Source organism: Streptomyces lydicamycinicus (assembly GCF_000829715.2).
Lineage (GTDB): Bacteria > Actinomycetota > Actinomycetes > Streptomycetales > Streptomycetaceae > Streptomyces > Streptomyces lydicamycinicus.
The window spans coordinates 666,415-721,498 of the sequence record NZ_BBNO01000002.1; the positions used below are offsets into that span (position 1 = coordinate 666,415).

Below are 55,084 nucleotides of genomic sequence, written 5' to 3' on the forward strand. Positions count from 1 at the left end.
GTAGAAGGCAACCGCTCCGTGAAGCCGCCGCTCATGCCGGATCCGTATCCGCGGGGACCCCCGCCCGGTCCGCTGCCCCGCTCACCGGCTGGCCCCTCGCCGGAGGTGCCACCGCCGGAAGGGGGCTCGACAGATCCGCACCGGCGCGGCCGGCGCCCGGTCCTGCTCATCGTCGGGCTGGCGCTGTTCGCCATCGCGACCGGCCTGTTCTTCCTGGGCAGACAGGCCGATCAGGCCCAGCAGCAGGAGGCGGTCCGCCTCCAGCCGGCCGCCGCGATCGCCCCCGATCCGTTCACCCCGTCCGTGGCCGGGCCGGTTCCCGCGCTCCGGGCCGTACCCCCGCCCCCGGCCCCCTCCCCGGAATCCGGAAAAGTGCGGGTGGCCGGCCACTACGGCAGCGAACCGGGGCTGTTCGGCGGCACCGTAAAGGCCTCCACCTGTGACGCCCGCCGCCTGGCGAACCTCCTGCTCCGGGACCCGCACAAGAGCCAGGCGTGGGCCGGGACGCTGGGCCTGACGACCGCGGACCTCCGCCCGTACCTCACCGGGCTCACCCCCGCCGTGGTGATCGTGGACACCCGGGTCACCGGCCACCACTACCGCGAGGGCCGGGCAAGGCCCCACCAGGCGGTGCTTCAGGCGGGTACGGCCGTCCTGCTGGACCGGTACGGCGTGCCGCGGGTGCGCTGTGCCACCGGCGATCCGTTGCGTCCGCCTGCCGCGGTCACCAAGAAGGTCGTCTACACGGGGCGGAGCTGGCGCGGCTTCCAGGCCGGCGGCACGGTCCGGGTGCTGCCCGCCCACCAGCCCCTGGACGCCCTGGTGCTCACCGATGTCGTGACCGGCGAGCGATTCATCCGGCCGGTGGGCGGCACCGGCGCCACGGACCGGAACGTGGCCGGAACGCCCGTCAGTTCAGGGCCGCTCGGGACGGTCGCCGCCGTGCCGGTCGCCGCCGTGGGGCACACGGTGACCGGCCTGCCGCTGTCCGTACTCGCGGGGAAGGCATGGCGCGCCGCGGAAGCCCCCTGGACGTGCTGCGGGAACGGGCGACCCGAGAGGGAGGAGTCATCATGACGGTTCCACCGGATACCGCGAATCTGACGCCGGAGCAGTTGCAGACCGCGCGGCTGGCGGCGCAGGACATGGCGCACCTGGGCTCGCAGGGAATGGACAGCCTGTCCGCCAACCTCAGCAGTGCGCTGAGTGCCGCCCGGAACCAGATGGCGAGGTCCCACACGCTGTGGAATGCACTGGAGGAGCAGCTCAACCTGGCCCTGACCCCGGAGGCGCGCCGCGCGATCATCGACCGGCAGGACGAGGCGAGGAGGCTCTTCTCGAACGCCAAGGCCGCGGTCGACAACATCCACAACAGCCAGCAGGTGCTCCAGCAGGTGAGGCAGGCCGGGGCCGCAGCCGCGGAAGTGGTGACCGGGGAGATCGCCCAGGCTCCGGTATCGCTCGGGCAGCGCCTCTGGAACATGGTTCCGCAGTGGCTCCAGCGTCTCGGGCCGCCGGTGCGCGACGCGGCGGCGCAGGTGACGGAGAAGATCGTGCGCGCGGGCCGGCAGAGCCTGACGGCCCTCGGCAACGGCATCTCGTACGTGTGGAACACGGTCTGGCCCCCTGTCAGGGACAACGCACGGACGGTCCTGTCCGCGGTGGGAACGGTCCTCCGGGCGGCGAGATCGGGTGTCGGCACGCTCGTCACCACGGTCATCCGGGGCTCCCTCGGGGGCGTGCCCGGGATCGTCGTGGCCCTCGGGGCGCTCGCGCTGGTGGGTGCCGGGGCCTATGCGTGGAGCGCCTACAACACACCCGACCCGCCCAGGCCACCGACCGTGCCGGGCCCGCAGGAACCGGGTCCCGGACACCCGCCTCCGCAGGCCCCGCCACCGGAAGCGCCGCCCCCTGAGGCACCGCCTCCCGAGGCCCCGCCACCCGAAGCGCCCCCTCCTGAGGCTCCGCCCCCTGAGGCGCCCCCTCCCGGGGAGCCGCCCCCTGAGGCACCGCCTCCTGAGGCCCCGCCACCGGAAGCGCCCCCTCCTGAAGCACCGCCGCCCGAGGAGCCCCCTCCGGAAGCGCCGCCCCCCGTGGAGCCCCCGCCGCCGGTCGAGCCGCCGCAGCCGGTTGAGCCCCCGCCGCCGGTGCATCCGCCGCACCCGGCGCCCTAGTTGTTCCGCCTCGGCAGCCGACAGGCAGGTACGGCGCGCCACCGCGGCGGCACACCGACGACGTCACCCGGCACGCCGTCCGGCCGGCCCCGCCTCCTCCGGGCCCGTCCGGATGGCTCTGCGACCGCATCAGGGTGAATACCCGTTATCCCGCCACCCGGGGCCGGTAAGGAAGCTGCGACACCCAAGGGGGGCCGAAGCAAAGGAGTACGCCACGATGCGTACCAGACTGGCCGCCGGCGTCGTCGGCGCCGCAGCCCTGCTGACGCTCCTCGGCGGCAACGTCGCCGCGGCCGACGGCAAGGACCATGTCGCACAGGCGAAGGACACCCCGGGGCAGGCGCACGACAGCTCGCCGTGGATGCACGACACCCCGGTCCGGACGAACGACCGGCCCGGCCGGCTGCACGACCGCCGCGAAGGGCGCTACGACCGCCGGGAGGGCCGCTACGAGCGCCCCGGACGGTTCCGCGACAACCCGCTGCGGCTGACCACCTGCGCCCTCGGCACGGCGCTGGGATCGCTCACCGGCAGCTCGGACGACTGCATGGGCGACCGGTTCGGCCACGGCTACCGGGACTGACGGCTCGGGCTGACACGGGGAAGCCCGTCACCGCCGCGGGCTTCCCTGCCGGTCCTCTCCCGGACCCCGCGGTTCCGCCCGCCCCACGACCATCCCCGCCCGGTCGATGCAGATGACATCGACCGCGACCGGCGCGCCCCGCAGCACGGCCAGCGACTCGTCCCGCGCCGTCGCCGCCACCAGATCCCCCAGCGGGACCCCCGCCGCGGTGCACAACTGGAGTGCCGCCAGGCCCGTGTTGGCCTCCGCGACCGCCTCCGCCAGCGCCTCGTCCGCGCCGCCCCGCCGGGCGAGCTCCGCCAGGAAGCCCTTGTCCACCTGGGACCGCGCCGAGTGCAGATCCAGATGCCCGGCCGCGAGCTTGGACAGCTTGGCGAACCCGCCGCAGATGGTGAGCCGCTCCACGGGGTGACGCCGGATGTACTTCAGCACCGCCCCCGCGAAGTCGCCCATGTCCAGCAGCGCGTCCTCGGGCAGATGGTGCAGGGCGACGGCCACCTTCTCCGACGTCGACCCCGTACACCCGGCCACATGCCGCCGGCCGGCCGCCCGCGCCACGTCCACCCCCCGCCGGATGGAGTCGATCCACGCCGAGCAGGAGTACGGCACCACGATCCCGGTGGTCCCCAGGATCGACAGCCCGCCCAGGATCCCCAGCCGCGGATTCCAGGTGCTCCGGGCGATCTCCTCCCCGTGATCGACCGAGATCTCCACCTCGACATCGGCCGTCGCCCCCGTACCGCCGTGGCGCGCGGCGACCTCGGCCAGATGCTCCCGCATCAGCTGCCGCGGCACGGGATTGATCGCCGGCTCCCCCACCTCCAGCGGCAGCCCGGGCCGCGTCACCGTCCCGACGCCCGGCCCGGCCTTGAAGACGACGCCCGAGCCCGCGGGCAGCGCCCGGACGGTGGCCCGGACGAGCGCCCCGTGGGTGACGTCCGGATCGTCGCCCGCGTCCTTGACGACCCCCGCCATGGCCGTCGTCCGCCCCGGCGCCAGCTCCTCCACCGCCAGGGCGAAGGACGGCGTCTGCCCCTTCGGCAGCGTGATCGTCACGGGATCGGGGAACTCGCCGGTCAGCAGTGCCGTGTACGCGGCCGTGCTCGCCGCCGTCGCACAGGCACCGGTCGTCCAGCCGGGCCGCAGCCCGGTGTGCGCGAGCTGCGCACTACGCCCGCCCGCGGCCTTGCCCGTACCCTGCGGCCCCGTACCCTGCGGTTGCGCTTCAGCCACGGAGGAACCCACATCCCATGCCCGACGCAGCTCGCCCGCCACGCCATGTACTGATCCTCGGAGGTACCACGGAGGCCCGCCGCCTGGCCGCCGCCCTGGTGCCGGGGGCCGCCGGGGCGCCGGAGCCCGCCGAGGGGGCGGAGCACGTCCCGTCGCCGGAGCCCGCCCAGGCGCCGGAGCCGGTCCTGCGCGTGACGACCTCGCTCGCCGGCCGGGTCGCCGCGCCACGGCTGCCCGCCGGGGAGGTACGCATCGGCGGGTTCGGCGGCCCCGAGGGCCTCGCCCGCTGGCTGCGCGAGCACGCGGTGGACGCGCTCATCGACGCCACCCATCCTTTCGCCGACACGATCAGTCACAATGCGGCCTTGGCCGCCGCCACCGCCCATGTTCCCCTGCTGGTCCTCCGCCGGCCCGGCTGGGTGCCGGGACCCGGCGACAACTGGCACCAGGTCACCTCCCTGGACGAGGCCGCCGCCGCCCTCCCCGCCCTCGGCAGCCGCATCTTCCTCACCACCGGCCGCATGGGCCTTGCCCACTTCGCCCACCTCACCGACCCCTGGTTCCTGGTCCGCTCCGTCGACGCCCCCGAGCCTCCGCATCCGCCCCGTATGGAGGTGCTGCTCGACCGGGGCCCCTTCACGGTGGAGGGCGAGCGCGCACTGCTCCGCGCCCACCGCATCGACGTCCTCGTGACGAAGGACAGCGGCGCCGCCGCGACCGCCGCCAAGCTGACGGCGGCCCGGGAGGCCGGGATCCCGGTAGTGGTCGTACGGCGCCCCCCGGTGCCCGACGGGGTGCCGGTGGCGGAAGGCCCGGAGGCGGCGGCGGAATGGGTACGGGGGCTATTCAGCGCGGCCGATTCACACTGAGCCGATTGGCTTCCCGGACCCTTTCCACTAATTCCTCCCGACGCTTCGCGGATTCCTCTTTCGCCTCCTCGCTGCCGGCCTCGCGGGCGGCGGAGGGCCCGGCCGTCTCCTCACTCACGTGACGCACTTCCCCACTGCCTCCGCGAGCCGTCGCGCGAGCTGCGGCGTACATCGCCCGAGGTCCACCAGCGGCCGCGGGAAGTCCCCCACCAGCGACACCCCGTCCAGGGCCAGGGACGGCAAGGTGATGCCGGCCCCCTTCAGCGCCGCCCGCAGCTCGTCCCGCGCCTGCTCGGCATCCCTGATCCTCCCGGCCGCCGGAGACCGCTCCGCCATTCCCATTCCTCTTCTCCGTTCGAGTCCTGACTGGCCCGTCAAGGCCCTTTCCCAGTCCTGGAGTTGTCACTCCGGGCCGCTCTCGAAAGGGAGTTGGCGTTGTCGTCGACACGGGCAACAGGGGGTTCGGTGAATGGTCGAAAACAATTCCGAGGAGGACGCGGGCTCGGCCCGCTGGGTCCTCGCCTGCGAACTCCGGCGGTTACGGGAGTCGTCCGGCAGATCACTGGCCCAGCTGGCCGACGAGGCCAACTACGACCGCACGTACCTGCACCGCCTGGAGAACGGCGAACGTCTCAGCCTGAAGGAGGGGCGGCTCGGCTGAGTCAGCCGCTAGGGTACGGGTACGTACCCGTACCCTAGCGGTGGGAGAAAGGAGCACGAGGATGTCCGACGCCAATGTCCGCATCCCCGAGGAGGCCAGGGACCGGCTCGCCGCGATCGCGGCCGCCGAGGGCCTCTCGCTGCGCGCCTACCTGGCGCGCCTGGCCGAGACCCTGCTGACACCGGCTGAGCGCGCTGAGCGCGCGGCAAAGGCGCTCGCGGCGCTGAAGAGTTGGAACGGGTATGCCCCCACTTCGACCCAGCAGCAGGACCTGGACAGTGAGCTCGACCGGCGTCTGGCCCAGGTGACCGGCCGATGAGCGACGCCCTGCACATTGTCCTGGACGACACCGCGATGATCGCCGCCGGCCAGGGCAACGTCCTCGCCTCCCGCCTCATTCACCGTGCCCACGCCGAACCCGGCTGGTACCTCTACGCACCGACGTGCGCACTCGTCGAAGCCGATCGCGTACGACCTGGCACGGCCGAGCACCTCGCTGCCCTACCCGGCGTCACCGTCTTGGACCTGGATCTGCCCGCAGCCTTGGCCTTAGCGGGTCAGGAGACCTGGGCCGCGGCCCACAGTCACCACGCAGCCCAGCCCACGCCCGACCGTCCCGACGGAGCGATCGTCGCCACCACCTCCCCGAAACGGTGGCACGGGGAGTCGGTCCGCGTCCTGGATCTCAACGCCTGACCGCGCCTTTCGACCCTTCGACGCATATCTTTCGGGGCTACCCGGGGCCGCCCCGCCGACGGGTCGCCGCCACGATCACGAAGGTGACGCTGATCAGCAGCGCCCAGGAGCCGAACTTTTCCAGGGCGACGGGTTGCCACCCGTGGAGCTGGTGCGGGTAGCGCCATGCGCCCAGGTAGGTGGCGATGTTCTCGGCCAGCCACAAGAAGAAGCCGATCAGCGCGAAGGACAGCGCCAGCGGCATGCGGTAGCGCGCCTTCCCCACACTGAACCGCACCCATGTGCCTCCGGTGACCGCAACGAGCAGCGCGGCGAGCGGCCAGCGCAGGTCGGGCAGCCAGTGGTGACTGAAGAAGTTCACGTAGATGGCCACGGCCAGCGCCGTGGTGGCGCGGGGGCGGTAGCGGACGAGTTCCAGGTCCATCAGCTGCCATGCGCGGCAGACGTAGCTGCCTACCGCGGCATAGAGGAATCCCCCGTACAGCGGCACGCCCCCGAACTTGAACACCGCGGGCTCCGGATAGCTCCAGGAGCCGAGCGAGACCTTCACCAGCTCGAAGGCCAGCCCGATCGCGTGACACACGGCGATGACCAGGACATCCCTGCTGCTCTCCCACCCGCGTAGGCGGAACACCAGCGTCAGCAGCAGTCCGTAGACGAGCAACAGGTCGTACCTGGCCACCGGCAACTGCGGCAGCACGGTGGACAGCGCGACCCCCGCGAGCAGCGCGACGGCGAACGCGCAGCTGCTCGTCTGAAGCCGGGTGAAGATCAGTAGTTGCTGTACGCGGGCCGGATTCGCGTGCATGTTGCCGAAGACGCGTCTGTGACGGGAGGGGTTGCAAAAGGGCTGCTGGAGGCGCGGTCCGGCGCCGGCCCCACGCCCGGACGGGGCCCCGGCACCTCTCATGGCGCGAGCCGGAGCCCCTACCTGGCCGGTCGGCTCACCCCTCCGGATACCGCCGCGGTGTCCACACGACCTCTGTCCCGTCCTCACGCCGTACGGCCTGGGTCTGGGACGAGCCGACGATGAGGAGGGTCCGCATGTCGACCTGGGTGGGGTCGAGGTCGGCGAGGCGGACGGTGCGGACCGACTCCTCGGGGCCGCCGATGTCGCGGGCCAGGATGACGGGGGTGTCGGGGGCGCGGTGTTCCAGGAGGAGTTCGCGGGTCTTGCCGACCTGCCAGGTGCGGCTGCGGGAGCCGGGGTTGTAGAGGGCGAGGACCAGGTCGGCGCCGGCCGCGGCATGCAGGCGTTCGGCGATGACCTCCCAGGGCTTGAGGCGGTCGGAGAGGGAGATGACCGCGTAGTCGTGGCCGAGCGGGGCGCCGGCGCGGGCGGCGGCCGCGTTGGCGGCGGTGACGCCCGGGAGGACCCGTACGGGGATGGCCCGGTAGGGGGACTGGCAGGCGACCTCCAGGACGGCGGTGGCCATCGCGAAGATGCCCGGGTCGCCGCCGGAGACCACGGCCACCCGGCGGCCGCGCCGGGCCAGGTCGAGGGCGAGTTCGGCGCGTTCCGACTCGACCTTGTTGTCGGAGGCGTGGCGGCGCTGGCCGGGACGCAGCGGGACGCGGTCCAGGTAGGTGGTGTAGCCGACGAGGTCCTCGGCGGCCGCCAGGGCGCCACGGGACTCCGGCGTCAGCCAGAGCGGACCGGCCGGACCGGTGCCGACGACCACGACCTCGCCGGGGTGGGGGGAGGGCTCCGCCTCACGGGGGGAGGGGGCCACAGCGGCGGTGCCGGACGGTTCGTCGGCCGTGGGCGTTGGCGTGGCCTCAGCCGTGGCGGCGGCCGTGGTCGTAGCCGAGTCCGGGGCCGTAGTCGTGGCCGCGCCAGTAGTCGTACCCGCGGCAGTGGCCGTACCCGCGGCCGTCGTGCCCGCCGGTGGCAGGTCCGCGATGCGGCTCGGTACGACGCTGACGGAGAAGTACGGGACCGTCTCCGCGTCGATGTCCGCCAGCCGCTCCGTGCGTTCGCCGGACATCGTCGCGCGCTCGACGTAGTGGGCCTCCGGGAGGCGGCCGGCGCGTTCCATGGCGCGGCGGACGGTGGGGAAGGTGCGGCCCAGCTTCATGACGACGGCGGTGTCGGTCGAGGTCAGGCGGGCGGTCAGTTCCTCCTCCGGGAGCGTGCCGGGGAGGATCGTCAGGACCTCGTCGGCCTCGGCGAGCGGCTTGCCCAGGCGGGCCGCGGCGGCGCTGATGGAGGTGACGCCGGGGATGACCTCGGTGGGATAGCGGTGGGCCAGCCGCTTGTGCATGTGCTGGTAGGAGCCGTAGAAGAGCGGGTCGCCCTCGGAGATGACGGCGACCGTGCGGCCGGCGTCGAGGTGCGCGGCGAGGCGGGCCGCCGCGGTCTCGTAGAACTCGTCCAGCGCGCCCCGGTAGCCGCCGGGGTGATCGGTCGACTCCGTGGTGACCGGGTAGATCAGCGCTTCCTCGATGTGGTCGGCGCGGAGGTGCTTTGCGGCGATGGAGCGCGCGATGGAGCGTCCGTGCCGGGCGCTGTGGTAGGCGATGACGTCGGCCTCGGCGATGACCTCAACCGCCCGGACCGTCATGAGGGACGGGTCGCCGGGGCCGAGGCCCACACCGTAGAGGCGACCGGTCAGCTGCTGCTCGCTCACGCTCACTCTTCCTCGCTTGCCAGGGCGTTGATCGCGGCGGCGGCCATGGCGCTGCCGCCCCGGCGCCCGCGCACGACGATGTGGTCCAGCTCCGACGGGTGGGCGATCAGCGCGTCCTTGGACTCCGCGGCGCCGATGAAGCCGACGGGTATGCCGATGACGGCGGCGGGGCGGGGTGCGCCCTCCTCGATCATTTCGAGGAACCGGAAGAGGGCGGTCGGGGCGTTGCCGAACGCGACCACCGCGCCTTCCATCCGGTCCCGCCACAGCTCCAGGGCGGCGGCGCTGCGGGTCGTCCCCATCCGGGCGGCCAGGTCCGGCACCGACGGGTCGGCGAGGGTGCACAGCACCTCGTTGTCGGCCGGCAGCCGCTTACGGGTGACGCCGCTGGCCACCATGTTGGCGTCGCAGAGGATCGGCGCACCGGCGCGCAGCGCCTCGCGGGCGCGGGCCACCACCTCGGGGGTGAAGGCGAGATCGCGTACCAGGTCGACCATGCCGCAGGCGTGGATCATCCGGACCGCGACCCGGCTGACGTCGGCGGGCAGGCCGCCGAGGTCCGCCTCGGCGCGGATGGTGGCGAAGGACTGGCGATAGATCGCCGCACCGTCCTTCTCGTAGTCGAACGCGGTCACTGTGGCCTCGGGTTTGTCGGGTACGGGACGGTTCTGGAGGTGGGGCATGGCGCTGTGGTTCGGGGGTGGTTCATGAGGTGGGGCCTGGCGCTGTGGGTCGGGCGGTTCTGGGGTGGGGCAGGGGCCTCTGGGCCGGCGCTTCATGAGGTGGGGCAGGGGGCGCCGGGGGGTGCTGCCGGGGCGGGTGGGGTCTTCGGCCGGACGACCGATACCCGGTAGCCGTCCGCCGTCGCCAGCACATCGACCCAGGCGCCGTGCGGGTGCCCACAGCGCCGCTCACATCCGGACCAGTACACGGGGAGGTGGTGGAGGGGGGCTGAGTTGTCCGGTCCCGGCTCCAGTCCCGGCTGCGGCTTCGGTCCCGGCCCCGGCTCCGGATTCGGCTTCGGCCCCGGCTCCGGTTCCGTCCCTGGCCCCCGCTCTGGTTTGCCGGGGAGGTGGACGGGATCGGGGCAGGTGTCGGGGTCGGATACGGATACGGATACGGATACGGGGGTGGGGACGGGACTCCCCGCCGTGACCGCGGCCGTGGCGTCGGCCCGTACATCGGTAAGGGATTTGGCGCAGCCGGGGCGGCCGGTGCAGGCCCCGATGCGGTGCCAGGGGGAGTCAGGTTCGGTGATCAGCCCGGCGGCGGCCAGCTCACGCAGACGGGCGGCCGCCGCGTCGGCGGACAGCCCCGGGATGACGATGCCGCGCCAGGGAGTGAGCCGGAGAACGCCGTCTCCGTCCGCCGCGGCGACGGCGACCAGCAGCCGCCACTGCGCAACGGACAGCCGCCCCAGCGGCGCGAGGACCGAGAGCGCGTGCGCTCCGTCGCCGCCCTCGATGATGCCGGGGGCGGAGGAGTCGGCGTAGGGAGTGGGGGTGGATGCCTCGTTGGCGGCGGGCGCCTCGGCCACGGCCTTGGTGCTGGGCGCGGCCTCAGTGCCGGCCCCAGCCACCTGCGCCGCAGCAGCCACGTCCGCCGCCCCGACCACATCCGTGGCCCCGGCCACAAGCACACACTCAACCCCCGCCCCCCGCAGCCGCTCCGCGACCGCCCGGGCCGTCAGGCCATGTCCGGCCGGGAGTTCGCGCACCCGCCAGGCGCCGCTCGCCTCGGCGGCGGAGAGGAATGCCTCGGCGGCGGTGAGGGCGGCGCGTGGGGCGTCGGGGCCGGCGATCCGCAGGGCCGCCGGGTCGTCGCCGACCCGCAGCAGGGCACTGCCTCCGGGCCGGGCCGGTTGTCCGGTCCCGGACCGGTCCCCGTGGTCCGCCGGTGCCTCGGTCCCGGCCGGTTCTGCGACCAAGCTCACATCGCCGCCGAGCGCCGCCACATCGCCCCGGCCGTCGTCCAGGACGAAGAGGAAACGGCCCGACAGCGCGGTCGCGGACTCGCTCGTGCAGAGCAGTCCGTCCAGCTCACGAGCCCACAACCGCACGTCAGAAGGGGTGTGCCGGTCCAGTCCGGCCAGGGGGGAGGCGAGGATGTTGCGGATGCGTTCGTGGCGCTCGGAGGGCAGCAGACCGGCGTCGCGCAGCAGGGCGGCGAGCCGGCCGCCGCAGTCGTCCGGGAGGCCGCGGAGTTCCGCGTTGCCGCGGGAGGTGAGGGAGAGATGGCCGTCCCCGAGCCGGTCCGCGGCATCGGCCAGCGCCTCGGCCTGACGTACCGTCAAGTCTCCGGCGGGCAGTCGCACTCGGGCGAGGTGTCCGTCGGCGGCGGAGTGCAGCCGCAGCGCTCCCGGGCAGGCGTCACCGCGGTCCCGTATGGGCGGTTCGGACCCGTGGGGCCGTGTCGAGGGGGAGGGCGGCATGGCCGCGAGCATACCCACGGAGGTGGGTGGCCCATCCGGGCCGGATCCGGCCAAGCTCGCGGCCCGATCCGCGTACGGAGGCGCACGCCCCCGTACCGATACGGCAGGTCCGGAGGCCCGCTTACCTCGCTCGGCCGCAGCCCTTACTATGCAGGTCGGTGGGTCGGACGGCCCGCCGACGCCAGCGACGGCGCAGGGCCTTACGGCCCCAGGGAGGAAGCCCGGTGTGAATCCGGCGCGGTCCCGCCACTGTGAACCCGGCAGCTGCCGGGTGAGCCAGGAACTCCCGCCGTCCATACGACCACCCGGGGCGCGGATACCCCGAGGAAGGCCTGCGCCCGCATGCTTCTGCTGCTGTCGACCTCCGACACCGACCTGCTCAGTGCCCGCGCGGCCACGGGTCCCGTGCCGTATCGGCTCGCCAACCCCGCCCGCCTCGACGTCGCCGAACTCCCCGCGCTGCTGGAGGGCACCGACCTCGTCGTCGTGCGTCTCCTCGGCGGCATCCGCGCCTGGGAGGAGGGCCTGGAGGTGCTGCTCGCCGAGGACCAGCACCGGCCGGTCGTCGTGCTCACCGGTGAACAGGCCCCCGACGCCCAGCTCATGGAGCAGTCCACGGTCCCGGTCGGCATCGCGGCCGAGGCGCACGCCTATCTCGCGCACGGCGGCCCCGCCAACCTCGACCAGCTCGCCCGCTTCCTCTCCGACACGGTGCTGCTGACCGGCCATGGCTTCGAGCCGCCGGAGCCCGCTCCGTCCTGGGGCCCGCTGGACTGGGAAGGGCGCAACGAGACCGGCCCGCTGGTCGCCGTGCTCTACTACCGCGCCCACCACATGAGCGGCAACACCGCTTTCGTACGGACCCTGTGCGAGCAGATCGAGGAGGCCGGGGGGCGCGCCCGGCCGCTGTTCGTGGCCTCCCTCCGCGCCCCCGAGCCGGAGCTGATCGAGGCGCTGGGGAGCGCCGACGCCCTGGTCACCACGGTCCTCGCGGCGGGCGGCAGCAAGCCCGCCGAGGCCTCCGCGGGCGGCGACGACGAGTCCTGGGACGCGGGCGCGCTGGCCGCCCTGGACGTGCCGATCCTTCAGGCCCTGTGCCTGACCGGGCCGCGCAGCGCCTGGGAGGAGAACGACGAGGGGCTCTCGCCGCTGGACGCCGCCTCGCAGATCGCGGTCCCCGAGTTCGACGGCCGGCTGATCACCGTCCCGTTCTCCTTCAAGGAGGTCGACGAGGACGGACTGCCGGTCTACGTCGCCGACCCCGAGCGCGCCGCCCGGGTCGCCGGGATCGCCGTCCGGCACGCCCGGCTGCGCCACATCCCGGCCGCGGAGAAGCGCCTCGCGCTGGTGCTGTCCGCCTACCCGACCAAGCACTCCCGCATCGGCAACGCGGTCGGGCTGGACACCCCGGCCAGTGCCGTGGCCCTGCTGCGCCGCCTCCGGGCGGACGGCTACGACTTCGGTGACGAGACCGCCGAGCCGGTCCCGGGCCTGGAGTCCGGCGACGGTGACGAGCTGATCTACGCCCTCATCGAGGCCGGCGGCCACGACCAGGAGTGGCTCACCGAGGAACAGCTCGCCCGTAACCCGGTCCGCATTCCGGCCGCCGACTACAAGCGCTGGTACGCCACGCTGCCGCAGGAACTCCGGGACTCCGTCGAGCAGCACTGGGGGCCGCCGCCCGGTGAGATGTTCGTCGACCGCAGCCGGAACCCCGACGGCGACATCGTGCTGGCCGCGCTGCGCCGCGGCAATCTCCTGATCCTCATCCAGCCGCCGCGCGGCTTCGGCGAGAACCCGATCGCGATCTACCACGACCCCGATCTGCCGCCCTCGCACCACTACTTGGCGGCGTACCGCTGGATCGCGGCCTCTGCCGACGACGGCGGTTTCGGCGCGGACGCCATGGTCCACCTGGGCAAGCACGGCAACCTGGAGTGGCTGCCCGGCAAGAACGCGGGCCTGTCCGCGGCCTGCGGCCCCGACGCCGCCCTCGGCGACCTGCCGCTCATCTACCCCTTCCTGGTCAACGACCCCGGCGAGGGCACCCAGGCCAAGCGCCGGGTGCACGCCACCCTCGTCGACCACCTCGTCCCGCCGATGGCCCGCGCCGAGTCCTACGGCGACATCGCGCGCCTGGAACAGCTCCTCGATGAGTACGCGGCCATCTCCGCGATGGACCCGGCCAAGCTGCCCGCGATCCGCGCCCAGATCTGGACGCTGATCCAGGCCGCCAAGCTCGACCACGACCTGGGGATGGACGAACGCCCCGACGACGACGGCTTTGACGACTTCCTGCTGCACGTCGACGGCTGGCTGTGCGAGGTCAAGGACGCCCAGATCCGCGACGGACTCCATGTGCTGGGCGGCGCGCCGACCGGCGAGGCACGGGTCAACCTCGTCCTGTCCATCCTGCGCGCCCGCCAGATCTGGGGCGGTACGTCCGCCCTGCCCGGTCTGCGGGAGGCGCTCGGACTGGACGAGTCCGCGGCCACCCGCACGACCGCCGACGAGGCGGAGGCCACCGCCCGCGCCCTGGTGCAGGCGATGGAGGACGCGGACTGGGACCCGGCAGCGGTGGCCAAGACCGCCGAGGGGCACCCGGCCGCGGTCGCCGACATCCTCGACTTCGCCGCCCGCCAGGTCGTACCGCGTCTCGCCGCCACCACCGACGAGATCGACCACGCCGTGCACGCCCTCAACGGCGGCTTCGTCCCGGCCGGCCCCTCCGGCTCCCCGCTCCGTGGCCTGGTCAACGTGCTGCCGACGGGCCGCAACTTCTACTCCGTCGACCCCAAGGCCGTGCCCTCCCGCCTCGCCTGGGAGACCGGCCAGGCCCTCGCCGACTCCCTGCTGACGCGCTACCGCGACGACAACGGCGACTGGCCGCAGTCCGTCGGCCTGTCGCTGTGGGGCACCAGCGCCATGCGGACGTCCGGCGACGACGTGGCGGAGGCGCTGGCGCTGCTGGGTGTCCGACCCGTCTGGGATGACGCCTCGCGCCGGGTCAACGGGCTGGAGCCGATCCCCCTCGCTGAGCTCGGCCGCCCCCGTATCGATGTCACGCTGCGCATCTCCGGCTTCTTCCGGGACGCCTTCCCGCATGTCATCGGCCTGCTGGACGACGCCGTACGGCTCGCCGCCGGACTGGACGAGCCGGCCGCGGAGAACTTCGTCCGCGCCCACACCCAGGCCGACCTCGCCGACCACGGCGACGAGCGCCGCGCCACCACCCGCATCTTCGGCTCCCGCCCGGGGACGTACGGTGCGGGTCTGCTCCAGCTGATCGACTCCCGTGACTGGCGCACCGACGCCGACCTGGCCGAGGTCTACACGGTCTGGGGCGGCTACGCCTACGGCCGCGGGCTGGAGGGCCGGCCGGCCCGCTCCGAGATGGAGACCGCCTACAAGCGCATCGCGGTCGCCGCCAAGAACACCGACACCCGCGAGCACGACATCGCGGACTCCGACGACTACTTCCAGTACCACGGCGGCATGGTCGCCACCGTCAAGGCGCTCAAGGGCAAGGCCCCCGAGGCGTACATCGGTGACTCCACCCGCCCGGAGACGGTCCGCACCCGCACCCTGGTCGAGGAGACCTCCCGGGTCTTCCGCGCCCGGGTGGTCAACCCCCGCTGGATCGAGGCGATGCGCCGCCACGGCTACAAGGGCGCCTTTGAACTCGCCGCCACCGTGGACTACTTGTTCGGCTACGACGCCACCACGGGCGTCGTCGCCGACTGGATGTACGACAAGCTCGCCCAGACCTACGTCCTCGACCCCGAGAACCGGGCCTTCCTGGAGGAGGCGAACCCCTGGGCCCTGCACGGGATCGCCGAACGCCTCCTGGAGGCGGAATCCCGCGGCATGTGGGAGAAGCCGGACGCCGAGACGCTGGCGGCGCTGCGCCAGGCCTTCCTGGAGACCGAAGGGGAGCTGGAGGGCGAGGACTGACCCACGGCGGGGCGGGCCGACCGTGGCCCGCCCCGGCGGAAGGCCGCGGCCGGCCACGACGTGTGGCTGCGGCCGGGGTCCGGCAGCTGACCGGCGCGGGGGCCGGCCGTCGGACCGGACCGCCGGCTCCGTCAGGCGGCCTTCGCGGTGATGTCCCCGTTGCTGGTGGTCAGCTCCAGGCGGTAGCGGGCCGCCGGGTCCTGGGCGATGCCTATGTGCTCCTCCCCGTTGCTGGTCTCGGCGGCGACCCGGTACGGGCCCTTCGGCAGTTGCAGCCTGATGGCGCCGTTGGAGGTCTTCGCGCGGACGTTCTGCGCGGTGGCGGGGGTGAGGTCGATATCCCCGTTGGACGTCTCGGCCGCGATCTGCGCGCCCGACAGCCCGCGTCCGGTGATCCGGCCATTGGTGGTCCGGGCATCGACCGCGCCGCTCACCCCGTCCAGCTGGATGTCCCCTGAGCTGGTGGTCAGCTTCACCGGGCCCACCTTGGCCAGCTCCACCGCACCGGACGAGGTCTTCCCGCTCACCGGGATACCGGCCGGCAGCTCGACCGTGTAGTCCACGGTGCAGTTGCGGCCGCAGCCGGAGAGCACCAGCACACCGTCCTTGACGTGGTGGGTGGCGCCCTGTGGCCGGTCGCCGTGGTACGAGACCGCGCGGTGGACCGAGACCGTGCCGCCGCCCTTGCCGCCGTGCACCGTGAGCCCGCCCGAGCCGGTGTCCAGCCGGACGGACGTGATCTTCTTCGAGACCGTGGCGTCGTCCTTGAAGGTCTTTCCGGGCAGCAGCCCACAGGCGCTGAGGCCCCCCGCCCCGATGCCGGCCAAGGCGACGACGCCGATGAAACGGACCCGCTTACGCATGAACTCCCCCGGAAAAAGTCGCTGGTTGGCGAGGTGCGGGCCCCTGCCCCGCGAGCTTCCCCGCTATGTCGAGGCTATGGCCGCGATCGAGCCCGGACCATGAGGAAAACCCCCGGATCGTGGTGTGGAGAGCCCCAGGTGCGACCCGCGGGCGCCGGTGCGACGATTTTTGTGGGGGTGGTTCCTGTGCTGCTCATGGGGTGGACGAGGAGGCTTCCGGTGACTGCCACGAAGACATGGAACGCCGAGATCAGCATCACCGAGACCGACAGCGAGGTCAGAGCCGAGGCCAGGCTGCGCGGCAAGGAAGGCGGGCAGATGGTCGGCCAGGGAGCGGCTCGCTGCAATCCCGCCGATGAGAACGTCCCGGCCATCGGCGACGAGCTGGCGGTGGCACGGGCGATGTCGGACCTCAGCCATCAGCTGCTCCAGCGGGCCGCGCACGACATCGAAGTGCACACGGCCCGGCCGGTGGAACGGCTGCGCGCCTGAGCCCTCGGCACATCGGGCGCCGTCCGGCAGACCGGCCGGCGTCCCGCCGGCATGCCGCCACGCACCCGGAGACGCACCCCCTGCCGGCAGAGCCTGACGCCCACCGCCCGCCGTTCTTGTAATGGTTGAATGTATTTGATCCATGACCGCACGCTGGCGGACATGGCACGAATCCCAGATGCGCAGTGTGAACCGTGGTGGTGTCCCGCATGCGGCCTGTCCTCCGAATCCTGCCGACCGATATCCGAACACCTCACGTCCGAGGGAATGGTGCGGTACCTGTGGTGCCACACCGCTGGATGGCTCATCGCCTGCTCCGACGTTCAGCTGATCCATGTGAGCCCGGAGGGAGAGCGCCACACCGTGGACGGTGGGGTTCCGTAACGCCCGGGCAGGTCCCGTGAAGCAGAATCACTACGGCCGTCTCGGGGCCGTGCTGTCGGCCGACCTGATCAATCTGCCCGAGATGAGCGCGGCGAGCGTGCAGCGCTTGCTGGAGGCGCATGACATCCGTCGCCCGGCGGTCGGCGATGCCGAAGTGGAGGGCTTCCGAAGCTGGCGGGACCAACTGGCCCGCGTTTTCGGCTCCACCGATGCCGCCGAGCAGTGCTCAGCCGTGAACGACCTGCTGGTGGCGGCGACCATCCGTCCCTGGGTGACCACCCATGACGGCCTCCAGCCCCATCTTCACTTCGTCCCCGACTCCGCCGACGTGATCTCCAGGGTCAAGGCGGTCACCGCCGGCGGCCTTGCCTTCGTCCTGTGCTGGGAAGGAGGAGCAAGGCTCGGGCGATGCCTGCGCGCCGAGTGCTCCCGCGCCTATGTGGACACGTCCAGGAACGGCCGGCGGCGGTACTGCACGGCACGCTGCGGGAACACCGAAGCGGTGATGCGCCATCGTTCCCGGCAGCCGGGGGGCAAGCGCTAGGGGGGCTCTCCGATCTCCGTGGGCCTGCGCAGATCAAGAGACACCCCCAGCGGCCCTTCCGTTTTCCTAGGGCGTGCCCGTTCCCTAGGGCGTGCCCGCCGCGAAGTCCGGGCCGACCGTCAGGGTCACCGCGCCCGGAGCCGCGTCGGCGGATTCCTTCGCCTTGATACCGGGGAGGCGGCCCACGAGGACCGCGCTCCGGTCCTTGAGGGCGGGCGGGTAGGTGAGTGTGGTCTTGTCCGTCGCCGGGGCGTTGCCGGTGGCGATGACCGTGAAGCCGAATTTACGCAGCTGCTCGGCGGCGGCCGCCGCCCGGCCGGGGGTGCCGGTGCCGTTGAGCACCCGGACCTGCACGGAACGGGCGGTCACCGGATTCTTGGCGGCCTCGGCGAGCTTCTTCTTCCCGGCGGCGCCGATCTCCCGGTCGTGCGCGAGGTCGCTGAACAGCCCGCCGGCCTGCGGGTATTGCCAGACGACATTGGCCTTGTCGGTGGGGACGTCGGCCTCGCGGGAGTAGTTGGGGACGGTCAGGAAGGTGAGGCGGTCGCTGGGGATGTCCTTGACCGTCGCGGCCAGGTCGTACAGCGGCTTGAGGCCGGCCAGGTCCTTGTCGGTGGTGATGGACTCGGTGGCCGCCTTGAGGAAGTCATAGAGCTCGCCGGGGCTGGTGAGCTTGGACTGCGCCTTGGCGCCGAGCGCCTTCATGAACTCCTGCTGGCGGCCGATGCGGCCGAGGTCGGAGCCGTCGCCGACGCTGTAGCGGGTGCGGACGTAGCCGAGCGCCTTCTCGTCCCGGACGTTCTGGCAGCCCGCCTCCATGTCGAGGTGGGCCTTCTTGTCGTGGATGGCGTGTTCGGGGCAGACCTTTATGCCGCCCAGGGCGTTGACCATCCCCTTGAAGCCCTGGAAGTCGACCGAGGTGAAGTGGTCGATCCGCAGCCCGGTGTTCTTCTCGACGGTCTTGATGGTGCAGGCCGCGGCCTTGCGGATATCGCCGGAGTCACCGCCGATCGAGAACGCCTCGTTGATCTTGAAGTGGTGGGGCGACGACTTCGAACCGTTGCCGCGGGTGCAGGCGGGAATCTGCACCCAGGAGTCCCGGGGGAAGGACACCGCGGTGGCCCACTTACGGTTGGCGGCGATGTGCAGCACCATCAGCGTGTCCGACTGCATGGTGGTCAGGTCCCTGCCGTACTTGGCGTTGGCGCCCGCGCGGCTGTCGGAGCCGACGACCAGGACGTTCTTGGAGCCGGGGCTGAGGTTGACCGGCCGGTCGCCGTCCACGCCGATGTCCACACCGCGGATGTTGCCGTCCAGTTCCTGGTAGACCCACGCCCCGACGCCGGCCGTGGCGAGCACCAGGACGCCGAGCACACCGCCGGTCCAGGCGAGGATGCGGCCCCGCCGGGTGATCCGGAGCGTGCCCTTCCGGCCTGCCTTACGGGAGCCCTCCCCGGCCCGGCGGTCGGAGCCGGAGGTTTTACGGCGCGCGCCGGGGACGGACGCGCGAGAGCCGCCGGACGCGCGGGAGTCGTCGCCGGTGGGAGAGGACGAGCCGGGTGCGCCGTCGGCGCCCCCTCGGGCCGTCTGCTGGTGCGTTTTCCTGTCATGCACGCCGATGGCCCTTCTGGTCCTTCTGGTCCTTCTGATGCTGGTGATGCGGGCGGTGCGGTACGGAGGAGGGGGTGATCCCGTCCATGCCCCCGGCTCCGGCCACGACGGTCGGCGGGACCGGCGGCGTCGTCGGGGCGTGGCGGATCAGATACCGGCGCTGGGCAGCAGCAGGATGGACTCGGGGTCGTAACGCCGCCACTGCGGACATGCGCCGGGCAGGGTGCGCAGCCGGCACCACAGCTGGCCGGCGCCGTCCGTCCACCAGGCGTTGATCCGGCCCAACGTCCATCCGCCGTCCGGGTATTGGACCTCCACCGGCTGATAGACCCATCGCACCTCCGCCTCTGGAGGCGGGCAGTCCCTGGTCAGGAGTCCGCACCTCGTCGCCATCTCCCCCTCCGGCCACGCCCGTTGCGTATGTGCGCGCACTCTACCGGCAACATCTACAGCCTTGTAGAAGTTGTCCGATGTGGAGCGTGCACGGTCCGGTGGGCCGTGTCCGGCCCGGTGAGGTCAGGGATCAGTGTGCCCTCAGAGCGGCGTTGCCGCCTTCAGAACGACGAACAGCGCAACCGCTGCGTTGAGCGCGCGGAGCGCGGAGGCGGCCGTGCCCGCCGCGGCGACCGGCGCCGCCCGGCCCACGGCACGGGTGGTCAGCCGCCGGTCGCCGACCACCCGCGCCACCTCCTCGTCCGCCCGGCGCTCGGTGGTGGAAGTGACCGCGGAACGCAGCGGCAGCAGCGGCGGGTTGACGCAGCCGGCCCGGCGTACGACGAGCAGGGGGCGGTGGTGACGGCGGCTCAGATACGCCCGCCCACCGGTCAGCCTCCGCGGGCTTCGTCCGAGGTGTGGTGCCGGCGGGGGGCCGGGCCCGTGCCGGGCTCCATGGGCGCGGCAGGGCGGCCGGTGGTCGCCGGGGCGTCGGCCGGGGCGGGACCGTCGGTCGTGGCGCGGTCGAGGAGCGCGCGCAGCAACTGCTCGTCGTGCGCGGAGAGCGCGGAGACAAAGCTGGTCAGTACGGCGTCCCGGTCCGGTTCGCCGTCCAGTACGCGGCGCATCCGCAGCGCCGCGAGACCGGCCTCGTCGGCGGCCGGGACCCAGACGTACGCGCGGCCGGACCGCTCACGGGTGACGGCCTGTTTGGCGTGCAGCCGGGACAGGATCGTCATCACGGTCGTGTACGCGAGGTCGCCGCCGAGCCGTTCCTGTACCCAGGCCGCGGTGGCCGGGCCCGGCGCCTCGTGCAGCGCGGCCAGCACCTGGGCCTCCAGCTGGCCCTGGCCGCGCCGGCGCGCGCGCTCCCGTCCGGAGCCGTCGCATTCCCCCCGCCCAGGGGATTCCCCACCGTCCGGCGCCTTCCCGAAGGACTTCCCGCCCACTGTCGTCGCCTCCCGTCGCGCCGGGTGTCCCGCCGCCCGGGACCCCGGCATCTTACTGAGCGGCCGAATCCGGGCGGTGGCTCCTCTGGCCCGGAGCCTGCGGCGTCGTTCCCCGGTGCTTTACGTCTACACTTCTGTAGATTTTGAGGCTCACCCGGAATTCAGGGGAGGTTCCGCACTCAGGGCGAGCGCCGTCTACAACCCTGTAGAAGATGCCTGGCCGCGGCCCTTTCGCCGGAGGGTGCCGGGCTATCACCACCTATAAGGGGATTTGCCCGGCTGGTGCGGGGTACCGTGAAGACACCAAGGGACTCGGGGACCACAACACCGGGCGCGTCGCTGCTGCGGCCCGCCCGAGTGAGGTGAGCACCATGCAGACTCTGTGGACCGTGGTCGTGCTGCTGGCGCTGGTGGCGCTGGGAGCGCTGTTCATCGCCCGGGTCAATGCCCAGGGGGCCGGGCGGATGCAGACCCATCGGTACGCGGACTGGAAGCAGTCCGTACGGCAGCGGAGGCGCAAGCGGCCGCATGACGAGGCCGGCTCCGAAGCGCCTGCGGCCGGGCCGCCGCCGCCCTCCGGCAAGGCGGGAAACGACCTGTGACGTCCACCGCCCGCTCCGTCCCGTCGGCCCAGGACTACGACGGGACCTCCCCGTTCCCTGACGACGGCACCGAGTCCCCGCCGAGCAGTGGCCGGCGGATGTATGTCACCGTGACCGGCATCATCGTCGTCGCCCCGTTCGTCGGCCTGGCCGTCGGGATTCCTCTCCTCTGGGGCAGCGTCGTCCACCTCACCGACCTCGTCCTCCTGGCCGTCTTCTACGTCGTCAGCGGCCTGGGCGTCACCATCGGCTTCCACCGCGGCCTCACCCACGGCAGCTATACGGCCGCGCCCGCGCTGCGTATCGCGCTCGCCCTCGCCGGCTCGCTCAGCTTCCAGGGCAACGTCATCGACTGGGTCGCCACCCATCGCCGCCACCACGCCTACACCGACCGCCCCGGCGATCCGCACTCCCCCTACCGCTACGGCACCAGCCTGCGCGGACAGCTGCGCGGCCTGGTCCACTCGCACATCGGCTGGCTGTTCGGCGACGACCCCACGTCGCACCGCCGCTTCGCGCCCGATCTGCTCGCCGACCGCGGCATCCGCGCGGTGGACCGGGCATTCCCCGTGCTGTGTCTGCTCACGCTCGGCCTGCCGTTCGCGCTGGGGTGGGCGCTCGGCGGCTCCTGGGTCACCGCGCTGACCGCCCTGCTGTGGGCCGGGTTCATCCGGATCGCGCTGCTGCACCACGTCACCTGGAGCGTCAATTCGCTCTGCCATGTCATCGGCGAGCGGCCCTTCCGCACCCGGCGCCATGACCGGGCGACCAATCTGTGGCCGCTGGCCCTGCTGTCGTTCGGCGAGAGCTGGCACAACCTGCACCACGCCGACCCGACCTGCGCCCGGCACGGCGTCGACCGTGGCCAGGTCGATGTATCCGCCGCCGTCATCCGGCTCTTCGAGCGTCTCGGCTGGGTCTGGGACGTGCGCTGGCCCGACCCTGAACGGGTGGCGGCCCGCCGCCTCAGGAGCACCGCATGACCACCGCCGGGGACCCTCCCCACCCCGCTCACGCCGAGCACCACGCGCCACCGCCCGTCGCCCGCCTGACCATCGCCCCGCACACCGAGACGACACGGCGCCTGGATGGTCTCTGGTGGCCGCACTCGACGGATCTGCTGGCCGAACTCCCGGAGTTGCTGACCGCCTTGCCTTTCGACTGGCCCCGGATCACCCATGCCACGGTGAACGGCGCCGGCTGGCCCGCGCTCCCCTCCCACACCCTCGTCGCCGGCCATGTCGTCCGCCTCCGCAGAACCACCGGCCGCCCCGGCCCGGACACCATCTGCCTGGTCTCCTCCGGCCACGGTCGCTGGGACCTGTTGATCATCCCGCCCACCACCCCTGAGCCCGAGGCCGTCCGCATGATGGCGGAGATGGCCCGCACGGGGGAGCCGACACCGGCCTGAGGGGGAGGAGCGGAGAAGCGGGGCGCGGTCCCGGGAAACCGCCAACTCGCCTTCATCTGCGGCCGTTTCACGTGAAACCGCCCCAGCGGCCTCAGGCGATGCGAGGCGGCCCGAGGCGCGACGGGGTGATACGGGGCGGCGTGAGGAGACCGCGGGCGAGAGCACCGTTCGGCCTCGGAGGCCGGTCCCTGACGGCCATGCCCACGCCCCCGGCCACGGCCTCGCCTACTGCGTACGGGTGGTGTTCATCAGAAGAACGCCGACCCGGGGGCGTCGGTCCGTGAATCTGCCCATTACGTACTCATCATAAGAAAACGCAACAGAAGCGACGCCATCCAAGTGGTGCACCGGTAGCGGCGCAACTGAAGCGAAGCAACAGAGGAAGCACGACGCAGTAGACGCAACGGATCTCTCGGGGAGATCCCGACCGAAAGCGAGGGGCCATGGCTGCGACCAAGGTCATGAAGTTCTGGGCGGTATGCCTTGCCGTGCTCGGCAAGCTGCTGGCATCACTGGGAGTCTCCGCGGCGGCGTCGGCCGCGCGCCGGGACGCCGCACTGTACGAGCGGACCCTGGGCAAGGGGAACGCGGGCGCCGAGACCCCGGGCGGTGATGCCTCGGAGGCGGAGCGCCCCGCTGTACCGGAGCCTCATCCGGAACGGCGGACCCGCGCCGTGCCCGGCCCGCGCACCGTACCGCTGTACGGCCAAGCCACCCCGGCCCGACGGGGGTTCGCCCGTCCGGAACTGCCGCCGACGATCAAGCAGCGCATCAGGGCCGAAGCGCATGGCACCTCGCCGGGAATGCGTAGTCGCCTCGCCTCCGGTACCGAGCCGCTGACCGCCCCCGGTCACACCGACCCGGCCGGGACCACGCCGGGCGCCGACCGTGCCGACGCGCACGCGCGCTCCGCGGTCATTCCGGCGGCCCGCAACCGTGCGCACACCGCCCGCTACGTCTGAGTCGGGCGGCGCACACACCGGCGTGGTCCACACGGCTGCGTACGCACACCACGCGGCAGCCCGGAGGTATGAGTCATCGCAGCAGCAGGCAGCGGTGATCCCCAGGAACTGACGCTGAAGCAGAGACGGACGCAGCAGCAGAGACAGACATTGCGACAGAAGCAGAAGCAGAAGCTGAAGCACGCGCAGGGATAGCGCAGCGACAGCTACAGAGGCAGACGCACGCGCTGAGATAGGCGCAGCGGCAGCCACAGTGGCAGACGCCGGCTCGGACGCAGACCTGGATGCAGGTGTGGACGAGAGTGCGGAAGCCGATATGTTCCACGTGAAACCTACGCAGAGGTGAACGACCCGAAGGCGCCGGGACGGACGAAGACCCGCAGCAACGGGCGACCCGGCCAGCGACAGCCGTAGCCAGTGCAGCAGTGATCACCTGAGAGAGCGCACGACCACAGACCTGAATCACCTGTCACACCACCGGAGTTCAGCCGCTCCGCCCCCGGCCGGGGCACCGGTCCCTGGGCCCCTTCCCAGCTCCCGCCCGAGCTCCGCACGCGCCGCATGCGTGTCGGGCTTCCGTCGGCAGTGAGCGGGAACTGCCTCCGTTGTGCACCTTCGCTGCGCACCTCCGCGAGCCCGTGATGTGTCTCCGGGCGGCGATACGACGCCGATGAGTGCCCCCGCGGGCCCCGGCGACCGTGCGGTACGCGCGCAGCGGCTGACCCGGCTTTTCGCTGCGGTGCGCCGACCCCTTGCGGGTGGTGTCCGCATTGCGCGCATCCCCGCTAAATGATCTCCGCATGCCCGGCGAAGGCCGGTGGTGGAATCCCCCTATTGGTCGACTTCCTCTTGACCGCTTGGTAAAGTCCGAGCACTCATTGTGACTCGGCGATTTGAAGCAGCCGCCCGTGGTCATCCACCGTTCGAAAACCGGAGGGTTTGTGGAATGCCTGAGCTGGCGGACACGGGGAGGCGAATCAAAGAGTTGCGGGTCGGTGCCGGAATGACCCAGCACGACCTGGCCGGGGCCGAAATGTCATCCAGTTATATCTCGCTGGTCGAACACGGGAAGCGTATTCCCAGTGGCCGGGCGCTCAAGATCCTGGCCGAACGCCTCGGAGTCGGCGTGGCGGAAATATCCGGAGACCCGGTGCCCGCCGAAAACACCGGTGTCCGCCGGCTCGACCTGGTCGGACGATTGGTGGCGGCCCGCAGGCAATGGGATGGCGGCGATGTCGAAGGGGCACTGTCGGAATTCCGCGCACTCGCCGACACGGAGCCGGCCCATCGGCAGGACGATGTCTTCACCGAGGCCCAGCTCGCCATCGCGGAAATCCTCGGCACGCTCGGCCGCCCCGACGAGGGCGCCGAGGTCCTGGAGCGGATGCTGACGGAGCTCGCCCCCGAGCCGTATGCGGAGCCCCGGCTGCGCACCCTGATCGCGCTCGCCGATCTGCTGGAGTCGGCCGGCCGGGTCCAGGACGGACTGCGCTATGCGCTGACCGGCCACCTCGAATGCACCGCCCGGCGCCCCGGCACCGGTTTTCACTCGCTGCTCGCGCTCGATGTGCTCACCCGCTGCGCCTATTGGAGCGGCTGCCCGGACTGGGCGCCCGATGCCGACCACGGCCGGCCCTCGGCGGACGGGGTGCTCCCCGGACCGCGTGCCTCGGTCGATCTGCACCGGGCCCTCGACCTGCGCGACCGGGGCGAGCCGGAGCGCGCCACCGCGCTGCTGGGCGAGTGTGCGCGCCGGGTCACCCCCGCCGCCGGATTCCCGCTGTGGGAGAAGATCAACGGTCATTACGCGCTGCTGCTGCTGCGCCGCGGCGAGCCGGCGGCGGCCCGCAGCCTCGTCGAGCGCGGTCTGGTGGTCGCCTCGGTGGCCCAGGAGCCGGGCTTTCCGCTGTGGCTGACGACGGCGGAGGCGGCCGGGGCGGAGGCGGCCGGTGACCTGGCCCGGCTGTTCGCCCTCGGCGAGGAGCTGGCCGCGCTCCCCGATACCGGCCGCAGCCATGAGAAGGCCGCCGCGCTCGGAGAGATCGCGGCGGCGTGTGCGCGGGCGGGCGACCGGGAAAGGGCCGTCGGATACTTCCGCTCTTCCGCGGAGCTCTTCCGGCGGGCCCAGGCGTACCGGCATGCCGAGCGGGCCCGGGAACGACTGACGGAGCTCATCGAAATGCGGAAGTGAGGCCGCCGGGGCCAAGACGCCGCAGCGGCACATATTCCTTCCTTCCGTGTAATGCGCGCTATTTCTTCGTCTTCTTTCCGAGTGCCAGTAAGGCGAACAGGGCCTCCGCTGCGCCGATGATCGCCAAAATCATCCCGGCCTTGTGGAGCGAGATGACCGAGTTCTCCACTTCCTCTGTGCTCAGCCAGAGGGCCAGACCTGCGATCGTCACGACAATGCCGATGGCAATGCCCTTCATGGGTTTTCCCCGTCCCGTGTGATGATGTCGGACTCTGTGTTCGGACTCCGTGGTCGGATTCCGTGTCGGGCTCCGCATCGGACTCCTTGTACGGACCAGCGTCCCGTCCCGCCGGAACATTCGGATCATCCGCAGGTAGGCACTTTCCGCCCGCCGTCTGTCACTTTCTATGTACTCCCGCTCCGGTCAGGGGCGGCTAGGGGACGGATAGGGGAGGTGCGGGGAAAATCAGGGGCCGGTGGGGGGCCGTTCCCCTGAGAGCGCTCCCTTTTGCCCCCGCCCGGCTATCCCGTGCTGCTGCGCGAGAATCGCCGCCTGCACCCGGCTGCGCAGCTTCAGCTTCGACAGGATGCGGCTGGTGTGGGTCTTGACGGTGCCCTCCGCGAGATCGAGGGTCTCCGCGATGGCGCTGTTGGCCAGCCCGCGTCCGATACAGGCCAGCACCTCCAACTCCCGTTTGGTGAGGGTGTCGAGGGCCTGTGCCGCGTCGTCCGGGAGGGTGGGGTCCAAGGCCGGCCGGCCGACGAACTCGCTGATCAGCCGCCGGGCGATGGCCGGGGTGAGGAACCCCTCCCCGTGTGCCACCGCCCGTACCGCGCCGACCAGTACGGCCGGTTCCGCGTTCTTGAGCAGGAAGCCGCCGGCCCCGGCCCGCAGCGCCCCGTAGATGTACTCGTTGAGGTCGAAGGTGGTCAGCACCAGCACCTCGGCGAGGCCGCGCTCCACGATGCCGCGGGTGGCGGCGACGCCGTTGAGCCGCGGCATCTGGATGTCCATCAGCACGACATCGGGCCGCAGTTCCTCGGCCAGACGGACCGCCGCCGCACCGTCGCCGGCCTCCCCGACCACCGTGATGTCCGGGGCGGTCTGCAGCAGCAGGACCAGCCCGGACCGTACGGCCGCCTGGTCGTCGGCCACCAGCACCCGGATGCCCGGGGGCCGGTTCGCCGGACCGTCCGCCGGTGCCGTCGCCGGCCCGCCCCTCGGCTCGTCCGCCGCTGACTCCCTCACTGGCTGCGCCACCTTTCTCATCTCCTAGGGGTTCTGGGCCAGCGGGAGCACCGCACGCACCCGCCACCGCCCCGGGGCGGTGCGGTCGGGGCCCGCGTCGAAGCTGCCGCCGACCAGGGCGGCCCGCTCGGACATCCCGGCGAGCCCGGCGCCCGCACCGGTCATCAGCTGCTCCACGGGGCGCTGCCGGGCCCGGCCGTCGGGCCGGGCCAGCGGGCTGTCGACCGAGATGGTCAGCTGCTCGGCGCCGGCCCGGCAGCAGATCCGCACCCGCCCCGCCGAGGCGTGCTTGAGGACATTGGTCAGCGCCTCCTGCACGATCCGGTACGCCGTCACCTCGATCACCGACGACACCTCGGGGAAGCTCTCGGGGAGGTCGGTGTGCAGGGTCAGGGCCGCCGCGTCGGCGGCCGGCCGGGCCTGTTCGACCAGTGCCCCCAGCGCGTTCAACTGCGGCCGGTCCCAGTCGTCGGCCACCCCCCGGTCGGACCGCAACAGCACCACCATCCGCCGCATTTCGGCCAGCCCCTGCACACTGTTCTCCCGGATCACCGAGAGCGCCTGGAGCACCGGATCCTCCCCGGCCGTGCCGTCCTTCTCCCGCTGGGCCTCGGTCAGGGAGAGCACCGCGCTGGAGTGGATGGCGATCGCGCTGAGGTGGTTGGCCACCAGATCGTGCAGCTCACGGGCCATCCGGGTGCGCTCGGTCTGGAGCACGGTCTTGCGGTCCAGCTCCGCCAGCCGGTCGATCTGGGCGGCCCGCTGCCGCTCGGCATCCGCCCGCTCCTTGTGGTTCCGGATCAGCACCGCGGTCCATACGGGCGAGATGAGCACCAGGGCGATGAGGACACCGCTCGTCACGCCCTCGGAGCGGTCGCCTATGAGGACCAGGGCGACGGTGGCCGCCACCGTGGCCGCGACGGTCCCGTACTGAAGGACCCGGCACAGCCACGGGGCTCCGTAGAGGGCGGCCGCATAGAGCAGATCCGTATAGACGAGGAGGGGGCCCAGGCCGCCCCCGGCGGCCATCTGCACGCCGACGGTGAGTGTGCCGACGGCGACCGCGACCAGCGGCACGGTGCTGCGGAAAGCCGTCGCGGTGCACAGCACGAGCACCGGCAGCACGGCCCGCCACACGGGGAGATCGCCCCCCATGACCCGTGGCCCGCCCAGGACATACAGGATCAGGCAGCCGGCGAAGAAGCCCACTGCCAGGCGCAGGTCACGGAGCGGCAGGGGGCGGCCGCGCGCGTGCGTATTGGTGAAGGGACGTAACCACACACCAGGACAGTACGACGGCTCATGACCCGTTCTCCTGGCCCTGGCGCCGGAATTCGGGCCGGTCCGCCGTACATCGAAGTATGTAGCCCGACATCAGCAGGAGGGATGACCCGAACGCTCCGGGGGGCTGGAAACCTGGGGCTGTCCCGTCCGGTCGATGGAGGCGGAAGAGGGGAGAGGGGCCATCGATATGGCGGGAAGTCACTGACCCGGTATGGCCTCGGCACCGCTCAACTGCGGAGGACGGAAAGTACGTGGAAACGAACGCCGCTCTTCTCGAACTCTGTCCCCAATCCCTTGACCAAGGCGTGGTCGCCCCCCGGCCACAGCCCGGCCGGGCCCGCCCGGTCCCGCTCGCTCCCGCACCCGGCCACCCGGACCCCGTCGCCACCCCCGTCCCGGTCTTCGTCGTCCCCGTAGGACCCGCCGCCGCTGCCCACGGCTCGGGCACGGGGCTCTCCCCCGACGACTGTGCGGGCCTCAACGGCCATTCCCGGGCCACGCTCGACGGCGCGGCCGGCCGCCGGCTGCGGGACCGGCTCCCCGGGCAGGTGAGCGCCGCGATGGCCGCCGCCGGTCACTGGGAGCTGTACGGCACCCGCGGTCTGCTGGTCGTGGCCTGCGGCGACGACGCCCGCCGGATGGGGTTCTCGGTGGAATCCGTCCGCCCGGAAACCTCGCCCCCGTACACCCCGTACGAGGTGCTGACCGCCCATGAGACGGGTCTCGTGGCCGGCTGCCCCGCCGCCGGGCGGGACCGCCTCGTCACCCGTTTCTGGGTCCGTAAGGACGCCGCCCTCCAGGCGGTCGGCCGTGGGCTGTCCCTCGCGCCCGAGCGCATCGAGGCGGGCTTCCCCGGCGACCACGGAACGGTCCGCGTCCCCGGTTTCCACGGCGGCGAAGTCCTGGTATCGGTACGGAACTTCGCCGTTTCCCCCGCGTACGAATGCGCCGTGGCCGTCCCGGAATCCCTCGCGCTCACCCCGGCCTTCTGCTATTCGGCGGGGTAATTGCCGGATTCCGCAGACACCCTGCGACCACCCGGGTGAAACCTCCGCATGTCGCGGCGCCCCGTCACGGCAAAAACCATATTGCCCAGTTAGTTGGTGCGTGCCCACCGGTCGTGGCGAGTACCGCGTCACGGCGTTGCCGGAGCACCGCGGAGGATTGCCGTCATGCCGTCGCCCCTCGCCAAACGGTCCGTCGAAACGCTCCTGTCCGTGCTGCTGGTCGTGCTGAGTGTCCTGGGGGCGGCCGGCCCGAGTGCCGCGGCGGCCGGCTCCCCGGCCGGCCCGGCGCCGGACTGGGAGCGGATCGCCGCCTGTGAGAGCAACGGCCGCTGGCACATCAACACCGGCAACGGCTATCACGGCGGGCTGCAGATCGACCCCGCCACCTGGCGCGCCTACGGGGGCCGTCGTTACGCCCCGCGCGCCGACCTCGCCACCCGCGACGAGCAGATCGCCATCGGCGAGCGCATCGTCCGGGACCGCGGGCTGTCCGCCTGGCCCAACTGCGCCCGGACCAGCGACAGCGACGACAGCTCCTCCCGTGCCGCGGAGCAGACCCCGCCGGACGATCCGGCCCCGCAAGCGGCCCCCCGCACCCGTAGCCTCACCTCCCCCGGCCACACCGCCGCCCGCACCTATGTGGTGCAGCCCGGCGACTGCCTCTCCGTCATCGCCGAACGCACCCACACACCGGGCGGCACCAAGGCCCTGTACGACCTGAACAAGGACACCCTCGACCAGGGGCCGGACCACATCTACCCCGGACAGCGGCTGCGGCTGCGGCCCTGAGGACGGGGCGGCACTCCGCCGCCGGGTGCTCCGGAGGGCCGTCACGGTGAATCCGCTGATCGGTGCGGGTGAATGCGCGGGACGGGCCGTTGCTCAGGCTTGGTGGACGGGGGCGTGGCCGGTAGCAAGACCGCGGGGTATCAACCGCGAGGTGCAGGAGCACACAGTGAAGAACATGGCACGCATCAATGTTGTGATTGCAGGAGCTTGCGGTTTGCTCCTGGCCGTCGGCGGGGCGTCGCCCGCCCAGGCCTGGGACGGGCCGTTCGACGGGGACGGCGTGTGGAACAGCGACACCTTCGCCAACTTCCATGCCGGATTCAGCTGCCGCAACCGAGCCAGAATCTGCATCAACGGGCCGCTGAACAGCGGAAACGTCCGGAACTCGCAGAACGTTCACCTGTCCGGCAACAACAGCAACAGCGGTAGCCCGACCAACGTCAACGGCAACACCAACGACGACGCGGGCGGCACGACCGGAGCCGAGAACAAGACCAGCAACAACCTCCAGCACATCGGCCGCGGCGGCAAGCAGAAGCTGTGACCCGGTCCTGACCCGTCCTCCGGCCCCGGCGCGTCCGGGGCCGGAGCCGTGTCCGGACCACGGGCCGGCCCTGGGGCGCCGCACGGCCGGGGGGCACACGGCGAGCGCCCGGCGGAATCCGCCGGGCGCTCGGGGGACGGCTGTCGAAGAGGGCCGTGGGCCGTAGCCGTGTCAGGGGCCGGTCCCTGTCAGTGGAGGATGCCTTTCACGATGCGCTGCACGCTGTTGCCGCTGCCCGACGCGGAGCCGGTCACGGCGTTGCCGCTGTTGGTGGACCCGTTGGTGTTGGCGATGTTGCCGCTGGCGTTCGGGTTGCCGTGGTTGAGGAAGTTGCCGCTGTTCAGGCTGTTCCCGCTGTGTACCGGCCCGTTGATGCAGGGGTGCGGCGAACGGAAGACCGGCGAGTTGTAGTTGAAGTCGGCGAGCCGGTTGTTGCAGACCACCCCGGAGACCATGCCGGCCACGGTGCCGACGTCGGCGCCCACGACGGCTGCGAGCAGGGAGTCGCTGGGAATCGCCTGGGCCCGGGCCACCCCGCTGCCGAGCAGCACCAGCCCGCACGCCCCGACGATGCTGCCCGCCTGCGCAATTTTTCTCACGTCGCTCCTCGCCTCTTCGTCCTTCGGATGCCAGACGTATCGTGCTGCCGCGGTCGGTCCGCATCGGCGTTCAACCCGCGGGAGCGAAACCCCCGGCGGCCACAATCAGCCGGGTGGCCCAACACCTCGTGGGGCTTGCGGGGGACGGTGCGGCCGGGGGCGGGCAGCCGCCCGGCCGGGTGTGGGCAGGCGAAGATCACCGGTGGTGCTGCCGGGGCGGGCGGGGCCGCGGCCGGGCAGGCCACCGGAGGCCGGCCGGTCATCCGCCGGCCGGTACACCGGGTCTCAGAGCACCAGCCGCTCCGGCATGGGCTGCTCCACACCGTCCAGCTCCAGCGTGCACCGGGGCACGGAGGGGACGAGATGCGGCTGGCGCAGCAGGACCCGGAAGGGGTGGGCGGGCTCTTCGGGGAGTTCGCCGGTCAGCACGTTCATTCCGGCGCGGTGTTCCTTCTGGTACGCGACCACCTTGCCGTCGACCAGGAGCTCGATCTCGCCGGAGCGGCCGGGTCCGACGTTCACGGTGATCGAGTGGTCCCCCTGATCCAGATGGAAGTGGTGTCTGGGCCCCATGACGACCTCCGGCAGTTCGTCGGTCACGACCGGCCGCGCCGTCGGTACCCACCGCGAGCCGGTCCGTTCTTCCAGCGTAAGGGGACTCCCCCCGGGTTCCGCGAGCGACAATTGGGGTGAGTGCCGGGCGGCCGGTTCACGGAGCGCGGGTCGGCGAGGCCTGCCCGGGGAAACCGGGCGCCGGGCCGGCAGGAGACGACCATGAACGGCTCGGTCCGGGTGGGACAAGTGGTCGGGGTACCGCTGCGCATGCACTGGAGCGTGCCGCTGCTGGTGGGCCTGTTCGCGTACGGACTCGACCGGCAGGGCCTGCCCGTCTGGACGCCGGGCCGCTCGGACGCCGTGTACGCCGTCGGCGGAGTCGTGGGGGCCGCGCTGCTGATGGGCAGCCTGCTGCTGCACGAGACGGCGCACGCCGCGACCGCCCTGCGGAAGAAGATCTCGGTGCAGGACGTGACGCTGTGGGCGCTGGGCGGGACTACCCGGATGGGGCGGCCGCCGACCGCGGCCGCGGCCTTCGCGGTGGCCGTCAGCGGACCGCTGATCAGCCTGGTCATCGGCGGTATCGCCCTGGGGGCGGGGATCGGGCTGCACGGGCTGTCCGGCTGGGCGGTGCCCTCCGTCGTCCTGGCCTGGCTGGGCTGGGCGAATCTGTTCCTGGGCGTGTTCAATCTGCTGCCCGCGGTGCCGCTGGACGGCGGCCGGGTGGTGCAGGCGGTGCTGTGGTGGCGCACGGGGGACCGGGAGCGTGCGGACCTGGCGGCCTCCCGGGGCGGCCAGATCATGGGGCTGCTGTTTGTGGCCGCCGGCTGGATCTCCGTGCTGCGCGGGGCGCCGGGCGGGCTGTGGATCGTGTTCATCGGACTCTTCATCATGATCGTCGCCGGGGCGGAGCGGCGCCGCGCGGCCCTGCACCGGGCACTGCGGGGGCTCCGGGTCGGCGAGGCGATGACCGGTCCGGTGGCCACCGGCGCCGACTGGCTGACCGTCCAGCGCTTCATCGACGAGGTGGCCGTGCACTCCCGGTACTCCGCGCTGCCGCTGCTCGACTTCGAGGGCCGGCCCAGCGGCATCGTGCAGCTGCGCCGGCTCGCGACGGTACCGGCCGCCGGCCGGGAGACGCTGCGGGTGCGCGAGGTGGCGACCCCGCTGTCCCAGTGCGCGGTCGCCGCGCCGGACGACCTGCTGACCGAGGCGCTGGACAAGCTCAGCCTGCGGACCGGCGCCCGCATCCTCGTCGTGGACTCGGGGCATCTGGTCGGGATCGTCACCGGGAAGGACATCTCCCGTCTGATGCAGCGCGAGACCCTGGGCGGCAAAGAGAGCGCCTGACCCGGTCCCCGGGGCATCGCGGCGGGCGCGCGCCGCCGCCCCTCGGCGCCCACAATGGTGGTACGGAACGCCCCCGGGGGATACGGGGCCTGCCGGAGCGGAGGCCCGGAACGGGACAGGGGTATGGAGTACGTCACCGTGACCGCGCTGAGCCACCCCGGGCTGCTCCGCGAGCACAACGAGGACAGCCTGGTGGCCGGCCCCTGGACGCTCTGCGGCACCATGACCGAGAACCCGCAGACCCTGGTCTTCCCGCTCGGCACCCCGTTGGTCGTCGCGGTCGCCGACGGCATCGGCGGGCAGCCGGCCGGTGAAGTGGCCAGCGCCCTGGCCGTGCGCCAACTGGCGGCACTGGGCCCGTCACTGGACACCGAGGAAGCGGTCAGGGACGCCCTGAACCTCTGCAATGACGCGGTGTACGCGGCCGGCCGGGCCCCGGAGCTGAACACCATGGGCACCACGGTCGCCGGCGCCGTCGTCCTGGCGGAGTCGCTGCTGGTGTTCAACGTCGGTGACAGCCGGGTGCTCGACGCGACGGCGGACGGGCTGCGCCAGGTGAGCGTGGACGACAGCCCGCCGCTGTCGCCGGGGCGGCGCACCACCTCGCTCGTCACCCAGGCGCTCGGCGGCACCCCGGACTTCAGCGCCATCACCCCGCATGTCCGGGAAGCGCCGCTGTCCGCGGGCGACCGCTACCTGGTGTGCACCGATGGGCTGACCGACCCCGTCCCGGAGGACGCCCTCAACGACCTGCTGCAACTTCACAGCGGCGGCCGGGCCGCCTTCGAGCTGTGGAAGTCCGCCATCGAGGCGGGCGGTCCCGACAACATCACACTGGCGCTGATCGCCATCGGCGAGTAACACGGAGGGACCGGGCCGCAGCGCCCCATGGCTGACAGGGCGCGGCGCGGCATCCTCGGGCTAACCCCACCCCCGGTATCAGGGCTGCCGGATGGGCAGCGGGGAACCCCTCAACCACCCTTGCCCCATGACGACTTACGCCCATCGCACCCTTCTTCTCGCGCTCTCCGTCGCCACCGTCGCCACCACGGTGACCGCGGCCGCCCCGGTGGCCCGCGCCGACGCTCCCGGCACCAACGGGCCCGCCCTCACCTGGCGGCCCTGTGCCGAGCCCGGCGGCCTCAGCGGGCAGGAGTGCGCCCGGCTGCCCGTACCGCTCGACTACCGCGACCCGGACGGCCCGCAGATCGGCCTCGCCGTGACCCGGGTACGCAGCGAGCGGCCCGCGGCGCGCCGGGGGACGCTGCTGGTGATCCCCGGTGGGCCGGGCGGCTCCGGGGTGCGCATGCTGGCGACGAAGGGGCCGGCGCTGCGGAAGGCGATGGCGGGGGCGTACGACCTGGTCAGCTTTGACCCGCGGGGAGTGGGCGGGAGCACCCGGGCGGGCTGTGAACTCGACCCGGCCGACCGGCACTTGGTGACGCTGCGGTCCTGGCCGGGGCCGGACGGCGAGATCGGCGGGAATGCCGCCCGCTCCCGGCGGATCGCCGAGGCGTGCCGCCGCCATGGCGGTGCCGTGCTGCGCAGCTTCACCACCGTGAACGAGGCGCGCGACATCGACCGCCTCCGCCGGGCCCTGGGCGAGGAGAAGCTGTCGGCCTGGGCGCACTCGTACGGGACGTACGTCGGAGCGGTGTATGCGCAGAAGTACCCACGGCACACCGACCGTTGGGTGCTGGACAGCAGCGGCGACCCCGACCCGGCCCGGGTGGGGCGCGGATGGCTGGCGAACACGGCGACGGGCGCGGACGACCGCTTCCCCGACTTCGCGGCCTGGGCCGCCGACCCGGCACGGGAGAGCGAGGGGCTGCGACTGGCGCGGCGGCCCGCGGACGTCCGGCCGCTGTTCCTCGCACTGGCGGCGAAGCTGGACCGCGAGCCGAAGGGGTCCAGCACGCCGGGCGTCCCGCTGACCGGCAACCGGCTGCGGCAGGCGCTTCAGGACGCCCTGGAAAGCGATGGCCTGTTCGCCGAGGTGGCCCGGCTCATCCAGCAGGCCCAGGACCCGGCCGCCGAGCCGGTGCTGCCGGACACCCTCGCGGGGCCGCTGCCGGACCAGGACGCGGCGGCCACGATGGCCACCGTCTGCAACGATGTGCGCTGGCCGGCATCGGTCCCGGCCCACCGGCGCGCGGTGGCCGCCGACCGCGCCCGGCACCCGCTGACGGCCGGGATGCCGGTCAACATCACGCCCTGCGGCTTCTGGCAGGCACCGGCGGAGCCGCCCACCCGGATCACCGCCGACGGCCCGTCCAACATCCTGATGGTCCAGAACCGCCGGGACCCCAACACCCCGTACTTCGGCGCGCTGAAGATGCGCCGGTCCCTGGGCGATCGGGCCCGGCTGCTCACGCTCGAACACGGGGGCCACGGTGCCTACTTGGCCAACGGCCCCGTCTGCGGCGACCGCACCGTCACGGCCTTCCTGACGACGGGCCGCCGCCCGCAGAAGGACACCCGCTGCGCCGACTGAGCCCGCGGCCGGACCGGTCCGCCGGACAGGGCCTAGGCCCGGAGCCGGACGCCCTGGAGGGCGGTGTCGAAGATCGGCCGGTACCGGCTCCACTGCTCGTTCGGCGCGGACAGATAGACCACGTACTGGGTGCCGTCGGCGCTGCTGAAGGCCACCTCCACGGCCCGGTACTCCCGCGCCGAGCCGTTGAAGGTGAACTCCCAGTAGCCCGCGGGTCGGCCGCGGAACGTCGTGGGGTCCATCCGAACCCGCTCGTAGCCCGGGTTGTCCCGGCGCGTCTGGTCCTCTTCGGTCTCCCGCCAGTGCTGGACCGGATCCTTCGCGCCGGCGAACGGGACGATGTTGATCCGCAGGCCCACCTTTTCGGACGGGTCCACGTAGGCGATGTCACCGCCGGGAGGGTGCTTTTGCTTCCAGCCGTCCGGTACGGGGAGGGAGAAGCCCTCGCCCGGCTTTTCGAGGTGGTATCCGGAGGGCACCGGCGGAGGCGAATAGGGGCGGGGAGCCGACGGGTGGCCGGAGGTCTTGGACTTGGGCGGGGTGGCGCTCGTCGCATTGGCGCCGCCCCAGGGCCACAGCAGCACGCCACCGGTCACGGAAGCGGCGACCGCCAGGGCCGCGGCACTCCACAGCGCCGTGCGGCGGCCGCGCTTGCCCTTCCGGGCGGGAACCGCGGGGACCTCGGCGCGCTGCGGCCTGGTGGGCTGGTCGTCGAGAAGGATCCCCGGGCCGGTCGTATGGCCGCCCAGGAGGCGCTCGGCCTCGCGGGCATCCATGCGCTCCCCGGGTTCCTTCACGAGCAGACCCGCGATCACCGGGGCCAGGTCACCGGCGTTGCGCGGGGGCGGGTACTCCTCGGTGACGATGGCGTACGCCGTCTCGATGGCGGTGTCCCGGCTGAACGGGGGCCGCCCCTCGACCGCCTGGTAGAGCGTCGCCCCGAGGGACCACAGGTCACAGGCCGGGCCGGGCTCGGCGATACCACTGCGGAGGCGTTCCGGCGCGAGGTACTGGATCGACCCGACCAGTTCACCGGTCCGGGTCAGGGAGGGCGTGCCGGACTGCACGGCGATACCGAAGTCGGTCAGGACGATCCGCCCGTCGTTCCCGAGCAGCACATTGGCGGGCTTGATGTCCCGGTGCAGCACTCCCGCGTCGTGGGCGGCGCGCAGCGCGGCGGCCATGCCGGCGCCGATCCGGGCCGCTTCGCCCGGCGGCAGCGCCCCCTTGCTCTTCACCAGGTCGCCCAGGGTGACCGAGGGGATGTACTCCATGACGATGCACGGCAGGCCCTCGTCATCGACGACGTCGTGCACCACGATCACATGGGGGTGGGTGATCCGGGCGGCGCTGCGGGCCTCGCGGCGGGTGCGCTCGTAGAGCGTCTCGATCTCGTCGTCGTTCAGATGCGGCGGCACCAGCAGCTTCTTCACGGCGACAGGACGCCCGAGCAGCTCGTCCTCGGCCCGCCACACCGTGCCCATGCCGCCACGGCCGACTCGCTCCACCAGCCGGTACCGCTCGGCTACGAGCCGTCCCAGATCGGACACCGTGAGTTCGCCTCCCCCGCACGGGTTGAACAGTCTGCGGAAGCACCATAGCCCGCCCGTTCGAGGGCGCCGAGGGGCGGCGTTCCCGGGATTCGGAGCCCTGGGCGTGGCCTGCCCGGCGAGGCCGCCGGGCGCGGTGGCAACTGCCGCAGGAGCCGCCGCCGTTCGCCGTCGGGCCGACCGGCACGGCGACCGCCGGCGCCGCGCGAAGGGCGGTGGCGGAAGGCGCATGGTGCCTCGCGTGACGCCACGATGGCGCCCGTGATGCCATTCATGCGCCAGGGTGGCTTGCGGTGGCGCCATCGTGATGCCATGATGGCGTCATGGACCTCACGCCCTACGTCGACAATCTCCGGCACGAGCTCGCGGTCGCCGCGGACACGGGCGGAGAAGAAGCCCGCGCCCTGGCCGAGCGGCTCACCACCCCCCTGGAGTCGGCCGTCCGGCTCACGCTGCTGAACGCCCTCTCCTCCGCCATGACCGAGATCACCCGCGATCTGGCCCCGGGATCGGTCGATCTGCGGCTGCGCGGGCTCGACCCCGAGTTCGTGGTGACCGCACCGCCGGCGCACGAGCCGTACGGGCAGCCGGAGTTGCCCGAGGCGGCGGCGAGCGAGCCGCGGGCGGTCGCGCCCCCGGCCGCTCCGGACGCCGACGAGGGCGGCACCGCGCGCATCAACTTCCGCCTTCCCGCCCCGCTCAAGGCCCGGGTCGAGGAGGCCGCGGGACTGGAAGGCCTCTCGGTCAACGCCTGGCTGGTGCGGGCCGTCGCCGCGGCCCTGGAACCCGGCGCCCCCAGCCGCCCGGCCGGCCGCGGCCCCCGCTATGCGGGCAAGCAGGGCTATACGGGGTGGGTCCGCTAGGGCGGGCCGGTACCCGGGGCGGGGGTGCCGGGCCGCTGCCGGGGCCAGGGGCTTCGGCCCGTCACCCGAAGGCCGGCGGCCGGCCCGGTCCTGCGCCGACGCACCGCACCACCTCTCACTCGCCCCCTCACCCCACCCGCTGACTCACTCACTGCTCCACTCCTTCACCCGCCCGTTCGGCGGGAACTCACACCAGCCATGAGGACGGCACAGCCATGCCTGCTTTTGACACACCCGAACCGCTCTCCGTCACCGTTGAGATCGACCTCGGCTCCGTCCGGATCGCCGCGAGCAAGCGCACCGACACCGTTGTCGAGGTGCTGCCGGGCGACGCCACCACGGAGGCCGATGTACGAGCCGCACAGCAGACCAAGGTCACCTGCTCCGGCGGCAAGCTGCTCGTCAAGGGCCCCAAGAAGCGCTCCCTCTTCGGTAAGTCCGGCTCCGTCGCCGTCACCATCGAGCTGCCGACCGGGTCGGACGTCCTGGGCACCTCGCCCATGGCGGACTTCACCGTGGAGGGCCGGCTCGGCGAGTGCCGGCTCAAGACCTCGCTCGGTGACCTCCAGGTCGACGTGGCAGAGGCCGTCAACCTGCGGACCCAGTACGGCGACATCCGGCTGGACCGCGTGGCGGGTGACGCCGAGATCTTCGGCGCCGGCCGGATCGAGGTCGGCGAGATCGCGGGCGCCGCGCTGGTCAAGAACGGCAACGGCGCGACCACGATCGGCGAGGTCACCGGCGCCCTGCGGGCGAGCGCGTCCAACGGCCTCATCTCCGTTGGTGTAGCCCACGCCGGAGTCGACGCCAAGTCGGCCAACGGTGCCATCCGGATCGGCGAAGTGGCCCGCGGCCAGGTCGTCCTCCAGGCCGCCGCCGGTGATCTGGAGGTCGGCATCCGTGCGTCCACCGCCGCCTGGCTGGACGTGACCACCGGCCTCGGCAGGGTGCACAACGACCTCGGCGCCGCAGAGGGCCCCGGGGACAGTGCCGAGACCGTCGAGGTACGCGCCCACACCAGCATCGGCGACATCCTGATCCGCCGCTCCTGAGCTCCTGACCAGGTCCGGCCGATGGTGGCCGGCCACCACCACATCCAGAAACGGGGCACTCATGATCACGACGTCCACGACCGCCGTCGCGACGGCGATCGACGCCACGGGGTTATCCAAGTCCTACGGCGACAAGGTGGTGCTCGACGGCATCGACCTGCGCATCCCCGAAGGCACGGTCTTCGCCCTCCTCGGGCCCAACGGCGCGGGCAAGACCACCACCGTGCAGATCCTCTCCACCCTCATCCCCGCCACCGCCGGCCAGGCACGGGTCGCCGGCCACGATCTGGTCCGCGAGGCGGACGCCGTACGCGCCGCGATCGGTGTCACCGGCCAGTTCGCCGCGGTGGACAACCTGCTCACCGCCCGGGAGAACCTGCTCCTCATGGCGGACCTGCACCATCTCGACCGCCGCGAAGGCCGACGGCGCGCCACCGAGCTGCTGCGCCGCTTCGATCTCACCGAGGCCGCCACCAAGCCCGTCGCCACGTTCTCGGGAGGTATGCGCCGCAAGCTCGATCTCGCGATGACCCTGGTCGGGAATCCGCGCATCATCTTCCTCGACGAGCCGACCACCGGGCTCGATCCCCGCAGCCGGCGCACCATGTGGGAGATCATCCGCAGCCTGGTCGCCGACGACGGCGTCACCATCTTCCTGACCACGCAGTATCTGGAAGAGGCCGACCAACTCGCCGACCGTATCGCCGTCCTGGACCACGGAAAGCTGGTCGCCGAAGGCACCGCGGACGAGCTGAAGCGACGGATCCCCGGCGGCCATATCCGCCTCCGGTTCGCCGACACGTCCCAACTCGACGCGGCCGCCGCCCTCTTCAGTGCCACCGCACACGACAGTGAAGCGCTCACCCTGCACGTGCCCGGCGACGGCAGCGTCCCCGCCCTCCGTGCCGTCCTCGACACCCTGGACCGGGCGTCGGTCCGCGCCGAGGAACTGACCGTGCACACCCCCGATCTCGACGATGTCTTCCTCACCCTCACCGGCCGCGACCGGTCCGCCAGCGAGGCCAACTCTCCGAAGGAGAACGCCCGATGACCACCCTGGCCTACGCGGCCCGCGACGCCCGGACGATGCTGCGGCGCAATCTGAAGCACGCCCTGCGCTACCCCTCCATGACGGTCTCGGTCGTCGCCATGCCCGTCCTGATGCTGCTGCTCTTCACCTATGTCTTCGGCGGCGCCCTGGGGACCGGTATCGGCGGGACGACCAGCGGCAGCGCCGACTACATCGACTATGTGGCCCCCGGCATCATCCTCATGGCCGCGACCTCGGGCGCCCTGGTCACCGCGGTCGGCGTCTGCGCCGATATGACCGAGGGCATCGTCAACCGCTTCCGCACGATGGCGATATCCCGGGCCTCGTTCCTGACCGGGCATGTCGTCGGCAGTGTGCTCCAGACGCTGGTCAGCATCGCCTTCGTCATCGGCGTCGCGCTCCTCATGGGCTTCCGGCCGCACGCCACCCCGCTCGGATGGCTCGCCGCCGCCGGCTTGCTCACCCTGCTCACCCTGGCGCTGACCTGGCTGTCGGCCGCCATCGGTCTGGTGGCCAAGAATGTCGAGACGGCCAGCAACATCCCCTTGCCGATGCAGTTCCTCCCGTTCCTCGGCAGCGCGATCGTCCCTCCGGAGTCCATGCCCACCGGGCTGCGCTGGTTCGCCGAGTACCAGCCCTTCACCCCGGTCATCGAGACGCTGCGCGGCCTGCTGATGGGCACCGGGGTCGGCGGCGCCGCGATAGGCGCCGTGGCTTGGTGCGTCGGCCTCACCCTGGTCGGCTACCTGTGGGCCCGTACGGCCTTCCGCCGCAGCGCCACCCGCTGAACGGCCGCTCCACAGCTCGCTCGACAGACCGTTCTACAAGCCTCGCCGCACGCCGCACGCCGCACGCAGCCGGACGCCGCACACGCTCCACGGGCCACTGCACCCGTCAGGCATCGCGTACTTATCGCGTCTCATCGCGTACGCACCGCGGCTCGCGGCCCGGCTCACCACGGGCACACAGCCCGCCCTCACCGCGCACAGCACCGCACTTCACCGCGCACCTGACCGCGCGCAGCACCGCGCACTTCACCCTGCACACCACTCCGCACTCCGCCCGGTAACGCTTCGCCGTGCCGTCACCCTTCACCGGAGGACCTCATGCAGCACGAACCGTCCGCACCGCCCGCGGCATCCGCACCGCCCGCCGCATCCGCGCCGTCCACCGCATCCGCACCGTCCGCCCACACGACCGGGCAGACCGCTCAGGAAGCGCCGGCGCAGCCCGAGCCGGTGACCCTGCCGTTGACCCGCGCCGCGGGCTGCCCCTTCGACCCGCCCGCCGAGCTGGCGGAACTGCGCGAGCAGCAGCCGCTGCGCCCCATGCGGTACCCCGACGGGCATGTCGGCTGGCTGGCCACCGGCCACGCCGTGACCCGGGCGATCGCCGCCGACCCCCGCTTCAGCTCCCGGTACGAGCTGCTGCGCTACCCCCTGCCGGGCGGGCCCTCCGGTCCGCTGCCTCCGGCACCGCTCGGCGACCTCACCGGGATCGACGCACCGGAGCACACCCGCTACCGGCGGCTGCTCGCCGGCAAGTTCACCGTCCGCCGGATGCGCCGGCTCACCGACCGCGTCGAGGAGATCACCGCCGACCACCTCGACGCCATGGAGCGTCAGGGACCCGTGGTCGATCTGGTGCAGGCGTTCGCGCACCCGGTCCCGGCCCTGATGATCTGCGAACTGCTCGGTGTCCCGGAGTCCGAGCGCGCGGGCTTCCAGACGCACACCGCGATGCTGAGCAGTCCGGACGCCGGCCCGGAGGCGCAGATGGCCGCCATGACCGCGCTCACCGAATGCGTCCGTGAACTGGTGCTGGCCAAGCGCGCCCACCCCACCGACGACCTGCTCAGCGATCTGACCACCACTGAGCTGACCGATGACGAACTCGCCGGTATCGGCGGCTTCCTGCTGGCCGCCGGTCTCGACACCACCGCGAACATGCTCGGGCTCGGCACCTTCGCCCTGCTGTGCCACCCCGAGCAGGCCGCCGCTCTGCGCGGTGATCCCGGCCTCGCCGACCAGGCGGTCGAGGAACTGCTCCGCTATCTGAGCATCGCCCACACCGGCATACGGGCGGCCCTGGAGGACATCGAGCTGGACGGCCAGCTGATCAAGGCGGGCGACACCGTCACCGTGTCCGTGGCGGCCGCCAACCGCGACCCGCTGAAGTTCCCCGACCCCGACACCCTCGATCTTCAGCGGAAGGCGACCGGGCATCTGGCGTTCGGCCACGGCGCCCACCAGTGCCTGGGCCAGCAGCTGGCGCGGGTCGAGATGCGGGTCGCCTTCCCGGCGCTGTTCCGCCGCTTCCCGACGCTGCGGCTGGCCGTCCCGCCCGAGGACGTACCGCTGCGCGACGCCATGAACATCCACGGGGTGCACCAACTCCCCGTCACCTGGGACAAGGAGTAGTCCGGTGCATCTGAGCATCGACCGTGACCGCTGTATCGGCGCCGGGATGTGCGCCCTGACCGCCCCCGAGGTGTTCGACCAGGACGCCGAGGACGGCCTGGTCGTGCTCCGGACCGCCGCGCCACCACCCGGGCTGCACGCCAGGGCCCGGCTGGCGGCCGGACTCTGCCCGGCCGCCGCCCTCACCGCCACCGAGCAGGACGGCGCGGGCAGTTCGCCCCCGGACGAGCGGTAGTCCGGCACCGCTTCGCATGCCGCCGCCCCGCCGCGGGGCGGGGGAACCCGTCCGCTCTCCCGTACGTCTTCCGCCGTGTTGGCATGGTCGGTCCTTGGAGGAACCCGGTGGAACACAGGATGTTGGGGCAGCGGTACGAGCTGGTGGAGCAGCTCGGGCACGGCGGGATGGGGACGGTGTACCGCGCCGTCGACCACCGGCTGCGCCGCACCGTCGCCGTCAAGACCCTCTCCGCCGAGCTGGCGATGCAGCCCGAGTTCCTCACCCGCTTCCAGCGGGAGGCGCATGCCGCCGCCGCGCTCAACCACCCCGGTGTGGCCACCGTTCATGACGTGGGTGAGGACTCCGGCGGGGGTGCGGCCGAGCCCTATCTGGTCATGGAGTACGTGGCGGGCCGGCCCCTCAGCCAGGTGCTGGGGGACGGCCCGCTGGCCGTGGCGCAGGCCGTCGACGTCGCGGGGCAGGTGCTGGCGGCGCTGGACCACAGCCACCGGCACGCCATCGTGCACCGGGACATCAAGCCCGCGAACGTCATGCTCACCGCTTCCGGCGCGGTCAAGGTCGTCGACTTCGGCATCGCCAAGGCGCTGAGCGAGGTGGCCACCCGGCTGACCGGGACGGGCGTGGCGGTCGGCACCCCCGCCTATCTCGCCCCCGAGCAGATCAACGGCGCCGCGACCGACCACCGCACCGATCTGTACGCCGTGGGCTGTCTGCTGTACGAGCTGCTGACGGGGCGTCCGCCGTACACCGGCGACTCACCGTTCTCCGTCATGCATCAGCATCTGGCCGCGGAACCGGTACCGCCCTCCCGGCTCCGCCCGGAACTCCCGCCCGCCGTGGACGCGGTGATCATCCGCGCACTGCACAAGCGCCGGGAGGACCGCTTCGCGGACGCCGCCACCATGCGCACGGCCCTCACCGCGGCCCCCCACGCCGCACCGTCGCCCGCGGCCTCCACTCCCACCCCCACCGCACTCGATCCCGCGGCCGCGGGCCCCGCGATGGCTCCCGCTCCGACCGCGGACCCCGCCCCCTCCACCGGCCCCGCCCCGGCGGTGGCTCCGCCCGCCCCCGCCGGGAGCGCACCGTCGCCGCGGCCCGTCCGCCGACGACCGGGACGCGTGGTGTTCCGGCCGACGGCCGAGGGCGCGGTCGCCCTGCTCGGCTGCCTGTTGTGCCTGGTCATATCCCGGGCCGACATGATCGAGGTCGGCCAGTTCTCCCGGGTCGCGCTGCTCGCCGCCGTCGCCGGATCGGTGCTGCTGCTGTGGTCGGCACGGCTCGCCTGCGCGGTGGCCTGGGGCCCGGTGGCCGAGGCGGTGGCCGTGTGGTCCGAGCTGGCCCGCGCCAACATCGGCTGGGAAACCCACTTCGTCATCATCGCCCTGGTCCTGGGCGCGGTCTCCGCACTGTGCCTCGCCGCCGGTTACAAGGACGAGCACACCGGCGGCTTCGCGCTCATCGCCTTCTGGTTCACGTCGCTGGCCGCCGTCTGGTTCTTCCTCGACGACCTTCGCAAAATCGGCGTCTTCTACGTCCTGCTCCTGGCCGTCACGCTCGCCATCGGCGCCCAGGTCCTCAAGACCCGCACCCGGGCGTCGCAGTCGGGGGACGGCGGCGCGCCCGGGCCGTCCGGCGCCGACCCCCGCGAGGGCGCCGTACCCCCGGCCGCAGTGGTCTCCCGGGGCCGCGGAAGGCAGCGGATCGGCTAGCCGTCAGCTCAGCCGACGCACACCAGCCCCAGCAGACACACATCCGTCGGCGTGGACGACCCCGCCTCCGGCGCGGACGGGCTGGTCGGTGCCGTGCGCGACGGCGAGGTGTCCCCGTCGGAGCTGCCGGAGCCGCCGGAACCTCCCGAGCTGCTGGAGCCTCCGGAGGCGTCCGGGGCGCTCGTCGCGGGAGCCGCGGCGTCGGTGTGGGCGGGGTGCGCCGCCCTGTCCCGCGTGGCCTCGGTGGGCGCGGCCGGGCGCGGGGGTGCGGCGGTGTGCGACGGGGTGACGGACTCCGGCTGCCGGGCCGTCGTGGCGGGCGGCGGAGTGCTCGCGTCGCGGCGCGCATGGCGACCGGACGGGAGCGACGCGCGGGCACCGGGGTGCCGGGACGCCTGGCTGTCCGACCGGTCCGTCGACGAGGCGGCGGGCTCCGTCCGGGGCGTGGACACGCTCTCCGGCTCCGGCATCGAGGACGCGTGGGTGCCGTTGGTGGCCGGCTTGTTCTGGAGCATGCTGACGGTCAGACCACCGCCGACCAGCGCGAAGGCAGTGGCGGCCGCGGCCCGGCGCCGGTGCTTCTTCCATCGCGCCAGCTGCCGGCGCCGGGCCGCCCGGCCCTGACCGGTGGGCGCGGGGATCTCGGCGTCGCCGGGCGCATCCGCGTCCGCGACGGCAGCGGTTTCCGCCGTTTCCGCCGACGCGGCTTCGGAGGCGCCACCGGCGAGCGGCGCGGCATCGGCGTACCGACCCTGCCGGGGCCCCGGGGCCGGGGTTTCCTCCGACGGCCAGGACTCCCACATCGCTGCGGCCGTCGCGCTCTGCCGACGGTGGGTGGGCGGGGCTATGTCCGGGGCGTAATCGCCGCATCCCGGACATACGAGCGCCCCGTTGAGACTCCGACGGCACGACGTGCAGTAGTCCATCTGCGATCTTTCTGTGCTGGCTGCGCCGCCAGGGACGCCGGCGACCTGATCGAGCTGATCCAGTTCGCACGCGGGATCGAGCGGGCAGTAACGCTAACGACACCCGTCGAGGGTCACGCGAAGGCCATGTGACGCTTCGGTGCAGATTCCCGGGTGCCCCCTCCCGCACTCCGGACATGTCACGACGCGCCCCCCAGTCGAGGGGGCGAATTTCAGCCGCCCGAACGGAACCGAAGACGCTAATCAAGTTTGACTAAAGCTGCCGCGGGGCATACCCTCCACACTTCGCGCACTAGTCAAACTTGACGACTGGTTTTGGCCGGGGCGGGCTCTCGTCCGCGCGCCATCCCCGGCTGCCGAAACGACGACGAGGAGTCCGTATGACCTTCCTGCCCGATGCCGGCTACGTCCCGACCGCCGAGGACCGCGCGAGCCTGGCCGCCTGGTTCGCGGAGTACGACGCACAGAGCGCGAAGCGCGACGTCCAGCGCATGGCCGACATGGCGGTGTTCCCCCTCAATCTCGTGAGCGACGACACGGCCGGCAACGCCCGGTCGGCACAGTGGGACCGCGAGCAGTACCTCGCGACGATGACGCAGATAATGGGCGACGGCAGCGAGGACATCACCTTCGAGTCCACGCGGACGCCCGTCTTCCTCTCGCCCGCCCTGGCCGTGGTCTTCTCCGACTCGACCATGACGATGGACGGCGAGACCCAGCAGCTGCGCTATGCCGACATCCTGGTCAGGCGGGACGGCAAGTGGGCCTTCCAGACCATGATTCAGGGCGGCTGGGGCGACAACCTGTAACGCCGGGGCCGCTACGACACCACCTGCCGCGACCGGGGGAGGGGGGCCTGATTCCCTCAACGGCCGGTACCTCCGGCTCCGTAGCGGTTGCCACCTATGAGCGGCTTGTGAGCCGAACATGAGCCATATGGCCGAATCTCGGTGTTGTGCCGGTCGCAGCGGCAGTCCCTGAGGGGCGCGTGGCCGGCGGCACTCCGTTCCTGGCCGGTTCGGAGCTGACGCACACCTCGTTCACGACGGGTGCCGCCTTCCCGGGACGGCGACACCCGGAGTCGTGAACGGAATCGCAGGACGCAATCCGCGCTTCAGGTGGAAAGTAAGGGACGCGAAAGATGAACATACGAGTGCGCAATGTTCTCCCGTCCGGCAGAGGCCGGCGGGCAAAGGCGGTCGCGGTGGGATCGATGGCCCTCGCGGCGGCGCTGTGCCTGTCCATCACCCCGGCGCAGGCGGACGGCGGTGGCGGCGGTTGGGTGACCGACCCGCCGGACGTGCCCGTGTCCCAGGGCGAGGGCATCTGGAGCACCCCCGAGAAAGTCGCGGAGTTCCTCGCCGACTGCGGCCAGGACTGCACCTTCACCCCCACCGCATGGGTCAGTGAGCCGACCGAGGGCACGCCGACGATGCTGGGGAACTATCGCGACAACTGCACCACCGAGAACGCCGACTTCAAGCAGGGCGAGGCGGAGACCACCGGCGAATCGACGGTGGTCGGCATGTCGGTCGGCGCGAACCCCGTCTCGGTGCTGCCGAAGATCGAGCACACCTGGTTCAAGCAGAACACGGAGAGCAGCGATACCACGGGCACTCTGAAGCCCGGCGAGATCGGTTGGGTCGACGAGGTGTCGGTCACCCGGAAGGCAAAGGGCAACTGGCACCTCAACGGCGTCGACCAGTCGAACCCCTTCGCTCCCGTCAACGAGCACAACTTCCATGGTCCTCACGACTTCACCGATGTCGAGGGGGACATCACCTACAAGATCATCAGGATCCAGTCCCGCCCCATGACCGACGAAGAGCGCACCAACCGCTGCGGCAACACGAGCCCCAGCTAGCCCAGTTGGCGCGGGATCCGGCGGTCACCGGCATTCCGTGAACGGCCCCAACTCGGGGCGAGGGCCTGCCGACCCGGTGCAGATCGCGAGCCTGCACCGGTAAACAGGAGCCCTCACCACACCCGGCCACCTCCCCGGCCGAGAACACACCCGCCCCAGGTCACTGACCTGGGGCCGGTGTCGTGGAGAGGCGGACGGGGAGCGGGGCCCGTCCCGGGAGCAAGCGCCGCAATACCCACATGCGGGTGAGCGGCGCGCGTTGCTAGCTTCTCGGGCATGGCAATCTTCAGCAATTTTCTCTGACGGGGTTCGTCGGGCAGACGCTGCGCGCCGTTGGCCAGTGGCCCGGCGTTGCTGGCGCGCCTGCGCGTCGTCGCGTCGCTGCGTGCGCCGCTGTGCGGACGAGCGGCGGTCTGAACCTCCGAGCCGAGAAATGAGCTCAAGCTGTGCCTGTTCAGTCTTCTTCCCGCACCGTGCTCGCCGAGTGGTTCCGCGAGCACGGCACGCCCCTGACCACCCTTGATCCGGAACAACCCCTCGACGACCTCGAAGGTCTCCGGGAGATCGTCGGCGACGCCCGGGTGGTCGCGGTCGGCGAGGGCGCCCACTTCGTCGAAGAGTTCTCCCGTGCGCGTCAACGGGTGCTGCGCTTTCTCGCCGAGCGCTGCGGATTCACCGTCTTTGCCATGGAGTTCGGCTTCAGCGAAGCTTTCCCGCTCGACCGGTGGCTGCGGGGCGAGGGGGACGACGGAGACCTGGTGAACGTGAGCCGGGCCGCCACCGAGTGGGGCGCCGCGGATCTCCTGCACTGGTTGCGCCACCACAACCGCACCAGCGCCCACCCCCTGCGCTTCGCCGGCATCGACGTCCCCGAAGCCGGCGGGGCGCTACGCCCCGCCCTGGAGCCGGTGGCCGACTATCTGCGCGAGGTCGACCCCGACGCACTGCGCCTCGTCGATACGGCCCTGGAGGTCAGCGACCGGTTCCTCAGGGGCTGCGGATCCGGCGCCGCGGCGGGCCGGCGTGGGCGGGCCTCCCGGAAGCCGAGCAGAACGAGCTGACCGCCACACTGGCGCGGCTGTTGCTACGGCTGCGCGCCGCCGAACCGCTCTATGTTTCCCACAGCGGCCAGAGCCGTTTCGATATCGCCAGGCGCCGGGTGGAAGCCGCCTGCCACACCGACTACATGTTCCAGGCGATGCATGCCCTGCTCTCCGGCCGGGGCCTCACGGCGGATCTGTCGGTGCGCGAGATCTACATGGCCGAATCGGTGCGCTGGCACCTGGAGCGCGCCGAACCGGGGGCCCGGATCGTGCTCGCGGCACACAACAGTCACATCCACAAAACGGAGATGAAGTTGGGCGGCGGCCTCACCGCCTTGCCCATGGGCCGGCATCTTCAGCGGATGCTCGGCCAGGACTACCGCACCGTGGCCCTCGTCCACACCGCCGACCATGTGCCGGAGATGTACCCCGACCAGAGCGCCGCGGTGGGCTTCACCCTTGCCGAAGCCCGCCTTGAACCCGCCGAGCCCGGCAGCGTGGAGGGCGCCCTCACCGACGCCGGACTCGCCGACCGGATCACCCTGACCGACCTGCGCCACACCCCCCGCGACGCCCAGGGCGCGCCACTGCTCCACAGCATCCGGTCCCAGAGCTCCTCCCTGAGCACCCGGGTCCCGGAAGCGTTCGATGCCGTCATCGCCGTCCCGACCGTCACCCGGGACCGCACCGTGCGCTTCTGACCGGCCCCGAATCCTTTCAGGTGGGGCTTCCGTACGGGGCCCCACCTGCCCCTGCCCACACCCGTGCGACGTCGCCCACCCGGGCCGTGCGAGAGGCGCCCCGGGCCTACGACGCCGACCTGGGTGCGACCGGTGACTCCGGTCCTTCGTCGTCGGCGGACCCGGTGGTGTCGGAGGTGTCGTCGTCCTTCGGCTTCTCGGAGGTCAGGTGGAGTCCGACCACGCCGCCGATGATCGCGAGAATGCAGAGCACTTTGCCGAGCGTGATCTGTTCGCCGTAGAGCAGTGCGGCGAAGAGGACGGAGCCGACGGTGCCGATGCCCGTCCAGACGGTGTAGCCGATGCCGACATCGATGGTTTTCAGGGCGAGGCTGAGCAGATAGACCCCGCCGCCGCCCGCTACGACGGTGATGACGGACGGGACCGCTTTGGTGAAGCCGCCGTTCGCGGCCGAGCCGAGCGCGAAGATCACCTCGAAGACGGCGGCGACCAACAGCCAGGCCCAGGCGACCGTGAGACTCTGCTTCTGCTCCGCGCCCGTGTTCTCCCTGGTCATCGTCACGCCCCCGCGAGGGACTTGAGACCGACGACCCCGCCGATGATGGCGACGAAGCAGACCACCTTGGCCGGCGTGATCTTCTCCTTGAAGATCAGCGCTCCGAAGATCACCGTGCCGACCGCCCCGACCCCGGTCCAGATCGGATAGCCGACCCCGACATCCAGAGTCTTGAGGGCAAGGCTGATGAAGTAGATGCCGCCCACGACGCCGACCACGGTGATCACGGACACCTTCAGCTTGGTGAAGCCGTGTGAGGCGCTCGCGCCGAGCGCGAAGATGATCTCGAAGACGATCGCGAGGGACAAGTAGATCCAGGCCATGGTGGAAGAACGTCCTCTCCATCCGGTGCAGGTCGGGCCGGGGGCTCATCGGCCGGTGCCCCGCTGCCCGCCACCGCGCCGCGGTCGGCGAACACCCCGGGGCACTTGGCGCGCGTCCCCTTCAACAGGAGCCGAAGGGGACGTAGTCCCACGCGGGACGTCGTCATACGCGCCGTGGTCCTTGAGGAATTCCATCCGGGTGGCGCCACGCGCCAGCGGCCCCCACAAGCACGACCCACAAGCACGACCCACACGCACGCTCCGGAACCACGTCCGGCCTCCCGGCCGCGCCCTCGTCAGGTCGCGGCCGAACCCGGTGCGGACGCCTCCTGGAACGCCGCGAGCATCTCCGGGGACCAGGTCAGGCTTCCGTCCCGCAGATCGCGGAGCACCCCCTGGAGCCAGCGTTCCTCGGCGTCGAGGACGGCGAGCCGGTATTCGTTCTCGATCAGCGTGATGCGCGGCAGTCCGGTGGGGGCTTCGGCGGACTGGCGCTCCAGTTCGGCGCGTTCGCCGGCGAGCCGCGCTGCCCGTCGTTCCAGGATCGGCGTCGCCTCTTCCGGGCTGAGCAGCAGCATGTTCGACAGCGCCGCCGGGAACACGGGGAACTCCGCCTTGGGCACCGCCAGCATCTGCTCCAGCCACTCGCGGGTGACCGCCCGGCCCTCATCGGTGACCTCATAGACGGTCCGCTCGGGGTACTGCTGGTCGCGCTCGGTCTGCCGGACGGTGATCAGCCCGCCGGCCTGGAGCCGCTCGATGGTGCGGTACAGCCCGGCCCGCTGGCCGACGTTGACGACCTGCTCCTTGCCCCACTGCTTGAGCAGTTGCTGGATGCCGTACGGGTGCAGCGGCCGATGGTGCAGCAGCGCCAGCACGGCCAGTCCCAGCGGCGAGCTCTTCACGGAGGCGGTCATGCAGGCATCGTAGGCAATCCGAAACTAGTTGCATTGCTACTAGTTCCTTTGCCACTATGAGCGCGGCGTTCACACGACGCATCCACATGACCCACGGGAGGGGTTATGAGCGACAACCGCGGCCACGGCTCCGGCGTACGGACGGCACTGGTCATCGGGGGAGGTGTGGCGGGCCCGGTCACGGCGCTCGCACTGCGCAAGGCGGGCGTCGCGGCGACCGTCTACGAGGCGTATCCGAGCGCGGCGGACGGCGTCGGGGCCTGGCTGGGGCTGGCGCCGAACGGTCAGGCGGCGCTGGCGACGGTCGGTGCCGACGCGGCGGTGACGGCCGTCGGACAGCCGGTGCCCGGCATGGTGATGGCGGACGGCCTCGGCAATCAGCTCGCCGGCTTCGGCGGCTTTTCGGAACTGCCCGCCACGATGACGCTGCCGCGCGACCGGCTGTTCCGTGCGCTGACCGACCACGCGGTCACCGCGGGGGTTCGCTTCGCGTACGGCAAGCGGCTGGTCGCCGCCGAGGAGACGCGCGAGGGCGTCACCGCCCACTTCGCCGACGGGACCTCCGCGACCGCCGACATCCTGATCGGTGCCGACGGCATCCGCTCCACCGTCCGCACCGTGATCGACCCGCAGGCACCCGATCCCGAGTACGGCGGCGTGCTGAGCTTCGGCGGCTACGCGACGGTGGGCAGCGAGGCCGGGGCCGCACCGGGCACCATGTACTTCGCCTTCGGCCGCGCCTTCATGGGCTACTGGCGGGGCCCGGACGGGCGGATGATCTGGTTCGCCGGCCTGCCCACGGACACCCCGCCCAGCCCGGCCGACCTGGCACGAGTACCCGGCGCCGAGTGGCTGAGCCGGCTGCGTGATCTCTACACCGGTCATGTCCCGGGTGAGCGGCTGCTGCGGCACACCGGCCCCGACGACCTGATGGTGGTCGGGCGGATGGAGCGCATGCCGTCCGTACCGCACTGGTACCGCGGACGGATGGTGCTGGTCGGAGACTCGGTGCACGCCCCGTCCTCCAGCTCCGGACAGGGCGCCTCGCTCGCCATCGAGAGCGCGGTCGAACTGGCCCGCTGCCTGCGCGATCTTCCCTCGCCGGGCGAGGCGTTCGCCGCCTACGAGGCCCTGCGCCGCCCGCGTGTGGAGGCGATCGGCCGCAACGCCGCGGCCGTGAACAAGGTCAAGTCCGGCAAGAGCGACGCTCCCGTGCCGGCGTTCCCCAGCCTCGACGAGATGCTCCGCCCGCTCCACTTCCATCGCATTGAGTGGGAGGCGACGGTGACGGGAACGGCGAGCGCCACGGCCTGACGGGAATCGGAAAACGGGGAAGGGGCCAGGGCCGGGCGGCCGAGGGCGGGCAGGGACCCTGGCCCGGCGGCGCCCCTGGGCGACGGCAGGCGCCCGCCAGGTGAAGTGCCGCCGGGCAGCCGCGGATCCCGATGGTGGAAGAGCTGAATTCCCACCCGCTGGGCAGTGGCGCTCCGGCACGATGGGCCGCGTGACGTATGTGGTGAGCGTGGACACGCGCCTTCCGGCCGGTGCGGCGGAACTGGACGCTCTTCAGCGGGAGGGTGTCATCTTCCTGCTCCGGAAGGGCCTCGATGCGATTGAGGCCGTCGAGGGGCCGGACGATGTGGAAATCGAGATCTTCGATTCCATCTTGGCCGCTCACCCTGGTGGGGTCCTGCTGAAGCTGTTCGTGGATGCGCCTGCGCTGGAGGTCGCCGAGGACGCCATGCGAGAAGTCGTCGGCGAGGTCTTGGAGCAGGCGGAGTTGCTCAGCGAATGGCAGATCACCAAGTGCGAGGTCGAGCTGCACCCGGAATTCGCTCAGCAGAGTCTGGATGCCGCGGATGGCCCGGACGTGCCGCCGGCCGATCCCGTGGTACGCGCTGCTCAGCACGCCGAGGCGAGGGCCGAAGCCACTGCCGCGCGGCTCCCCGGCGAAGAGGTCGAGGCGATGCGCGGCACGGTGCGGGCCATGGCGCCGCGCCTCACCGCATTCGGACTCGACGCATTCGGCTGGTGCGAGAACGGCGAAGAGTTCGGCGTCGACCGGGAACACGCGGAACTGGCCGCCGGCGCCCTGGTGTACGCCATCGATCTCCTGGTGGACCAGCTCTTCCACGATGTGCAGACGCTCAGCGAAGCGAAGCAGTCCGTGGAGGAATGCGACGGGCTTCTGTGGTACCTCGACGATTTGCCTGCGCAGTTCGCCGCGCAGTACACCGTCCTCTTCGCCCGCCGCTTTCTCGTCACGGCCGTCTCGCTCACCGGACGCCTCACCCGCGATGACTCCGTGCAATTGGGCTGTGTGGCCGAGGAGTTCCTGCTGAATTTCCTGCTGCGTGAGGCCGGAGTGGTGCTGGATGGCTACGGCCTTTTGCACGACGGGGTCGCCGCCGCCTGGGAAGCCTTTACCGAAAAGGTGCTTGAAGGGGCCGATGGCGAGCTGTGGTACGAGATGGCCGAGGATGGCGGGGAAACTGGCGCCACGACGTCAGAAGTCGGGTCGTTGGACGTAAATCGCTGGTTCGCGCCATTCGATGCGGGGTGCTTCGTCCACCCGTACGCGGCTGACGAGGGAGCGTAGCGGGAGAGTTGGGCCTGGCGGGCCGCGCCGCGCGTGGCTTCGGACGGCCCGCAGCCGGCCGCCCCCGCCACCGGTCCCGTCCGGACCGCGAAGTGGCGGACCGAGGACAACGATGTGAAATAGCGGTGAAGGGAGTTTCGGAATCGCTCGACGGGAAATGGGCGGCACCGTGAGTTACCCCAATGACGGCATACCGCAAAATCGTCCATACGGCTCCGGTGCAAACTTTCCCTACCACGGCGGATCGAACTCTCCGGAGGGTGGCGATACGGCTCCGCTGCCGAATGTCGGGGCGCACGCTCCGTATCCCAGCAATTCACCCTCGCCGTACCATCCCGCACCGGCCGACCCGTACCACGCCGCTCCGCCCCCAACCCCCCACGCCAGCAGCGGGAGCGGGCGAGGAAACCGAAGAGGTGTCGGAGCGGATCGGCTCGCCTTGATCATTCACAGCCTCGCGGATATCGCCGCGGGATTTCTCGGGCTGTGGATCCTGCTGTATCTGCTCGAAGCGAATCACGCGAATGTCTTCGTCGACTTCGTGCACGGCATGGCCGACTGGCTCGCCGGCTGGTCGCAGGACATCTTCATGATGGATACGGAAGGGCTACGGGTCTTCTTCAACTACGCCCTCCCCGCGCTGGTTTACCTCGCCGTCGGCCATGGCGCAGCCGCCTGGCTGCGACGCCTCTGACCGCGCTTCCACCGAGCTCAGGGGGCACAGCCCGCCCCGTGCCCCCTGAGCGCCAGAGGCCGGTCCGGCGTGGGATTACTGCACGTCCACGAAGTCGCCGGTCGCCTTTACGGCCGGAGTGGTGGAGGTGCCCGCGAAGTTCCAGCGCCAGTAACCGTCCTCCGAGGCAGCGACCGTCGTCGTCAGGCCGCCGGTGCTGGAGGTGTTCACGGTCTTGACGGTGGTGTAGGTCGTCGTGCCCGCCTTGCGGAACTGGAGCCGGACGGGCTGGTTGGTGTAGCCCCGGTGGTCGAGGGTGTCCCAGTTGGCCCGGGTGAGCTTGCCGGTGACCGTGAGGGTCTTGCCCTGGGCGACCGGCTCCGGGCCTGCGTTCACGGTCAGTTCGGCGTGCCGCTGCAAGCGGGTCGTGGTGTAGTCCGCCGTGTGGGTCCCGCTGTCGTCGTTGGCCACCCCCTGCACGCTGACCTTCCAGGTGCCGGCGTCGGCGTTCGCAAGCGTCCAGTCCGGTTCGAAGGTGAACGTCTGCGAGCACGTGGAGGTCGTGGCACTTGAGGCGACGCAGTCCGCGTGGACGTAGTACTCGTTCGAGATGATGCGGTCGTCGTAGGTCGCATAGGGGTTCGCGCCGTCCGGCCCCCGCCACAGGACGAAGTCCGCGTCCTGGATGCCCGAGGGATGGGTGAAGGTCCCCGAAACCGTGATCGTCTTGTCGTAGGTGTCGACCACGACGTCCTTGCCGCCGTCGAGGACGACGTCGCTTATCTGGACCTCCCCCGGGCTCTCGCCCGCATAGGCACCGGGGATGGCGAAGCCGGCCAGCGCGGCGACGGCGGTGAGCACGGCAAAGGCAGCGCGCTTGCGCATGTGTCTCCTTCACGGAGTGACAAGAGGCCCCGCCGAACGGGCAGACGGGGTAGTTGAAGCGCAAAGCTTAAGGCTCACCCTTCCCCCTTCGACGTCGGAGGCATCTGGACCTTTGGCCCGTCCCACTGGACGTTGCCGCACAGAGCCCCGCGTATCGGATGTATCGC

At 71.9% G+C, this 55,084-nt stretch carries 56 protein-coding genes, 1 pseudogene and 1 riboswitch; of the genes and pseudogenes, 35 read left to right on the forward strand and 22 right to left on the reverse strand.

Features of this window, described 5'->3' with window-relative positions; genetic code table 11:
- Positions 1 to 105 precede the first annotated feature (105 nt).
- The 3 genes from TU31_RS08340 to TU31_RS08350 all read left to right on the forward strand — a co-directional run bounded on the left by TU31_RS08340 (position 106) and on the right by TU31_RS08350 (position 2,757).
- The gene (locus TU31_RS08340) at positions 106 to 1,077 is read left to right on the forward strand and encodes a DUF6777 domain-containing protein (protein WP_052718851.1); all 972 of its coding nucleotides are present in this window, start codon (positions 106 to 108) and stop codon (positions 1,075 to 1,077) included.
- Positions 1,074 to 2,174: a hypothetical protein gene (locus TU31_RS39080; RefSeq protein WP_052718852.1), complete on the forward strand. Its 1,101-nt coding sequence runs from the start codon at positions 1,074 to 1,076 to the stop codon at positions 2,172 to 2,174. Before TU31_RS08340 ends, TU31_RS39080 begins: the two co-directional genes overlap by 4 nt.
- A gap of 217 nt (positions 2,175 to 2,391) precedes the next feature.
- A complete protein-coding gene (locus tag TU31_RS08350) occupies positions 2,392 to 2,757 on the forward strand; it encodes a hypothetical protein (protein WP_042151261.1) in 366 nt (121 codons plus the stop codon).
- Between the two features lie 27 nt (positions 2,758 to 2,784).
- Here the strand turns inward: TU31_RS08350 and TU31_RS08355 are convergent, their stop codons facing one another.
- The gene (locus tag TU31_RS08355) at positions 2,785 to 3,990 is read right to left on the reverse strand and encodes a cobalt-precorrin-5B (C(1))-methyltransferase (RefSeq protein WP_042151264.1); all 1,206 of its coding nucleotides are present in this window, start codon (positions 3,988 to 3,990) and stop codon (positions 2,785 to 2,787) included.
- 17 nt (positions 3,991 to 4,007) lie between these two features.
- Between TU31_RS08355 and TU31_RS08360 the strand changes: the two genes are divergently transcribed.
- Positions 4,008 to 4,859, forward strand: a complete 852-nt coding sequence (locus tag TU31_RS08360; protein WP_042151268.1) for a cobalt-precorrin-6A reductase — start codon at positions 4,008 to 4,010, stop codon at positions 4,857 to 4,859.
- A 114-nt stretch (positions 4,860 to 4,973) separates the two neighbouring features.
- Here the strand turns inward: TU31_RS08360 and TU31_RS08365 are convergent, their stop codons facing one another.
- Positions 4,974 to 5,201: a hypothetical protein gene (locus tag TU31_RS08365; RefSeq protein WP_042151270.1), complete on the reverse strand. Its 228-nt coding sequence runs from the start codon at positions 5,199 to 5,201 to the stop codon at positions 4,974 to 4,976.
- Between the two features lie 127 nt (positions 5,202 to 5,328).
- Between TU31_RS08365 and TU31_RS08370 the strand changes: the two genes are divergently transcribed.
- From TU31_RS08370 to TU31_RS08380, 3 genes are all read left to right on the forward strand, one after another.
- A complete protein-coding gene (locus TU31_RS08370; protein WP_052718853.1) occupies positions 5,329 to 5,520 on the forward strand; it encodes a helix-turn-helix domain-containing protein in 192 nt (63 codons plus the stop codon).
- A gap of 61 nt (positions 5,521 to 5,581) precedes the next feature.
- Positions 5,582 to 5,839, forward strand: coding sequence for a hypothetical protein (locus tag TU31_RS08375; RefSeq protein WP_042151273.1), 258 nt, complete (start codon positions 5,582 to 5,584; stop codon positions 5,837 to 5,839).
- Positions 5,836 to 6,216 (forward strand): hypothetical protein, encoded by a 381-nt coding sequence (locus tag TU31_RS08380; RefSeq protein WP_181018566.1) that lies wholly within the window; start codon positions 5,836 to 5,838, stop codon positions 6,214 to 6,216. The genes TU31_RS08375 and TU31_RS08380 overlap by 4 nt, the downstream gene beginning before the upstream one ends.
- Positions 6,217 to 6,253: 37 nt before the next feature.
- Here TU31_RS08380 and TU31_RS08385 read toward each other — a convergent pair whose 3' ends face one another.
- The 4 genes from TU31_RS08385 to TU31_RS08400 form a co-directional block, all read right to left on the reverse strand.
- On the reverse strand, positions 6,254 to 7,024 hold the full coding sequence (locus TU31_RS08385; protein ID WP_042151276.1) for a DUF817 domain-containing protein: 771 nt from the start codon (positions 7,022 to 7,024) through the stop codon (positions 6,254 to 6,256).
- Positions 7,025 to 7,160: 136 nt separating this feature from the next.
- The gene (locus TU31_RS08390; RefSeq protein ID WP_370682709.1) at positions 7,161 to 8,852 is read right to left on the reverse strand and encodes a precorrin-2 C(20)-methyltransferase; all 1,692 of its coding nucleotides are present in this window, start codon (positions 8,850 to 8,852) and stop codon (positions 7,161 to 7,163) included.
- Positions 8,849 to 9,529: a precorrin-8X methylmutase gene (locus TU31_RS08395; RefSeq protein WP_042151278.1), complete on the reverse strand. Its 681-nt coding sequence runs from the start codon at positions 9,527 to 9,529 to the stop codon at positions 8,849 to 8,851. Before TU31_RS08395 ends, TU31_RS08390 begins: the two co-directional genes overlap by 4 nt.
- Before the next feature lie 92 nt (positions 9,530 to 9,621).
- The gene (locus TU31_RS08400; protein ID WP_245698452.1) at positions 9,622 to 11,277 is read right to left on the reverse strand and encodes a ferredoxin-like domain-containing protein; all 1,656 of its coding nucleotides are present in this window, start codon (positions 11,275 to 11,277) and stop codon (positions 9,622 to 9,624) included.
- Between the two features lie 173 nt (positions 11,278 to 11,450).
- A riboswitch (cobalamin riboswitch) is annotated at positions 11,451 to 11,583 on the forward strand.
- Positions 11,584 to 11,619: 36 nt separating this feature from the next.
- On the opposite strand from TU31_RS08400, the gene cobN reads away from it, so the two are divergent.
- Positions 11,620 to 15,231 carry a cobaltochelatase subunit CobN gene (cobN, locus tag TU31_RS08405; RefSeq protein WP_042151283.1) on the forward strand — a complete coding sequence of 1,204 codons (3,612 nt, stop codon included), beginning with the start codon at positions 11,620 to 11,622 and terminating at the stop codon, positions 15,229 to 15,231.
- A gap of 131 nt (positions 15,232 to 15,362) precedes the next feature.
- On the opposite strand, the gene TU31_RS08410 is transcribed toward cobN, so the two are convergent.
- Complete coding sequence (locus TU31_RS08410) at positions 15,363 to 16,094, reverse strand: DUF4097 family beta strand repeat-containing protein (protein ID WP_042151286.1); 732 nt, start codon at positions 16,092 to 16,094, stop codon at positions 15,363 to 15,365.
- Positions 16,095 to 16,313: 219 nt separating this feature from the next.
- Here TU31_RS08410 and TU31_RS08415 point away from each other — a divergent pair, with 219 nt between their 5' ends.
- Together TU31_RS08415 and TU31_RS08420 are read left to right on the forward strand one after the other, a co-directional pair.
- Positions 16,314 to 16,586 carry a DUF1876 domain-containing protein gene (locus TU31_RS08415; RefSeq protein WP_018092780.1) on the forward strand — a complete coding sequence of 91 codons (273 nt, stop codon included), beginning with the start codon at positions 16,314 to 16,316 and terminating at the stop codon, positions 16,584 to 16,586.
- A gap of 400 nt (positions 16,587 to 16,986) precedes the next feature.
- Entirely contained in the window at positions 16,987 to 17,514 is a 528-nt protein-coding gene (locus TU31_RS08420) for a CGNR zinc finger domain-containing protein (RefSeq protein WP_042151289.1), read from the forward strand.
- A gap of 84 nt (positions 17,515 to 17,598) precedes the next feature.
- Here the strand turns inward: TU31_RS08420 and TU31_RS08425 are convergent, their stop codons facing one another.
- The 4 genes and pseudogenes from TU31_RS08425 to TU31_RS08440 all read right to left on the reverse strand — a co-directional run bounded on the left by TU31_RS08425 (position 17,599) and on the right by TU31_RS08440 (position 20,399).
- Positions 17,599 to 18,927 carry an LCP family protein gene (locus TU31_RS08425; protein ID WP_078885649.1) on the reverse strand — a complete coding sequence of 443 codons (1,329 nt, stop codon included), beginning with the start codon at positions 18,925 to 18,927 and terminating at the stop codon, positions 17,599 to 17,601.
- Positions 18,928 to 19,272: 345 nt separating this feature from the next.
- A complete protein-coding gene (locus TU31_RS08430; protein WP_042151293.1) occupies positions 19,273 to 19,464 on the reverse strand; it encodes a hypothetical protein in 192 nt (63 codons plus the stop codon).
- 195 nt (positions 19,465 to 19,659) lie between these two features.
- A pseudogene (locus tag TU31_RS36610) lies at positions 19,660 to 19,941 on the reverse strand (M56 family peptidase); the annotation flags it as partial.
- Positions 19,942 to 19,949: 8 nt separating this feature from the next.
- On the reverse strand, positions 19,950 to 20,399 hold the full coding sequence (locus tag TU31_RS08440) for a BlaI/MecI/CopY family transcriptional regulator (RefSeq protein ID WP_045867301.1): 450 nt from the start codon (positions 20,397 to 20,399) through the stop codon (positions 19,950 to 19,952).
- A 479-nt stretch (positions 20,400 to 20,878) separates the two neighbouring features.
- Between TU31_RS08440 and TU31_RS08445 the strand changes: the two genes are divergently transcribed.
- From TU31_RS08445 to TU31_RS08465, 5 genes are all read left to right on the forward strand, one after another.
- The gene (locus TU31_RS08445) at positions 20,879 to 21,109 is read left to right on the forward strand and encodes a hypothetical protein (protein WP_042151295.1); all 231 of its coding nucleotides are present in this window, start codon (positions 20,879 to 20,881) and stop codon (positions 21,107 to 21,109) included.
- A complete protein-coding gene (locus TU31_RS08450; RefSeq protein ID WP_042151297.1) occupies positions 21,106 to 22,092 on the forward strand; it encodes an acyl-CoA desaturase in 987 nt (328 codons plus the stop codon). Before TU31_RS08445 ends, TU31_RS08450 begins: the two co-directional genes overlap by 4 nt.
- Positions 22,089 to 22,520, forward strand: coding sequence for a DUF5994 family protein (locus TU31_RS08455; RefSeq protein ID WP_042151300.1), 432 nt, complete (start codon positions 22,089 to 22,091; stop codon positions 22,518 to 22,520). Before TU31_RS08450 ends, TU31_RS08455 begins: the two co-directional genes overlap by 4 nt.
- Before the next feature lie 443 nt (positions 22,521 to 22,963).
- Positions 22,964 to 23,482, forward strand: a complete 519-nt coding sequence (locus TU31_RS08460) for a DUF6344 domain-containing protein (RefSeq protein ID WP_042151302.1) — start codon at positions 22,964 to 22,966, stop codon at positions 23,480 to 23,482.
- Positions 23,483 to 24,428: 946 nt separating this feature from the next.
- Positions 24,429 to 25,673: a helix-turn-helix domain-containing protein gene (locus TU31_RS08465; protein ID WP_078885619.1), complete on the forward strand. Its 1,245-nt coding sequence runs from the start codon at positions 24,429 to 24,431 to the stop codon at positions 25,671 to 25,673.
- A gap of 58 nt (positions 25,674 to 25,731) precedes the next feature.
- Here the strand turns inward: TU31_RS08465 and TU31_RS08470 are convergent, their stop codons facing one another.
- The 3 genes from TU31_RS08470 to TU31_RS08480 all read right to left on the reverse strand — a co-directional run bounded on the left by TU31_RS08470 (position 25,732) and on the right by TU31_RS08480 (position 28,203).
- Complete coding sequence (locus TU31_RS08470; protein WP_042151304.1) at positions 25,732 to 25,911, reverse strand: DUF5708 family protein; 180 nt, start codon at positions 25,909 to 25,911, stop codon at positions 25,732 to 25,734.
- Positions 25,912 to 26,139: 228 nt separating this feature from the next.
- Complete coding sequence (locus TU31_RS08475) at positions 26,140 to 26,841, reverse strand: response regulator (RefSeq protein ID WP_042151921.1); 702 nt, start codon at positions 26,839 to 26,841, stop codon at positions 26,140 to 26,142.
- Between the two features lie 105 nt (positions 26,842 to 26,946).
- Positions 26,947 to 28,203: a sensor histidine kinase gene (locus TU31_RS08480; protein ID WP_042151306.1), complete on the reverse strand. Its 1,257-nt coding sequence runs from the start codon at positions 28,201 to 28,203 to the stop codon at positions 26,947 to 26,949.
- Positions 28,204 to 28,457: 254 nt separating this feature from the next.
- Here TU31_RS08480 and TU31_RS08485 point away from each other — a divergent pair, with 254 nt between their 5' ends.
- The 3 genes from TU31_RS08485 to TU31_RS08495 all read left to right on the forward strand — a co-directional run bounded on the left by TU31_RS08485 (position 28,458) and on the right by TU31_RS08495 (position 30,546).
- Positions 28,458 to 29,213 (forward strand): 4'-phosphopantetheinyl transferase family protein, encoded by a 756-nt coding sequence (locus TU31_RS08485; RefSeq protein ID WP_158894291.1) that lies wholly within the window; start codon positions 28,458 to 28,460, stop codon positions 29,211 to 29,213.
- A 165-nt stretch (positions 29,214 to 29,378) separates the two neighbouring features.
- Positions 29,379 to 30,002 (forward strand): LysM peptidoglycan-binding domain-containing protein, encoded by a 624-nt coding sequence (locus TU31_RS08490; protein WP_042151311.1) that lies wholly within the window; start codon positions 29,379 to 29,381, stop codon positions 30,000 to 30,002.
- A 166-nt stretch (positions 30,003 to 30,168) separates the two neighbouring features.
- Positions 30,169 to 30,546, forward strand: a complete 378-nt coding sequence (locus TU31_RS08495) for a hypothetical protein (RefSeq protein ID WP_042151314.1) — start codon at positions 30,169 to 30,171, stop codon at positions 30,544 to 30,546.
- 188 nt (positions 30,547 to 30,734) lie between these two features.
- Here the strand turns inward: TU31_RS08495 and TU31_RS08500 are convergent, their stop codons facing one another.
- On the reverse strand, positions 30,735 to 31,145 hold the full coding sequence (locus TU31_RS08500; protein WP_042151316.1) for a hypothetical protein: 411 nt from the start codon (positions 31,143 to 31,145) through the stop codon (positions 30,735 to 30,737).
- A gap of 285 nt (positions 31,146 to 31,430) precedes the next feature.
- Positions 31,431 to 31,718 carry a hypothetical protein gene (locus TU31_RS08505; protein ID WP_042151923.1) on the reverse strand — a complete coding sequence of 96 codons (288 nt, stop codon included), beginning with the start codon at positions 31,716 to 31,718 and terminating at the stop codon, positions 31,431 to 31,433.
- A 201-nt stretch (positions 31,719 to 31,919) separates the two neighbouring features.
- Between TU31_RS08505 and TU31_RS08510 the strand changes: the two genes are divergently transcribed.
- The 3 genes from TU31_RS08510 (at position 31,920) to TU31_RS08520 (ending at position 35,544) form a co-directional block, all read left to right on the forward strand.
- On the forward strand, positions 31,920 to 33,050 hold the full coding sequence (locus TU31_RS08510) for a site-2 protease family protein (protein ID WP_042151319.1): 1,131 nt from the start codon (positions 31,920 to 31,922) through the stop codon (positions 33,048 to 33,050).
- Positions 33,051 to 33,173: 123 nt separating this feature from the next.
- Positions 33,174 to 33,911 (forward strand): PP2C family protein-serine/threonine phosphatase, encoded by a 738-nt coding sequence (locus TU31_RS08515; protein WP_042151322.1) that lies wholly within the window; start codon positions 33,174 to 33,176, stop codon positions 33,909 to 33,911.
- A gap of 127 nt (positions 33,912 to 34,038) precedes the next feature.
- A complete protein-coding gene (locus tag TU31_RS08520; protein WP_078885621.1) occupies positions 34,039 to 35,544 on the forward strand; it encodes an alpha/beta hydrolase in 1,506 nt (501 codons plus the stop codon).
- Positions 35,545 to 35,576: 32 nt separating this feature from the next.
- On the opposite strand, the gene TU31_RS08525 is transcribed toward TU31_RS08520, so the two are convergent.
- On the reverse strand, positions 35,577 to 37,094 hold the full coding sequence (locus tag TU31_RS08525; RefSeq protein ID WP_042151328.1) for a serine/threonine-protein kinase: 1,518 nt from the start codon (positions 37,092 to 37,094) through the stop codon (positions 35,577 to 35,579).
- 323 nt (positions 37,095 to 37,417) lie between these two features.
- Here TU31_RS08525 and TU31_RS08530 point away from each other — a divergent pair, with 323 nt between their 5' ends.
- The 7 genes from TU31_RS08530 to TU31_RS35835 all read left to right on the forward strand — a co-directional run bounded on the left by TU31_RS08530 (position 37,418) and on the right by TU31_RS35835 (position 44,430).
- Positions 37,418 to 37,957, forward strand: coding sequence for a hypothetical protein (locus tag TU31_RS08530; RefSeq protein ID WP_042151331.1), 540 nt, complete (start codon positions 37,418 to 37,420; stop codon positions 37,955 to 37,957).
- Positions 37,958 to 38,172: 215 nt separating this feature from the next.
- Positions 38,173 to 39,009 carry a DUF4097 family beta strand repeat-containing protein gene (locus TU31_RS08535; RefSeq protein ID WP_042151334.1) on the forward strand — a complete coding sequence of 279 codons (837 nt, stop codon included), beginning with the start codon at positions 38,173 to 38,175 and terminating at the stop codon, positions 39,007 to 39,009.
- A 61-nt stretch (positions 39,010 to 39,070) separates the two neighbouring features.
- Positions 39,071 to 40,060: a daunorubicin resistance protein DrrA family ABC transporter ATP-binding protein gene (locus tag TU31_RS08540; protein ID WP_042151337.1), complete on the forward strand. Its 990-nt coding sequence runs from the start codon at positions 39,071 to 39,073 to the stop codon at positions 40,058 to 40,060.
- Complete coding sequence (locus TU31_RS08545) at positions 40,057 to 40,848, forward strand: ABC transporter permease (protein WP_042151340.1); 792 nt, start codon at positions 40,057 to 40,059, stop codon at positions 40,846 to 40,848. The genes TU31_RS08540 and TU31_RS08545 overlap by 4 nt, the downstream gene beginning before the upstream one ends.
- 318 nt (positions 40,849 to 41,166) lie before the next feature.
- Positions 41,167 to 42,480 (forward strand): cytochrome P450, encoded by a 1,314-nt coding sequence (locus TU31_RS08550; protein WP_245698455.1) that lies wholly within the window; start codon positions 41,167 to 41,169, stop codon positions 42,478 to 42,480.
- Between the two features lie 4 nt (positions 42,481 to 42,484).
- On the forward strand, positions 42,485 to 42,715 hold the full coding sequence (locus TU31_RS08555) for a ferredoxin (RefSeq protein WP_042151343.1): 231 nt from the start codon (positions 42,485 to 42,487) through the stop codon (positions 42,713 to 42,715).
- Between the two features lie 107 nt (positions 42,716 to 42,822).
- A complete protein-coding gene (locus TU31_RS35835) occupies positions 42,823 to 44,430 on the forward strand; it encodes a protein kinase domain-containing protein (protein WP_158894304.1) in 1,608 nt (535 codons plus the stop codon).
- A gap of 8 nt (positions 44,431 to 44,438) precedes the next feature.
- Here the strand turns inward: TU31_RS35835 and TU31_RS08565 are convergent, their stop codons facing one another.
- Complete coding sequence (locus TU31_RS08565) at positions 44,439 to 45,356, reverse strand: SCO2400 family protein (RefSeq protein WP_158894306.1); 918 nt, start codon at positions 45,354 to 45,356, stop codon at positions 44,439 to 44,441.
- A gap of 380 nt (positions 45,357 to 45,736) precedes the next feature.
- On the opposite strand from TU31_RS08565, the gene TU31_RS08570 reads away from it, so the two are divergent.
- The 4 genes from TU31_RS08570 (at position 45,737) to TU31_RS40230 (ending at position 48,964) form a co-directional block, all read left to right on the forward strand.
- Positions 45,737 to 46,165: a nuclear transport factor 2 family protein gene (locus TU31_RS08570; RefSeq protein WP_042151349.1), complete on the forward strand. Its 429-nt coding sequence runs from the start codon at positions 45,737 to 45,739 to the stop codon at positions 46,163 to 46,165.
- 395 nt (positions 46,166 to 46,560) lie between these two features.
- Positions 46,561 to 47,220 carry a hypothetical protein gene (locus TU31_RS08575; protein ID WP_158894308.1) on the forward strand — a complete coding sequence of 220 codons (660 nt, stop codon included), beginning with the start codon at positions 46,561 to 46,563 and terminating at the stop codon, positions 47,218 to 47,220.
- Between the two features lie 446 nt (positions 47,221 to 47,666).
- Positions 47,667 to 48,281, forward strand: coding sequence for an erythromycin esterase family protein (locus tag TU31_RS40225; RefSeq protein WP_275451771.1), 615 nt, complete (start codon positions 47,667 to 47,669; stop codon positions 48,279 to 48,281).
- Between the two features lie 20 nt (positions 48,282 to 48,301).
- Entirely contained in the window at positions 48,302 to 48,964 is a 663-nt protein-coding gene (locus TU31_RS40230; RefSeq protein ID WP_275451772.1) for an erythromycin esterase family protein, read from the forward strand.
- 106 nt (positions 48,965 to 49,070) lie between these two features.
- Here TU31_RS40230 and TU31_RS08585 read toward each other — a convergent pair whose 3' ends face one another.
- The 3 genes from TU31_RS08585 to TU31_RS08595 all read right to left on the reverse strand — a co-directional run bounded on the left by TU31_RS08585 (position 49,071) and on the right by TU31_RS08595 (position 50,760).
- Positions 49,071 to 49,520 carry a DMT family transporter gene (locus tag TU31_RS08585; RefSeq protein ID WP_042151355.1) on the reverse strand — a complete coding sequence of 150 codons (450 nt, stop codon included), beginning with the start codon at positions 49,518 to 49,520 and terminating at the stop codon, positions 49,071 to 49,073.
- 2 nt (positions 49,521 to 49,522) lie between these two features.
- On the reverse strand, positions 49,523 to 49,843 hold the full coding sequence (locus TU31_RS08590) for a DMT family transporter (protein ID WP_042151358.1): 321 nt from the start codon (positions 49,841 to 49,843) through the stop codon (positions 49,523 to 49,525).
- Between the two features lie 296 nt (positions 49,844 to 50,139).
- Entirely contained in the window at positions 50,140 to 50,760 is a 621-nt protein-coding gene (locus tag TU31_RS08595) for a PadR family transcriptional regulator (protein ID WP_042151361.1), read from the reverse strand.
- A gap of 105 nt (positions 50,761 to 50,865) precedes the next feature.
- Between TU31_RS08595 and TU31_RS08600 the strand changes: the two genes are divergently transcribed.
- The 3 genes from TU31_RS08600 to TU31_RS08610 all read left to right on the forward strand — a co-directional run bounded on the left by TU31_RS08600 (position 50,866) and on the right by TU31_RS08610 (position 54,053).
- Complete coding sequence (locus TU31_RS08600) at positions 50,866 to 52,074, forward strand: FAD-dependent monooxygenase (RefSeq protein WP_042151364.1); 1,209 nt, start codon at positions 50,866 to 50,868, stop codon at positions 52,072 to 52,074.
- A gap of 190 nt (positions 52,075 to 52,264) precedes the next feature.
- The gene (locus TU31_RS08605) at positions 52,265 to 53,359 is read left to right on the forward strand and encodes a hypothetical protein (RefSeq protein ID WP_042151932.1); all 1,095 of its coding nucleotides are present in this window, start codon (positions 52,265 to 52,267) and stop codon (positions 53,357 to 53,359) included.
- Positions 53,360 to 53,636: 277 nt separating this feature from the next.
- Positions 53,637 to 54,053 carry a hypothetical protein gene (locus TU31_RS08610; protein ID WP_370682714.1) on the forward strand — a complete coding sequence of 139 codons (417 nt, stop codon included), beginning with the start codon at positions 53,637 to 53,639 and terminating at the stop codon, positions 54,051 to 54,053.
- A gap of 75 nt (positions 54,054 to 54,128) precedes the next feature.
- Here the strand turns inward: TU31_RS08610 and TU31_RS08615 are convergent, their stop codons facing one another.
- A complete protein-coding gene (locus TU31_RS08615) occupies positions 54,129 to 54,917 on the reverse strand; it encodes a DUF5707 domain-containing protein (protein WP_042151370.1) in 789 nt (262 codons plus the stop codon).
- Positions 54,918 to 55,084: the final 167 nt, after the last annotated feature.

Coding starts and splice junctions, on each gene's coding strand:
- TU31_RS39080 (WP_052718852.1), top strand. CDS start 1,074: ATGACGGTTCCACCGGATACCGCGAATCTGACGCCGGAGCAGTTGCAG.
- TU31_RS08350 (WP_042151261.1), top strand. CDS start 2,392: ATGCGTACCAGACTGGCCGCCGGCGTCGTCGGCGCCGCAGCCCTGCTG.
- TU31_RS08360 (WP_042151268.1), top strand. CDS start 4,008: ATGCCCGACGCAGCTCGCCCGCCACGCCATGTACTGATCCTCGGAGGT.
- TU31_RS08365 (WP_042151270.1), bottom strand. CDS start 5,201: ATGGGAATGGCGGAGCGGTCTCCGGCGGCCGGGAGGATCAGGGATGCC.
- TU31_RS08370 (WP_052718853.1), top strand. CDS start 5,329: ATGGTCGAAAACAATTCCGAGGAGGACGCGGGCTCGGCCCGCTGGGTC.
- TU31_RS08375 (WP_042151273.1), top strand. CDS start 5,582: ATGTCCGACGCCAATGTCCGCATCCCCGAGGAGGCCAGGGACCGGCTC.
- TU31_RS08380 (WP_181018566.1), top strand. CDS start 5,836: ATGAGCGACGCCCTGCACATTGTCCTGGACGACACCGCGATGATCGCC.
- TU31_RS08385 (WP_042151276.1), bottom strand. CDS start 7,024: ATGCACGCGAATCCGGCCCGCGTACAGCAACTACTGATCTTCACCCGG.
- TU31_RS08395 (WP_042151278.1), bottom strand. CDS start 9,529: ATGCCCCACCTCCAGAACCGTCCCGTACCCGACAAACCCGAGGCCACA.
- TU31_RS08400 (WP_245698452.1), bottom strand. CDS start 11,277: ATGCCGCCCTCCCCCTCGACACGGCCCCACGGGTCCGAACCGCCCATA.
- cobN (WP_042151283.1), top strand. CDS start 11,620: ATGCTTCTGCTGCTGTCGACCTCCGACACCGACCTGCTCAGTGCCCGC.
- TU31_RS08410 (WP_042151286.1), bottom strand. CDS start 16,094: ATGCGTAAGCGGGTCCGTTTCATCGGCGTCGTCGCCTTGGCCGGCATC.
- TU31_RS08445 (WP_042151295.1), top strand. CDS start 20,879: ATGCAGACTCTGTGGACCGTGGTCGTGCTGCTGGCGCTGGTGGCGCTG.
- TU31_RS08455 (WP_042151300.1), top strand. CDS start 22,089: ATGACCACCGCCGGGGACCCTCCCCACCCCGCTCACGCCGAGCACCAC.
- TU31_RS08460 (WP_042151302.1), top strand. CDS start 22,964: ATGGCTGCGACCAAGGTCATGAAGTTCTGGGCGGTATGCCTTGCCGTG.
- TU31_RS08465 (WP_078885619.1), top strand. CDS start 24,429: ATGCCTGAGCTGGCGGACACGGGGAGGCGAATCAAAGAGTTGCGGGTC.
- TU31_RS08470 (WP_042151304.1), bottom strand. CDS start 25,911: ATGAAGGGCATTGCCATCGGCATTGTCGTGACGATCGCAGGTCTGGCC.
- TU31_RS08490 (WP_042151311.1), top strand. CDS start 29,379: ATGCCGTCGCCCCTCGCCAAACGGTCCGTCGAAACGCTCCTGTCCGTG.
- TU31_RS08505 (WP_042151923.1), bottom strand. CDS start 31,718: ATGGGGCCCAGACACCACTTCCATCTGGATCAGGGGGACCACTCGATC.
- TU31_RS08510 (WP_042151319.1), top strand. CDS start 31,920: ATGAACGGCTCGGTCCGGGTGGGACAAGTGGTCGGGGTACCGCTGCGC.
- TU31_RS08515 (WP_042151322.1), top strand. CDS start 33,174: ATGGAGTACGTCACCGTGACCGCGCTGAGCCACCCCGGGCTGCTCCGC.
- TU31_RS08520 (WP_078885621.1), top strand. CDS start 34,039: ATGACGACTTACGCCCATCGCACCCTTCTTCTCGCGCTCTCCGTCGCC.
- TU31_RS08530 (WP_042151331.1), top strand. CDS start 37,418: ATGGACCTCACGCCCTACGTCGACAATCTCCGGCACGAGCTCGCGGTC.
- TU31_RS08535 (WP_042151334.1), top strand. CDS start 38,173: ATGCCTGCTTTTGACACACCCGAACCGCTCTCCGTCACCGTTGAGATC.
- TU31_RS08540 (WP_042151337.1), top strand. CDS start 39,071: ATGATCACGACGTCCACGACCGCCGTCGCGACGGCGATCGACGCCACG.
- TU31_RS08545 (WP_042151340.1), top strand. CDS start 40,057: ATGACCACCCTGGCCTACGCGGCCCGCGACGCCCGGACGATGCTGCGG.
- TU31_RS08550 (WP_245698455.1), top strand. CDS start 41,167: ATGCAGCACGAACCGTCCGCACCGCCCGCGGCATCCGCACCGCCCGCC.
- TU31_RS08565 (WP_158894306.1), bottom strand. CDS start 45,356: ATGGACTACTGCACGTCGTGCCGTCGGAGTCTCAACGGGGCGCTCGTA.
- TU31_RS08570 (WP_042151349.1), top strand. CDS start 45,737: ATGACCTTCCTGCCCGATGCCGGCTACGTCCCGACCGCCGAGGACCGC.
- TU31_RS08585 (WP_042151355.1), bottom strand. CDS start 49,520: ATGACCAGGGAGAACACGGGCGCGGAGCAGAAGCAGAGTCTCACGGTC.
- TU31_RS08590 (WP_042151358.1), bottom strand. CDS start 49,843: ATGGCCTGGATCTACTTGTCCCTCGCGATCGTCTTCGAGATCATCTTC.
- TU31_RS08595 (WP_042151361.1), bottom strand. CDS start 50,760: ATGACCGCCTCCGTGAAGAGCTCGCCGCTGGGACTGGCCGTGCTGGCG.
- TU31_RS08600 (WP_042151364.1), top strand. CDS start 50,866: ATGAGCGACAACCGCGGCCACGGCTCCGGCGTACGGACGGCACTGGTC.
- TU31_RS08615 (WP_042151370.1), bottom strand. CDS start 54,917: ATGCGCAAGCGCGCTGCCTTTGCCGTGCTCACCGCCGTCGCCGCGCTG.